Source organism: Rhizobium sp. FG96 (genome assembly GCF_057808655.1).
Window position 1 is genome coordinate 334,069 of the sequence record NZ_JBMDIL010000003.1, and the last position, 57,355, is coordinate 391,423.

Here is a 57,355-nt window from a genome sequence, read left to right on the forward strand (position 1 = left end):
GCCGAAATGGGTGTAGCGGATCTGGCCGTTGGCATCGATCAGATAGTGAGCTGGCCAGTAGTTGTTCTGGAAGGCGCGCCAGATCTTGTAGTCGTTGTCGATTGCGACGGGATACTTGATGCCGAAATCGCCAACCGCCTTGCGGACATTGTCGATGTTCTTCTCGAAGGCGAATTCAGGAGCGTGGACGCCGATGACGACGAGGCCCTTGTCTGCGTACTTTTCGGCCCAGGCGCGGACATAAGGCGTGGTGCGGATGCAGTTGATGCAGGAATAGGTCCAGAAATCCACGAGCACGACCTTGCCGCGAAGTGCTTCCTTAGTGAGCTGCCCGGAATTCAGCCACTGCACGGCGCCATCGAGCGATGGGGCAGGGCCTTCGACCGGCAGATCGCTCTTGAACGGCTGCCCGGTGTCGGCGACGGTATCGATCATCGCGCCGTTGCTGGCAACTTCGGGACCAGACTGCGGCTTGACGTGCAGACGGTCGAGGACGGCCTGCTCCAGAGTGGTGGTGCTGGCATAGGAGAAGCGCGACAGCAGGCTGGTATCGAGACCGAGCGCAATGACGGTGACACCGGCGAGAACGGCAGCACCCAGCGCCTGGCGGATCCGTTCGCTGACGCCGAGCGACCGCTTCATGGCAGCCAAGACACTGCCACCGACGAGAAGCGCTGTGGCGAGCGAGCTGGCCGCCCCGGCGGCATAGGCGAGCAACAGAAAGGTCGTCTGCAGATTGGCGCCCTGGAGGGCAGCACCCGTCAGCACCAGGCCGAGGATCGGCCCGGCGCAGGGCGCCCAGAGCAGGCCCGTCGCAACACCGAGAAGCAGCGAGCTTGCCGGAGAGGCGGTGGCGCCATTGCCCGAGGCATTGAGCAGCCTGCTGCCGAAATCGACGACGGGCTGGGTGATGCCGCCGGCAACGCGCGGCGAGAGCAGGCTGACGCCGAAGATGGCGAGCAGCAATAGAGCGGCAAGCCGTCCATATTCATTGGCGTTGATCGCCCAGCTGCCGCCGACGGCCGCCAGTGTAGCGACCAGCGCAAAAGTGCCGGCCATGCCTGCCAGCATCGGCAGCGTGCTTCTGAAGAAGGGCTGGCCCGCGCGGGCGAAGACGAAGGGCAGGATGGGGAGGATGCAGGGGCTGAGGATCGTCAGCGCGCCTCCGAGATAGGCAATGATGAGAAGCGTCATGGTCGGTTCCTTCCGCTTGGTTGCTCGTGGCCTTTGCCAGCGATGCCGCGAAACTGAAGGGGCGACGTATCCCGGATGTGTCTGATATCCGGCAGAAATGTACCGCAATGTAGCGGGCTGCAGCGAATTGTATCGGAATGTATCTGCAGGCCCCCACGCTACAAAGGCATGCACAAAACCGTGGTCCGCGACACATCGGGGATACATCCGGACTGTCTTTTGCTCATCATCACAGTTCAGGAAACGGAGAGAAAACAATGTCCGAGGAAATCAACCACCAGCGCCGCCGCTTCTTCGGTGTCGCCGCCATGACCGTCGCAGCCGTCGAGTTCGGTATCGGCAGTGTCGCAAGTGCTGCGCAGGCGGCAGCGCCGGCTTCGCCCGCCGTCAAGGCAAGCGGCAACGGCTTTTCAGCCTTGAAGCAGATCCGCGCCGGCGTGCTTGATATCGGCTATGCCGAGGAAGGTCCCGCTGACGGTCCGGCCGTCCTCCTGCTGCATGGTTGGCCCTATGACATCTACAGTTTCGCCGATGTGGCGCCCCGTCTTGCCGCCAAGGGCTACCGGGTGATCATCCCCTATCTGCGCGGCTACGGCACCACCCGTTTCGTTTCGGAAAAGACCAAGCGTAACGGCCAGCAGGCGGCACTCGCCGCCGACATGATCGCGCTGATGGATGCGCTTCATATCAAGAAGGCGATCGTCGGCGGCTATGATTGGGGCGGCCGCACCGTCAATATCATGGCGGCCCTCTGGCCGGAGCGCTGCAAGGCGATGGTCTCGGTCAGCGGCTATCTGATCGGCAGCCAGGAAGCCAACAAGAAGCCGCTTCCGCCGAAGGCCGAGCTTGCCTGGTGGTATCAGTTCTATTTCGCCACAGAGCGCGGCCGTCAGGGCTACGACGCCAACCGCCGCGAGTTCTCGAAGCTGATCTGGCATACCGCATCGCCGACCTGGAATTTCGACGACGAAACGTTCAACCGCTCGGCCGACGCTTTCGACAATCCCGATCATGTGGCGATCGTTATCCACAATTACCGCTGGCGCCTCGGGCTGGTAAAGGGCGAGGCAAAGTACGATGCCTATGAGGCCGTGCTCGCCAAGGGGCCGGTCATCTCGATCCCGACCATCACCATGGAAGGCGACGCCAACGGCGCGCCTCATCCGGAACCCTCGGCCTATGCCGCGAAGTTTTCGGGACGCTATGAGCACCGCACGATCTCCGGCGGTATCGGTCACAATCTGCCGCAGGAGGCACCGGAAGCCTTCGCGCAGGCGATCCTGGATGTTGATCGTTTCTAGATCGAATATAGGGTGTCACGAATCCCGCACCATCCTGCTGCCCGAGACGTCAGCCGGACGGTGCGGATTGCCCGCATTGGAGGTTGCCGAAAGCGCCATGGAGCATGTCGACCATATCCTGATCGTCGATGACGACAGGGAAATCCGCGAGCTCGTTTCGAGCTATCTGAAGAAGAATGGGCTGCGCGCCACCGCCGTTGCCGACGGGCGCCAGATGCGGAGCTTTCTCGAAGCTAATGCGGTCGATCTGATCATCCTCGATGTGATGATGCCGGGAGACGATGGTCTCGTACTGTGCCGCGAACTGCGCGCCGGCAAGCACAAGGCGACGCCGATCCTGATGCTGACGGCGCGCAGCGACGAGATGGACCGCATTCTCGGGCTCGAAATGGGCGCCGACGATTATCTGCCGAAGCCTTTCGCGGCGCGAGAACTGCTGGCGCGCATCAAGGCCGTTCTGCGCCGCACGCGCATGCTGCCGCCGAATTTCCAGGTGAGCGAGGCCGGCCAGATGCTGAGCTTCGGCGAGTGGCGTCTGGATACGGTCGCGCGCCATCTGCTGGACAAGGAGGGCACGACGATTGCGCTGAGCGGCGCCGAGTACCGGCTCCTGCGCGTTTTCATCGATCACCCGCAGCGGGTTCTCAATCGCGATCAGTTGCTGAACCTCACTCAGGGGCGCGATGCCGAGCTCTTCGACCGTTCGATCGACCTGCTCGTCAGCCGCCTGCGGCAGCGGCTCGGCGACGATGCGCGTGAGCCGATCTATATCAAGACCGTCCGCAGCGAGGGCTATGTCTTCTCCGTGCCGATCGAGATTTCGGAGTTGCGGCAATGAGCGCGGTGGCCCTTGCAACGTTCGGCCGCGTCTGGCCGAGTACGTTGCGCTCGCGTATTGCCATCATTCTGCTCCTCGGCCTCGCGATCGCCTATGGCCTGTCGTTCAGCGTGCTCTATGCCGAGCGCATGATGTCGGCAAAGGCGGTCATGCTCGGCACGCTGGAGAGTGACGTTGCTACATCGATCGCCGTGCTCGACCGGTTGCCGGCGGATCAGCGGGCGGATCTGACTGATCCCCTGAGCCGCGGCAATTACCGCTTCGTGCTCGGCCCGGGCCTGCCGGGTGTTCCCGATCATTCAACACGCGGCGGCGAGATTGCGGCGACCATCAGCGATGCGATCGGCCATCGCTTTCCGATCCGCATGGAAGCGATCCCCGGCGACGTCACGCGCCTGCAGGCGCATCTGACGCTGACCGACGGCACGCCGCTGACGATCGACATCACGCCGAGGGGCGTCATGCCGCTTGCCGGCTGGCTGCCTTATGTCTTCGGCGTGCAGATGCTGCTCATCGTTCTCCTGACCTGGCTTGCCGTTCGCCAGGCGACGCGGCCGCTCGCCGATCTGGCCGCCGCCGCCGATGCCCTTGATCCGAACAAGAAGGGCGAGGTGATGAGTGACAGCGGCCCCAGCGAGGTGGCGCATGCCGCACGCGCCTTCAACGCAATGCGAGACCGCATTGCCCACTATCTCGAAGAGCGAGTGCAGATCCTCGCAGCGATTTCGCATGATCTGCAAACGCCGATCACCCGCATGCGGCTGCGCGCCGACATGGCGGACGAATCTCCGGAGCGGACCAAGCTGCTGCACGATATCGGCGAGATCGAGCGGCTGGTTCAGGACGGGATCGCCTATGCCCGCAGTTCGCATGGAAATGGCGAGAAGTTCTCCCGCATAGACCTCGCGTCCTTCATCGAGAGCCTTTGCTATGACTATCAGGATACGGGAAAGCCCGTGTCTATCCTGGGGCTTGTCGGCGGCACCGCATCGACCAAGCCGCACTCGCTGCGCCGCATCCTGTCGAACTTCATCGACAATGCCCTGAAATTCGGCGGCGCGGCCGAGGTGAGCGTCGAGCGCAGAGAAGAGGGGGCGATCGCCATCACCGTCATGGACCGCGGCCCGGGCATTCCCGGCGATCAGATCGAGGCGGCCATGCAGCCCTTCTTCCGCCTGGAGCAATCGCGAAACCGCGAGACCGGTGGCTCCGGTCTCGGGCTTGCGATCGCGCAGCAGCTGACGGCGGCAATCGGCGGGACGATGCGCCTCTATAACCGCGACGGCGGTGGCCTCGCGGCCGAGCTGGTGATCCACTGAAAAGCGAGCCGCTTGTTGTAGCGGCTCGTATCACTTCTGGCGCCTGCTAAGCTTCGTTACAAATCCCGTACATCCGGGAAACATGCCGGATACGTCGCCGGGTCAAAACACTCCCCGTCAACTGAAGCCGCGTCGCGCGGCAGAAACCAAGGAGTGTTACATGACCACGATCGAAAAGGTTCTCTATACCGGCAAGACCCACACCACCGGTGGCCGCGAGGGCGCTGCCCAGAGCAGCGACCGCGCCTTGGATGTCAAGCTCTCGCCTCCTGGCAGCGGCCGTCCGGGCACCAATCCGGAGCAGCTCTTCGCCGCCGGCTGGTCGGCCTGCTTCATCGGCGCGATCGGCCTTGCCGCCGGCAAGCGTAAGATCCGTCTTCCGGCGGAGACTGCCGTCGACGCCGAAGTCGATCTCGGCCAGACCGACGGTGCCTATTTCCTGCAGGCCCGCCTGAATGTCAGTCTTCCCGGTATCGACGCCGAGCTGGCGCGCGAACTTGTCGAGGAAGCGCACCAGACCTGCCCCTATTCGAAGGCGACGCGCGGCAACATCAATGTCGAACTGAATATCGTCTGATCGCCAGTACGAACAAACGGGACGAGGCCTTTGCCTCGTCCCTGGAGCATCCCATGAAATTCATCATCATCGGCATCCTGACAGCCAATGTTCTCGCCGCATCCTGCATCTACGACGCGGCCTCCGACGAGCCTTCGCCGGTCGCGGGACTCGTCGCCGTCGCACAGACAATTGCGGCTCAGCCGGCGGGCAGCAGGTTCTTGAAATAGATCGACAGAAGCTGCGTCTGCGAGGAAATCCCGAGCTTGCGGTAGACGTTGCGGCGGTGGACCTTCACCGTGCCTGTCGAGATATTGAGCTTCAACCCGATCGACTCGGATGAATGGCCCTGCAGCACAAGATCGACGATCGCGGTTTCGCGGCTCGTCAGATTGAGGTCGCGCCACACGGTATCGGCCGGGGCAAGGTTCGGGTTGCCGCCGGTCTTGCGGTGTTTCTTTCCGCCGGCTGCAAGTTGCGCGTCGAAGCGCGGGGCGAGGCCCGCCCAGTAGTGCCGCACCATATTGGCGATCAGCGGTTCGGCTTTCTTCAGCATCGCGAAATCGGCCGGCGGAAAGGCGCCGGTCTTCTCGCGCCGCATCAGCGACAGGACGATGGTTATGTCCTTGTCGGCATTGATGAAAAAGCCGATCTCTTCGGCGAGCCCTGTCTGAACGTAATAGGTGCGGTAGTATTCGCTGGAAAAGAAGCGGTCCGGCGCCAGTTCGCGCATCCTGAGCACGCCTTCGCGCCGTTCCCGGGCCGTATGGTAGAAGGGGTCGAGCAGGTAGGGACCGGCCTGGTAGAGCGTGACGAAGACCACATGCTCTTCGGCATCGAAGGTGGAGTAGAGATCGATCGGCCGGTCCTTGCCACGATAGGCGAAGACCACGACGTAGTCGAAGCGCACCAGCGCCGCCATCATCTGCCGGAAGGTCTCGCCGAACTCGGCGTCACCCATGGCAGGCCGGCCGACCGTCGCGTTGAAGGCGCCGAACAAGGCTTCCAGATCGGTGCTCATGTGACGGTCTCCCTCTGCCGCCGGCGCGAAATTCTGCGCATCCCCATATACACCTTCCACGAAGCTTAATCCGCTTAAATACCTCTCTCGGGGTATATACCGCGCCGGAAGCTCAGGCTTACTCTTTCCTTAACGACGGTGGCAATAAGGCAGCAAAGACTGCCAATTCCAAACCAACCGCAGGGAACAGACGTGGCATCCGCTTCGACGAACGATATCGAATTCCGTTCGGTCACCAAGAACTATGGCGCCGTGACCGCCGTGACGGACATCAATCTCAATGTGCCCAAGGGTGCCTTCCTGGCGCTGCTTGGCCCTTCCGGCTGCGGCAAGACGACGTGCCTGCGCATGATCGGCGGCTTCGAGCAGCCGAGCGAGGGCACGGTGCTGATCGACGGGCGGGAGATGAACGGCGTCCCGGCCTACCGCCGCCCCGTGAATATGGTGTTCCAGCACTACGCGCTGTTTCCGCATTTCAATGTCGAGCAGAATGTTGCCTACGGGCTGAAGCAGATGCGCCCGAAGATCGAGGCGCGCGAGATAGACCGCCGGGTGGCCGAAGCGCTGGAAATGGTGCGTCTCGGCGGCTTTGCCAAGCGCCGCATCCATGAAATGTCGGGCGGCCAGCAGCAGCGCGTGGCGCTGGCGCGCGCCATCGTCAACCGCCCGTCCGTTCTGCTGCTCGACGAGCCGCTTGCCGCCCTCGACAAGAAGCTGCGCTCGGCGATGCAGATCGAGCTGCAGACGTTGCAGCGAGAGCTCGGCATCACCTTCGTGCTCGTCACCCACGATCAGGAAGAAGCGTTGTCGATGGCCGATATCGTCTGCGTCATGAGCGCCGGGCAAATCCGCCAGCTCGGCTCGCCGCAGGAAGTCTACGATCGCCCGGCCGATCTCTTCGTTGCCGATTTCGTCGGCAAGACCAACCGCATTGCCGCGACGATGGAGGCCGATGGCACGACGCTGCGGCTCGCCGACGGCTCGGCGATCGCATCCGGAAAGCAGCTTGCGCCGGGCCAGGCGATCGCCGCCCTTCGTCCCGAAGCGATCCGGCTGACGCGTGGGCAGGCTATTGGCGGCGCCGCATTCAAGGGCACGGTCACGCACCGGATCTTTCTGGGCTCGTCGGCGGAATATGCCGTCAGCGTTCCGGGCCTCGGCGATTTCCTGATCACCGCCGACCGCCGCAGCATGAACGAGAGCGATCTCGTGGAGCCGGGCGAGGAGGTATTCCTCGGCTTCGACCCATCCGCCATCCATGTCTTTCCAGCATCGAATGCATAAACCAAAACAAGGGAACAGCATCATGAGCAAGGATTATAAGGACAATCTCCCGATCTCCGCCGAAGGCTTCATGGACGAGTTCATGCGCCTCAAGCGTGGCTCCGTCAGCCGCCGTCATTTCCTCGGCATCACCGGCCTCGGTCTCGCGACCGCCGTCTTGTCGCGCTTCCCCGGCGCGCTTTCGACGCCCGCTTATGCCGCCGGCGAACTCGGTACGCAGATGTCGATCGCCACATGGCCGAACTACCACGATCCGGCAACCTTCGAGAACTTCAAGGCCGCCACCGGCGTTGCCGTCGAAGTCAACGTCTTCGGTTCCAATGAGGAAATGCTGGCGAAGCTGCAGGCGGGCGCCTCCGGCTGGTCGCTGTTTGTGCCGACCAACTACACGATCTCGACCCATCACAAGCTCGGCCTGATCGATGAGCTGGATCTTTCCAAGATCCCGAATTTCAGCCAGGCGACCGAAAGCCCGCGCTTCACCAAGGAAGGCCAGATCGACGGCAAGACCTATGCCGTGCCGAAAAACTGGGGCACGACGGGCTTCTCGGTCAACACCTCGAAGATCAAGACCAAGCTTTCGAGCTGGAAGGACTTCTTCGAGATCGCCCAGACCGAAGGCGACGGCCGCACGATGGTGCATGACTACCAGCTGACGACGATCGGCAGCGCGCTGGTTTCGCTCGGCTACGATTTCAATTCGATCAAGGCCGACGAGCTTGCCAAGGCAGAGGAGCTGCTGATCAAGGTGAAGCCGCATCTCTTCGCCATCAATTCCGACTACCAGCCGTCGATGCGCTCCACCGATGCGTGGCTGACCATGTGCTGGACCAATGACGGCGCGCAGCTGAACCGCGACATGCCGGAGCTCGCCTATGTGCTCGGCACCGATGGCGGCGAGATCTGGACCGACTATTACGCGATCCCCAAGGATGCGCCGAATAAGGCGGCCGGCTATGCGCTGCTCAACTACCTCATGGATCCGCAGAACGCCGTGAAGGAGCATATCGCCAACGGCGCGCCGACGACGGACAGCCGCGTCATCGCTCTGCTGCCGAAGGACATCACATCCAACAAGATCGTCTATCCGGACGATGCGGCCCTGACGCCGCTGGAGTTCGGCGCCGCCGTGACGCTCACCGATCCAGGTCGCGCCGAGCTGATGGCACGCTTCAAGTCGGCCTAATCTCCGTTGAGAGCTCCGGTCTCTTAGCGGGGACCGGAGCCCGACGCTGCGGAAACAGACGTATGCCCCTGACCCTTGCCACGAAACGGCGCCTTGTCACTGCTGCCCTTGTCGGGCCGGCCAGCATCTGGCTGTTCGTTTTCCTCGTCCTGCCCTTCATCGCCATCATCGTCTTCGCCTTCGGCGAGCGGGCGCCGGAGGGCGGGTATCAGGCGGCGTTCACCTTCGCGCAGTTCGCCAATCTCGGCTCGCGCTCTGCGGCATTCGTCAACACGCTGATCCTGGCGCCGATCGGCGCTGCCGCCTGCCTGCTGGTAGCCTATCCCGTCGCCTATTATCTTGCCGTCAAGGCAAGCCCGAAGCGGCGCCTGCTGCTGGTATCGCTGGTCGTCGTGCCGTTCTGGACAAGTCTTCTCGTTCGCACCTATGCATGGATGTATCTGCTCGGCGCCCGCGGCATTCCGCATCTCCTTGAATTCGTCGGCATCGAGAATGTCCGGCTGATCAACACGCCCGGCGCCGTGCTGCTCGGCATTGTCTACGGCTACCTGCCCCTGATGATCATGCCGATCTATGTTTCGCTCGAAAAGCTCGACCGGCGCCTGCTGGAGGCTTCTGCCGACCTCGGCGCTAAGCCCGTCTCGACCTTCTTCGGGATAACCTTGCCCCTGTCGCTACCCGGCGTGATGACCGGGGTGGCGCTGGTGACGATCCTGCTGCTTGGCGAATATCTGATCCCGCAGCTCCTCGGCGGCGGCAAGGTGTTCTTCATCGGCAATGCGCTCGTCGATCTCTTCCTGCAGTCGCGCAACTGGCCGTTCGGCTCGGCGATCGCGGTGACCCTGGTCGCCGTCGTCGTCGTCATTCTGCTGGTTGCGATGCGTATTGCCTGGCGTGTCGCCGGTACCCGTCAGGTGGATCTCGTCTGATGCGCGCGCTGGTCACCTTCGTCTATCTCTTCCTCTACACGCCGATCGCGCTCGTCGTGCTGTTCTCGTTCAACTCCGGCCGCAATGCCAGCGAGTTCGTCGGCTTTTCGACGGAGTGGTATGGGCGGGCGCTCTCCAATACCTTCCTGATGGAAGCGCTGCAGAACAGCCTGATTATCGCCTTCACCAGCGCCGGGCTCGCGGCGATCTTCGGAACCATGGCGGCGATCGGCATGGAGCGGCTGGGCACCCGGATGCGGGCCCTGTTCGATGGCCTGTTTGCCGCTGCTATCGTCGTACCCGGCGTCGTCATCGGCATCGCGACGCTGGTGGCCCTCGTCGAGGTCTTCGGTTTCGTCAATCCCGTCATCGCCGCGATCTGGCCTGGCGATCAGCCGCCGAAGCTGGCGCTCGGCTACGGCTCGATCATCGCCGCGCATGGCCTCTTCACGATGGCGCTGGTGACGATGATCGTCAAAGCCCGGATCGCCAGCCTTGGCCGGGATATCGTCGAGGCGTCGAGCGATCTTTATGCGACGCCGCTCACAACGTTCCGGCAAATCGTGCTGCCGCAGATCATGCCGTCGATCCTTGCCGGCTTCCTGCTCGCCTTCACCTTCTCCTTCGACGATTTCATCATCGCCTTCTTCGTCGCCGGATCGAACACGACGCTGCCGATCTACGTCTTCGCCTCGATCCGCCGCGGCGTCACGCCGGAGATCAATGCGATCGCGACGATGGTGCTGATCGCCTCGCTAATCCTCATCCTGATCGCGCGCTTCCTGATGCGCGAGAAGGCAACAACAAACTGACCGGGGAAATGCCATGATACTTAGGGATCGCGTTGCAATCGTCACCGGGGCAGGCTCCGGCATCGGCCGGGCAGGCGCGCTGATCATGGCGCGCGAGGGCGCCCATGTGATTGCCGCCGACATCGATTTCATGAATGCGGAGGAGACGGTCAGCCAGATAACCGAGGCGGGCGGCTGCGCCGAAAGCCTGGTGGTCGACGTGACGGACGACAAGGCGCTGGAAAGCGGCATTGCCGCCGTCGTGCTGCGTCACGGCCGCATCGACATCCTCCACAACCATGCCGGTGCCCAGGTGGCGGGCGATCTGGAACAGGTGACCATCGACGGGTTCGACAGGTCCTGGGGACTGAATGTGCGGGCGCATTTCATGGCTTCGCGGCTGGTGATGCCGATCATGAAGAAGGCCGGCAAGGGTGTCATTCTCAACACCTCTTCGTCGTCGGGCGTGCTCTACGACCGCGAGATGATCGCCTATACGACGACGAAACACGCCGTCATCGCCATGACCCGGCAGATGGCCGGCGACTACGCGAAATTTGGCATCCGCGTGAACGCGCTCTGCCCGGGCTGGGTGGATACGCCGTTCAACGAACCCTTCATCGCGCAGATGGGCGGGCGCGGCGCCATCGAGAGCTACATCGCTGACAAGGTGCCGCTCGGCCGCTGGGCCGATGTCTCGGAGATCGCCGAGCCGATCCTCTTCCTCGTCTCCGACCGGTCATCCTACATGACCGGCCAGATCCTCGTCGTCGATGGCGGCGAGACGGTGGTGTAGCGGGACGCTAGGCCCGCTCGGGGATCAGCGGCGGAACCTGGATGATTCCCGGCTTGTTCGAACCTGATTCGATGAGCTCGAAGACCTTGGTCAGCATACCCGGCACATCCTGGCGTACCATCTCGATGCCGTTGCCGAGCAGGGTGACGAAAGGATCCCAGTCGAAGCAGCCGAGGACCAGACTACGGTCGTCGAGATGGCCGGAGCGGCGGATCCAGCGGATGACGCCTTCAAGCGAGATGGTCGAGTTGACGAACATGCCGCGGGCCAGCGCATTGCCCTTCATGGCGAGATCATCCAACGCTTTCTCAGCTTTCTCAGGGGCATAGCCGCAGGCGAGGATGTGATCCTCCTCGACCGCGACGCCAAGATCGGCATGTGCCTGGCGGAAGCCGCGGATACGCTCGGCGGTATTGTGGTCGCTGCCGCGGCCGCCGATAAAGAGGAGCGGTTCCTTCTTCCCAAGCCGCTCCTCGCAATTCATCAGGATGCGGCGCGTCAGCTCGCGCGCGCCAGCGAAATTGTCGGAGATGACAGATGGAGCAAGGGCGCCCGGAAGGTCGAGATTGAGGCTGCGTACACCGGCGGCGGCGCACATTTCCGTGATTTTATCGGGGTCCGTCGCACCCGTCGCGATCAGGCATTCGACCTGATAGGAGAGCATGGTGCGCGCCGCCTCGATCTCCAGTTCGGGATCTCGCCGCGTGCAGGTGATGATCGGGAAAAGGCCGCGGGCGCGCGCCATGTCTTCGAACAGTTCGACGATCGAGCCGAAGTAGCGGTTATCATATTTCGGCACGAGCATGCCGATGATATGGGACTTTTCGCGCCTTAGAAGGCTTGCCTGCATGTTCAGCGCATAGCCCTGTTCCTCGGCGATTTTCATGATCTTTTCGGCAAGCTGCGTGCTGATCCGGCGCTTCTTCCAATTGCCATTGAGAACGGCGCTGACGGCGCTGGCGGAGGTGCCCGCGAGCTCCGCCAGATCGTAGATCGTCGTCCTCTTGGCCTGCTTTACGTGATTCAAAATTTGCTTCTCCATTTCGACGTAACTTGACACCAATCGAGAGAAGTGGCAATTCTTGCTTCATCGATTGAGCAAGCTTGCGCAATCGATGTTACAAGCTGGCCTCGTTGCCGGCGCAGGGAGGTATTTCTAAGAAGCTGCGGACTCCGAGTCCTTTCGCAGGGGTGTTTCGCTTTGCCTTTCGTGAGGCGGCGGGGACGGTGGCGAATGCGCGGTAACCGTGGCGACTGGCAGCAATGCCTGGGCCTGTTTTCGAACACACCAAGGAGGAGAAAATGAACTATCGCAATTTGCTTTTGGCCTCGGCGACCGTCGTCATGGGCTTTGTCGGTGCGGCTTCCGCACAGGAGGCGTCCACCGTTGCCTTCCTGATGCCCGACCAGGCATCGACGCGCTACGAGCAGCATGACTTCCCGGGCTTCAAGGCCGAGATGGAAAAGCTCTGCGCCAAGTGCACCGTCGTCTATCAGAATGCCAATGCCGATGCCTCGCTTCAGCAGCAGCAGTTCAATTCCGTGATCGCCCAGGGCGCCAAGGTCATCGTGCTTGACCCGGTCGATTCCGCTGCAGCTGCCGGTCTCGTCGAGATTGCCCAGTCGCAGGGCGTCAAGGTTATCGCCTATGACCGCCCGATCCCCGACAAGCCGGCCGACTTCTACGTTTCCTTCGATAACGAAGGTATCGGCTACGCGATCGCCAAGTCGCTGGTCGAGCACCTGAAGAAGGAAGGCGCTGCCGATGGCGCAGGCGTTCTGCAGATCAACGGCTCGCCGACCGATGCGGCTGCCGGCCTCATCCGCGACGGTATCCATCGCGGCCTGAAGGAATCCGCCTACAAGACACTCGCCGAATATGACACGCCGGAATGGGCGCCGCCGAAGGCTCAGGAATGGGCTGCCGGCCAGATCACCCGCTTCGGCGCCGATATCAAGGGAGTCGTGGCCGCCAATGACGGCACCGGCGGTGGCGCAATTGCCGCATTCAAGGCTGCTGGCGTCAAGCCGGTTCCGCCGATCACCGGCAATGACGCAACGATCGCTGCCCTGCAGCTGATCATTTCAGGCGATCAGTACAACACGATCTCGAAGCCTTCCGAAATCGTTGCGGCAGCGGCTGCCAAGGTGGCCGTGCAGATGCTGAAGGGTGAAACGCCGGAAGCCAAGACGACGCTCTACAAGACGCCGTCCGAGCTGTTCATTCCTGCCGTCGTGACGCAGGAGAACATCAAGGCTGAAATCTTCGACAAGAAGATCCAGACGGCTGATCAGATCTGCACCGGCGAATATGCCGACGGCTGCAAGAAGCTCGGCATCACCAACTAAATCTGCCTATAGTGTCCGGCCGCGATCGCCGCGGCCGGACGTTTCCCGGGCAAGAAGGGCTTCAGCCAATGGTTACCGTTAAGGGTATGCCGGAGAAGGGACAGACGATCCTCCGGCTCAGCAATGTTTCCAAGAATTTCGGCGCGGTTTCGGCGCTGACCGACATCGACCTCGAGGTCAAGGCAGGCGAGGTCGTGGCGCTGGTCGGCGACAACGGCGCCGGCAAGTCGACGCTCGTCAAGGTTCTCGCCGGTGTGCACCAGCCGTCGTCGGGCAGTATCGAATTCTGCGGCCAGAACGTCACGCTCGACAGTCCCGGCAAGGCGCTCGAACTCGGCATCGCCACGGTCTTCCAGGATCTGGCGCTCTGCGAAAATCTCGATGTCGTCGCCAATCTCTTCCTCGGCCACGAGTTGTCGCCCTGGAGCCTCGATGAGGTGGCGATGGAAGTACGCGCCTGGACGCTGCTTCGCGAACTCGCCGCCCGCATCCCCTCGGTACGTGAGCCGATCGCCTCGCTCTCCGGCGGCCAGCGCCAGACGGTGGCGATTGCCCGCTCGCTGCTGCTCGACCCGAAGATCATCATGCTCGACGAGCCGACCGCCGCACTCGGCGTGGCACAGACAGCTGAAGTGCTGAACCTGATCGAGCGGGTGCGCGAGCGCGGCCTCGGCGTCATCATCATCAGCCACAACATGGAGGACGTGCGCGCTGTCGCGGACCGCATCGTCGTTCTCCGCCTCGGCCGCAACAACGGCGTCTTCACGCCCGATGCGTCCAACCAGGAACTCGTCGCCTCCATCACCGGCGCGACGGAAAACTCCGTATCCCGGCGCCTCGAGCGCAAGAGCAGCACGGCCCAGGAAAACAGCGGGAGCCCGGCATGAGCCAGAAACCATCCACAACAGCACCGGCTGCCGCACTCGACCGGAGCGATGAGCGCGTCCGTCACGACGACAGCATCGGCGCCATGATCAAGGCCTTTTTCGATCGTGTCCGTTCGGGCGATCTCGGCATGCTGCCGGTCGTTGTCGGCCTGATCGTCATCTCGACGGTCTTCTCGATCCTCAACCCGGTCTTCCTCGCCCCGAACAATCTCGTCAACCTGCTGTTCGACTGCGCCACCGTCGGCGTCATCTCGCTCGGCATCGTCTGCGTGCTGATGCTCGGCGAAATCGACCTCTCGGTCGGGTCGATGAGCGGTCTTTCCTCGGCAATTCTCGGCGTCCTCTGGGTCAATACCGGCTGGCCGCTGCCGCTGGCGATCGCCGTCGCGATCGTTGCCGGTATCGTCGTCGGTTCGCTCTACGCCGTGCTCTATAACAGGCTGGGAATGCCGAGCTTCGTCGCGACGCTGGCCGGTCTGCTGGCACTGCTCGGTATGCAGCTTTATATCCTCGGCCCGACGGGCAGCATCAATCTGCCCTTCGCCTCGTCGCTCGTCCGCTTCGGCCAGATCCTCGTCATGCCGGCATGGCTTTCGCATTTGCTCGCGCTGCTGCCCGGTCTGATCTTGATCGTCAACGGCTTGCGCAAGCGCCAACAGCGCCAGTCCGTCAATCTTTCGCAGGCGCCGCTCGGCGCGCTGGTCGTCAAGGCGGTGGTCCTAACCGCAGCGCTGGAATTTGCCGCCTATTATCTCAATCTCGGCCGCGGCGTGCCGTGGATGTTCGGCCTGTTCGTCGCGATCGCCGTGATCCTCAACTATGCGCTGACGCGGACGCAATGGGGCCGCTCGATGTTTGCAGTCGGCGGCAATCGTGAAGCTGCGCGCCGCGCGGGTATCAACGTACGCCGGATCTATCTCAGCGCCTTCGTGCTCTGCTCGACGCTGGCGACGATCGGCGGTATCCTGTCTGCCTCGCGTCTTGCCTCGTCCAGCCAGCAAGCCGGCACCGGCGACGTGAACCTCAACGCCATCGCGGCGGCCGTCATCGGCGGCACCAGCCTCTTCGGCGGCCGCGGCAGCGCCTATTCCGCGCTGCTCGGTATCATCGTCATCCAGGCCATTTCCAACGGCCTGACGCTTCTCAATCTCAGCTCGTCGCTGCGCTACATGATCACCGGCGCCGTTCTTGCGATCGCCGTCATCGTCGACTCGCTTGCCCGCCGTTCCCGTGTCAGCCACGGCCGCGCCTGATCCGCATTTTATGAAGGAGTATTTGCCATGACTGGATTGATGAAGGGCAAGGTTGCCGCCATCACGGGTGCTGCATCGGGTATCGGGCTGGAATGCGCCCGCACCCTGCATGCAGAAGGTGCCACCGTCGTGCTCGTCGACCGCGCCAAGGACAAGCTCGAGGCGCTCTGCAAGGAGATCGGCGAGGGCGCTTTGCCGCTGGTCGTCGATCTGCTCGACGGCAAGCAGGTTTCCGGCATGCTGCCTCGCATCCTGGAGATTGCCGGACGGCTCGACATCTTCCACGCCAATGCCGGCGCCTATATCGGCGGACAGGTGGCAGAAGGCGACCCTGATGCCTGGGACCGGATGCTGAACCTCAACATCAACGCTGCCTTCCGTTCGGTTCATGCGGTCCTGCCGCACATGATCGAGCAGAAGTCGGGCGACATCCTGTTTACGAGCTCGATCGCCGGCATGGTGCCCGTCGTCTGGGAGCCGATCTATACGGCCTCGAAATTCGCGGTACAGGCCTTCGTCCACTCCACCCGCCGTCAGGTGGCGCCGCATGGCGTGCGCGTCGGCGCGGTTCTGCCGGGTCCGGTGGTGACGGCTCTGCTCGACGACTGGCCGAAGGCCAAGCTCGACGAGGCGCTTGCCAATGGCAGCCTGATGCAGCCGAAAGAAGTGGCCGACGCCGTTCTCTTCATGCTGTCGCGTCCGCGCAACGTGACGATCCGCGATCTGGTGATTTTGCCGAACAGCGTCGATCTCTGAACATCGCAAGGCCCGCTCAAGGGCCGCGATCGACCCTGTTCCGCCTGACCGAAACGAGAGACCATGAGCGACACATCTCACACGCCACAAGCGGGTGCCAAACACGTCATCGGCGTCGATGTCGGCACCGGCAGTGCCCGCGCCGGACTGTTCGACCTCACCGGCCGGATGCTGGCTTCCGCCAAGCGGGACATCACGCTGTTCCATGAGCCGGGCTCGATGGTCGAGCAGTCGAGCACGGAGATCTGGGCGGCGGTCTGTGCCTCCGTGCGCGAAGCCGTGTCGCTGGCCGCTGTCGATCCGGCTTCCGTCGTCGGTCTCGGCTTCGATGCCACTTGTTCGCTCGTCGTTCTAGGCGAGGGCGGGAAGCCGCTCGCCGTCGGGCCCTCCGAAAATCCTGATAGGGACATCATCGTCTGGATGGACCACCGCGCAGTTCCGCAGGCGGAGCGGATCAACGCACTCGGCCATGACGTGCTTCGCTATGTCGGTGGCAAGATCTCGCCTGAGATGGAGACGCCGAAGCTTCTTTGGCTGAAGGAAAACCGGCCGGAGACCTTCGATGCGGCCTGGCAGTTCTTCGACCTCGCTGACTTCCTGACATGGCGTGCGACTGGCGACCTGTCGCGCTCGACCTGCACCGTCACCTGCAAATGGACCTATCTGGCGCATGAGAAGCGCTGGGATGCTGGCTATTTCGAAGAGATCGGCCTCGGTGCTCTGGCTGACGAGAACTTCCTCCGCATCGGTCAGTCGATCGTCGAACCCGGTTCGCCGCTTGGTCATGGATTGACGGCCGCAGCGGCAGAAGAGCTTGGATTGCCTGCCGGCACGGCTGTTGCGGCAGGGCTAATCGACGCCCATGCCGGCGGCATCGGTACGGTCGGGATCGGCAGCGGCCCGCAGGCCAATCTCGCCTATGTCTTCGGCACCTCTTCCTGCACCATGACATCGACCTCGGAGCCGGCTTTCGTGCCAGGCGTTTGGGGACCGTATTATTCCGCCATGGTTCCGGGGCTCTGGCTCAACGAAGGCGGCCAGAGTGCTGCCGGTGCTGCGATCGACCAGCTTCTCTCCTTCCACCCGGCCGCAGGCGAAGCGAAGGAGCGGGCCAAGAGCGCCGGTGTGCCGCTCCCCGTCTTCCTGGCGGATCAGGCGGCGAGGAAGGTTTCTTCCGCATCGGACGCCGTAGCGCTCGCCAAGGGGCTCCACGTCGTCCCGGAATTCCTCGGCAACCGCGCGCCCTTCGCCGATCCGCATGCTCGGGCGGTCATCACCGGTCTCGGCATGGAACGGGATCTGGACAATCTCGTCTCGCTATACATCGCGGGCCTCTGCGGCATCGGCTATGGCCTCAGGCAGATTGTCGATACGCAGGCCGCCGCAGGCGTCAGCGTCGAAAATATCGTCATCAGCGGCGGAGCGGGCCAGCATGACTTCGTGCGCCAGCTGCTCGCCGATGCCAGCGGCAAGCCCGTCATCGCCACCAAGGCGGACGAACCGGTGCTGCTGGGCGCGGCGATCCTGGGTTCTGTCGCGGCCGGGCTGTTTAGCGATGTCCGCGAGGCAATGACCGGGCTGACGGCCGTCGATACGACGTTTGCCCCCGCCGGTGGCGCCCATGCCGCCACGCATACGGCTCGCTATGAAGGGTTCAAGACACTGCAGAGCGTCGCCAGCAAGCTTCGGCAGTATTGATGGCAAGTATTTCGCCGAATACTGCGAATAAAGGCATCCCTAAATTAGCGAATAAATAACGGAAGGAGCCGAAGATGCTCCGCGATCAGGTGGAGCATCTTGCGATGACGCGGCAGTTTGGCAGGCGATCGATGCTGACGGGGCTGGCGGCGGTAGCCGCAGCCGCTGCCTTTCCGCGTGCGGCAGCCACGGCATGGAGCCCTGCTATGTCCGGTTTGAACGCCCATCTCGCGCCGCAGGGCCGGTACTTCGGCACCGCAGTCAGGATAGACCAGCTGCGCGAGCGTTCGGCTTTACGCAACGCGGTGCTGCAGAATTGCGGCGCGGTGACGCCGGAGATCGATCTGAAATGGGCAGCACTCGAATGGAACCGGGGCGCCTATAATTTCCAACCGGTCGACGAGCTGATCGGCATGGCAAGCGAAAGCGGCATCGCGGTGCACGGCCACACGCTGCTCTGGGGCCAAAGCGTACCGCCCTGGGCGATGGAACATATGGCCGCCAATCCGGGCGACTGGTCCGTCATCTCGACTTACATGCAGGCAGTGCTCTCGCATTTCGGCGGCAGGATAGGCCGTTGGGATCTGCTGAACGAGGTCGTCGACACCGCCGAGAGCGACAATCTTCGCCGCAACATCTTCTACAAGACTTTCGGCCCTGACTATGTCGAGCGTGCGCTGACGGAGGCCCGGCAACATGCGCCGCAGGCCAAATTCCTGATCAACGAATACAGCCTCGAATATGACAACCCCGTCGATGCCGCGCGCCGCGTCGCCGTGCTGCGGCTCCTGGAGCGGTTGAAGCTGGCAGGGTTGCCTTTCGATGGCCTCGGCGTTCAGGCGCATCTCGATCTCACCAAGGGCAGGGTGAAGCGCAGCACGATCAAGCCGTTCCTGGAGGCGGCGGCCGATCTGGGGCTGGAGATCTTCGTGTCGGAGCTGGATATTCAGGAAGCCGATCTCAGCGTGCCCAAGGCGGTGCGTGACCGGAAGGTGTCGGACGAGGTTCGCCGCTATCTGGACATCGTGCTCGAAGTCCCCGCTGTCAAAGGCATCACCTCCTGGGGGCTGTCGGACGGTCTTTCCTGGCTCAATTCGGACGAATACAAGCGTCGTGACGTCAAGGGTGCCACGACATCGAGCAATCGCGGTCTGCCCTTCGACAACGACATGCGGCCAAAGGAGCTCTATTACGCGATGAACACCGCGTTTTCCGCGGCGCGCATCGGCTGAAAGGGGAGCCGGCGGACCGGCTCCCGCAGGCGTCAGACCATCAGCTTGCTGCTGCTGAGTTCGGCCATGCTGACCGCCGTCTTGTCTACCGGCTTCTTGGCTGTCTTGACCCATTCGATCAATTCGGCCATCCCCTCCTCGAAGTCGCGCTGCGGCGTTACACCGAAGACATCGCGAATCTTGCTAATGTCTGCGAAGCAGTGGCGGATGTCGCCGACGCGGTACTTCTGCAGGATATCGGGTGCGATATTCTTCTGCAGCAGGCGCGCGAGCGTCCGGGCAATGTCGTTGACGGTAATCGACTTGCCGCTGCCGACGTTAAAGACGTCCCAGACGCGCTTGTCGCTCTCAAGGCTGGTCGCGAAGGCATTGGCGACGTCCATGACGTGGACGAAGTCGCGCTTCTGCTCGCCGTCTTCAAAGACCAGCGGCGGCTGGTCGTTCAGCAGACGGGAGATGAAGATCGCGGCGACGCCGGTATAGGGATTGCTCAATGCCTGGCGAGAACCGTAGGCGTTGAACAGGCGGAGCGCCGAGGTCGGGATGTTCAGCGCACGGCCGACGGAGAGGAACATCTCCTCGTGGTCGCGCTTGTTGACGGCATAGATCGAGGCCGGCTGCAGCAGCTTCTTCTCGGTCGTCGGGATCGGGATGAGCCTGGCGCCATCGCCGGTGAAGAGCTCCCAGTTGCGGTCGGCAAGCTGTTCATGGCTGCGCAGTTCGGGTGCTGTGCTATCACCGCTTCCTTCGATCTCGTATTCCCCTTCGCCATAGATCGACATCGAGGAAGCGACGGCCATGCGCTTGATCGGATGGTTGCCGTCGGCGTCGAGCGGCATGCGCGACAGCACTTCCAGCATGACGGCCGCAGCCATGGTGTTGTTGCGCGTATATTCGACGATGTTGGTCATGCTCTGGCCGACGCCGACCGAGGCAGCCAGATGGGCAAGGTGCGTTATGCCTGTCAGGCTCGCCTCGAAGACGCCGTCATCGAGGATGTTGCCCTTGATGCGCTTGGCCCTTTTGTTGAGGTAGACAGGCCAGCCCTGCGCATCCTTCTCGGCATCGCCGTGGACCTGGTCCAGCAGGCAATCGAGAACGGTGACTTCGAAGCCGCGCTCGAGGAGATAATCGACAAGGTGCGATCCGATGAAGCCGGCGCCACCTGTTACCAGTACATGTCCTTTCGTCATTTTCCCTACTCCTTACATTGAGGTTGATTGCGGGTCATTCAGCCGCGATTTGCGTCATGATCAGGTCTTCGTTTGCATTGGTCTTGACCGTGCGCTCCCAGACGAGGCCCTGATCCTTGATGTACATGCGCAGCCCGATGTAGAGCGGGATGAGCCAGATCAGCCACCAGACCATCAGCGATACCGGATTGATGCGCACGAGGTACCAGACCCTCGTCCAGACGCTCTCGGCGACCAGTTTGCTGCGCGTCCAGACGCTGATGTAGAGACGCAACAGAAGCAGCGAGAACATGCTGAGATTGAGGATCGGGAAGATCGCGGCCGCGGCCGGCAGATTGCCCTGTCCGCTGAAATACTGCCACATCGCCCATATCCCGATCGGGATGCCGATCGTGTTGATCGACATCGACAGGCACGGCAGGAAATTGAGCCAGGCGCGGAACTTCTGCCAGCGGGTCATGCCCATCGACGTCAGCGGCGAGGTCAGGCTCTGGAAGAAGCCGCAGACCCAGCGCTTGCGCTGCGTAATGCCGTGCATCAGCGTCGAGGGCACTTCCTCGATCAACGGGTTTTCGATGACGCCGAGCTTGCGGCCGTTGGTCCAGAACCGCATGCCGACCTCGGGATCCTCGATGGTGATCCACGGGTGGAAGCCGCCGAGTTCGATCAGGTCCGAGGCGCGGAAGAACAGACCCTTGCCCAGCACCCAATAGGGCTGACGGCCATTGGCTGTCAGGTGCGGGTAGGTGAGCCCGTCCCAGGACATGTGATCGGCCGCATGCCAGGTCGCCGCCATGCTCTCGTTGAGATTGCCGGCGATGTTCTGTGCCTGCAGCACATCGTATTTCTTCATGCCAGCGGCACCGGCCAGGAAGTGATCGGCGGGCGGGCAGCTGTCGGCATCGATATAGTTGACCAGGAAGTCCTCGCGGCCCTCGAACTTCTTGGCGACGTTGTAGAAGGCATAGACCAGCTGGCGCGTCTTCTTCGGCGGCAGGTCGCGATTGTAGGCGCGGTGCCCCTCATGCCACCAATAGGCCTTCCGCGTGGAATCCCAGCCGTCCCAGACCGCCTGCCAGCTCGGATGCGTGGTCGGCGGCACCTCGACGATTTCGAGGAAGGAGAATTCCTGCTTGAGACGGCGGAGCGAAGCCACCGTCTCGTAGTCGTTCTCGTTGGGGATCGCCACGACCTTGTAGCGATGCTTCGGGTAGCGAAGCTGCGAGAGCGAGGTGAAGGTCGTGCGCATCGTTCCTTCCAGCTCGCGCAGAACCGGATAGAAGAGAACGATGAAGGGGCATTCCTCCTCAGTCACCGCATCGATATCTGCCTGCGTCACCATGTTCGTCGGCAGGCTGGCGAAGAAGAAGTTCAGCCCGAGGCTGAGGCTGTAGGCGATCTGCACCACGAAGAAGAGCGTGAGCAGGGCATACTGGCCGGTTATCGAGATCATATCCATCGTACGCTAAACCTTTGATTGGATATAAATATTACACTGCAGCAGGCTGTGGTGCCGGGCGCACCGAACCATTGGCCGCCGGATGCTCCCGCTCGACGCGGCCTGCATTCTTGGGCTTCAGGAGGCGCGGGGTGACCTGGATCGATGCGGTCTCGGTGCGGCGCGGCGAGCCGATCCGGTGAAGCTCGAAACCGGCAGCCTCGACCTTGCGGCTGTCGAGGATGTTGCGCAGGTCGACGATGACAGGATGACTGACCAGCGAGCCGAGGCGGGCAAAGTCGAGCCCCTGGAATTCCTTCCACTCGGTCGCGACGACGATGCCATCGGCGTCGGCGACGCAGTCATAGGCGTTCTCGGCATAATCGACATTCTGCAGATAGTGACGCGCCTGCTCCATGCCCTCCGGATCATAGGCGCGGACACGGGCACCCATCTTCTGCAGGGCGGCGATGATGTTGAGCGATGGCGCCTCGCGCATGTCGTCGGTATTGGCCTTGAAGGTCAGGCCAAGGATGGCGATCGTCTTGCCGCGTACCTGATTGCCGAGCGCCGTGATGACGCGCCGGCCGATGCCACGCTTTCTGGCATCGTTGGCGGCAATCGAGCTCTCGACGACGCGCAGGCTGACCGAATGGCTCTGCGCGGTTGCCAGCAATGCCAGCGAGTCCTTCGGGAAACAGGAGCCGCCATAGCCTGGACCCGGGTTCAGGAAGGCGCGGCCGATACGGGTGTCCTGGCCGATCCCGTTTGCGACTTCCGAGACATCGGCGGAGACCGCCTCGCAGAAATCGGCGATCTCGTTGATGAAGGAGATCTTGATGGCAAGGAAGGCGTTTGCCGCATACTTGATGACTTCAGCGGCATTGCGGCCGGTATAGAGGATCGGAACGCCCTGGGCGCGCAGCGGCTCGTAGAGCATCTTCATCTTCTCGGTCGCCCAGGGAACATCGCAGCCGACGACGACGCGATCCGGGCTCATGAAGTCATCGATGGCGCTGCCTTCCTTCAGGAATTCCGGATTGGAGACGGCGGCGAAGACGAGATCGGGCCGCGAGGTGCGGATGATCGCCTCGACGGCATCGCCGGTGCCGACTGGCACGGTCGACTTGGTGACGACGACGAGGCCGTCTTCGGCGCTGAGCGCGATTTCGGAGGCGACGGCATAGACGCTCGTCAGATCCGCTTCGCTGCCACCCTGGCGGGTCGGCGTGCCGACGGCGATGAAGGCGAAATCGGCGCCTTTGAGCGATGACTTGAGATCGGTCGAGAAGGTCAGCCTGCTCTCATCGATATTGGTCTTGATCAGCGCGTCGAGACCGGGCTCGAAGATCGGCACGCCGCCGGAGTTCAGGAGGTTGATCTTCTGCGCGTTGCTATCGACGCAGACGACGGAGTGACCGAGGGCGGAAAAGCACGCACCGGAAACCAGGCCCACATAGCCGGAGCCAACAATTACGACTTTCATGTTTCACCTATAATCTGATGGTTATTCAGCAGCGCTGATGACAGCGGGGGGCTGCCGTCTGAGTTCGCCGTCGAAATATTCGATGGTCTTGAGCAGCCCCTCGCGGAGGCTCACTTCAGGGCGCCAGCCGAGAAGCTCGCTCGCCTTGCTGATATCGGGCTTGCGGCGCTTCGGATCGTCGACCGGAAGCGGCAGGCGGACGATCGGCGAGCGGGAGCCGGTGATCTCGAGGACGAGATGTGCGAGTTCTTCCATCGTGAATTCGCCGGGATTGCCGATATTGACCGGGCTGTCGGCGACTTCGCTGCGCATCAGGAGATCGAAGCCGCGGATCAGGTCGTCGACATAGCAGAAGGAGCGCGTCTGGCTGCCGTCGCCATAGACGGTCAGCGGCTGGCCGAGCAGCGCCTGGATGACGAAGTTCGAGACGACGCGGCCATCGTCCGGCTGCATGCGCGGGCCGTAGGTGTTGAAGATGCGGACCATACGGACGATGACGCCGCGGGTCTTGCCGAAATCGGTAAACAGCGTCTCGGCAAAGCGCTTGCCCTCATCGTAGCAGGAGCGCGGGCCGACGGTGTTGACGTTGCCCCAGTAGTGTTCCGGCTGCGGGTGGATTTCGGGATCGCCGTAGATCTCCGAGGTGGAGGCGTGGAAGACGCGGGCGCCGTCGCGTTCGGCGCGGCGCAGCACGTTCCAGGCGCCCTTGCAGTTGATCATCGCCGTCGAAACCGGGTCGGCTTGGTAATGGACGGGCGAGGCCGGGCAGGCGAGATTGTAGATCTCGGCGAATTTCGGCAGCGTATCGGGCAGTTCGTCGGTGACGTCATGCTGCACGACGCTCAGGCGGTTGCTGAACTGGAGTCTGGAGAGATTGGACGCACGGCCGGTGTGAAAATTGTCGAGGCAATAAACGTGATTGCCACGGGAAACGAGCAGATCTGCAAGATGAGATCCGAGGAAACCGGCGCCGCCGGTTATCAGGATATTCGCGCCCTCAAGAGCGGGACGCAGCGACCCGGTCGCATGATTAAACTCTATCACCTTAGGACTCCATACAATAGCGCTCCGAAGAACAACGCTCTTCAGCAAGCAGTTGATAGAATGTCCTTGAGGCTTCCCCCTATTTCTTGTTGTTAACGGTCCATTAATATAGCTTTTCCGAAAATACAATTACATATGATAACCGGAAATTGCGATTTTAATCTTCTGAAGGCCTTGTTTCTGTGAAATGCAGAAGCCGATATCTGAGGAAATACAATGCCAGAGTTGTCGAGGCGGGGCTTCCTGAGGAATATTGCAACCGGAGCTATGGGCGCAATTGCAGCCGCTTCATCCTTAAAGCCAGCGTACTCATCCCAAAGGAGTAGGTCTATCCCTTTCGGGTCAGCCGCCCGTACCCAATTCATCGAAGCGGACGGGCGATACCGGGATTCTCTCCTGCAATATTGCAGCCGCCTGACGCCGGAGATCGAGTTCAAATGGGACCAGATCGAGCCGCGGCAAGGGCAATTCTCGTTCGAAGCAGCCGATACGGTAGCGAATTTCGCCAGAGATCACGGCAAGGAAATCTACGGCCACACGCTGCTCTGGCACCGCAGCATGCCGCCCTGGCTGCCGGATCATCTCCGCGAGACCCGCGACTGGAGTACCGTCACGGGTCATATCGGCCGGATGGTCGGCCGCTATGCGGGTGTCCGCTATTGGGACGTCGTCAACGAGCCGATCGATACGGGGTTCCGGGACGACGGCCTCAGGCCATCCGTCTTCCTGGACTGTTTTGGTGCCGATTACATCGCGATGGCACTTCAGGCGGCGCGGGCGGCATCACCGGGTGCTGAGTTGCTGATCAACGAGTATGGGCTCGAATATGATCTGACCGTGGAGCATGACCGGCGCTATCACTTCCTGCGGCTGCTCGAACGGCTGAAGAAGGGTGGCGTCCCGATCGGTGGCATCGGGCTGCAGGCCCATCTCGACCTGCGCAAGGGGCCGGTGTCGCAGGCTGCCATTTCGAGCTTCTTGAAGGAGATCCGTAATCTCGGTCTCTTCGTCTTCGTCACCGAGCTCGATGTCACCGAAGCCGACTATGTCATGTCAGCGGTCGAGCGCGATGCGAAAGTCGGGGCCGAGGTGGCGCGCTATCTCGATGTGGTCTGCGATTTCGAGGATCTGCGCGGCGTCGCCACCTGGGGGCTGACGGATCGCTATTCCTGGCTTGGGCTACCGCCCGAAGAGGTCGAGGCCTACAAGCAGCATGGCTACTGGCGCGACGGAACCTCGCCCGGCTTCAACCGTGGCCTGCCGCTCGATACCGACCTGCGGCCAAAACCGTTTCTCGATGCGCTGAAGGCGCACGGCGTAGGACAGTTCTGAACCATCTCAGCCGGCATTCTCCATCCTGCGGGCAGCGGCCGTCTCCAGAACCGCCTGTGTCACCTGCGCCGGTTGCGGCCGGCCGAAGGCGTATCCCTGCAGCGTATCGGCGCCAAGCCCGGCCAGCAGGCGGGCGTGATCCAGCGTCTCGACACCCTCGGCGACGACCTCGATCTCGAGCGTGCGGGCAATGTCGATCAGCGAGCCGATCAGCCGCCGCTGAGTCTCGCTCTTCAGGATCGGCAGCACGAGGTGGCGGTCGATCTTGACGCGATTGGGCCTGAGCTCGAGCAGGCCGAGCAGCGAGGCATGGCCGGAACCAAGATCGTCGATCTCGATATCGATGCCGAGCTGGCGGATGCGCTCGATATTGCGCTTCACCTGCTCGCTAAGCGTATCCAGGAAGATGGTCTCGATGAATTCGAAGCTGATTTGCCCGGGTGCAATACCGAGCGCGCTAACCTTGCCGGGCAGCGACGGATCGCCGAGCCGGGCGGCCGAGAGGTTGACGGACACCGTCGGAACCTTGATCCCCGCCATCGACCAGCGATTGATATCGAAGATCACGCGGCGGAAGACAGCGTCATCGACGGCGTCCATCAGGCCGTTAGCGGCAGCAAGCTCAAGGAAATCGCCCGGCATTCGCAAGCCCTTCGGGCTCTCCCAGCGGGCAAGTGCTTCGAGACCGCAGATCGCATAATCGCTGGCTCGGACCTTTACCTGATAAAAGGGCACGATCTCGCCGATGTGCAGGCCGCTGCGCAACTCCTGCAGCATCTGCTTTTCAGCGTTGCGCTTCTCGGCAAGTGCCGGCGTGAACAGCTGGTCGCGATTGCGGCCGTTCTTCTTCGCCTCGTAGAGCGCGATGTCGGAAGACGTCAGCAGCGCGGCAACATCGCTGCCGCTCGCATGGGCGTAGCCGATGGAACATTCGACGGTGAAAGGCTCGCCATCGATAAAGACCGGCTTGCGCAGGTCTTGCCGGATTCTCGCGACGATCTCGCGCATTCGATCCGGCTGAGGCGAAAGCGACAGAACCGCAAATTCGTCACCGCCAAGGCGCGCTGCAATCTCGCCACCGGCGATCCCCGAAGCAAGCACGGAACCGACATGCCGCAACACCGTATCGCCGCCGCCATGGCCGAAGCGGTCGTTGATCTCCTTGAACCGGTCGATATCGATATGACAGAGCGAGGCAACGGGTTCGGACGCTTGCAGCAGGCGCGCAAAGGCATCGTCGAAGGCGCGGCGGTTCAGCAGGCTTGTGAGAGAATCGTGATCGGCTGCATAGCGCGCTTCCGCCCGGCTCTGCTCGGCCGCCTCGCGCTGCTTGGCGAGCTGTTGGTTGCGCAATGCGTCTTCGGTCACATCCCATTCCGCGCCGATGAAGCAGGCCTCGCCCTGGCCGTCCACGAAGTACTGGGCGCGGGAGCGGATATGGCGGATCTCGCCATCCGGGCGGATGATGCGAAACTCCGAGGCATAATCGCTCTTGTTGGCAATGGCCGCCTTGAAGATCGTGCTGGCACCCGGACAGTCGTCGGGATGCACGCTTTCCAGCCAGATGACGTCGTGTTCGCCCTTGGCAACGCCGTAAATGCGCTGCAGCTGATCGTCCCACCGGGTCTGGTTCTTGGCGATATTGTGCTGCCAAATCCCGATGCCGGATGCCTCAAGCGCAATGCCGAGCTGCCTGACCAGGTCTTCAAGCTCGTTGTTCGTCCACGTTAATTTATTGCCCACTGACGCGTGCCCGCCCCTCTTTGGCGAGCATTATGCCGGGGACTCCTTAGTAAAGGCTGAAGCCTGCACTTGGGCGTTGCTTGGTGCGACGTTCTGACACTTGCCGCGCGAGCGCATTTCTACGGTCGATTGTATCGGATCGACTCGAATATTCAAAGAGTTGATCTTTGCCGCCGATACGCAGCGAAATCCCCATCACAAATCGTTTGAAACTTCGGCGCCGCTTTCTAGGTCCCTTGGGGTGAAGTTTCAAAAACCGTCAGCGCATAAGGAGAACGCTTATGCAATTCACCATCAATGGCAAGCCGATCGATGTCACCGCGGATATCCGCACGTCGGTGCTCGATCTCTTGCGAAACTATGCTGGCCTCATGGGTACCAAGAAGGGCTGCGACCAGGGGGCGTGCGGCGCCTGCACCGTGCTTGTCGACGGGGAGCGCATCAACTCCTGTCTGGCGCTCGCCGTCCAATATCAGGGGCGCAGCATCACTACGGTCGAGGGCCTGGCCAAAAATGGCGATCTTCACCCGCTGCAGAAGGCGTTCATCGAGCATGACGGCTTTCAATGCGGCTATTGCACGCCGGGACAGCTCTGTTCCGCCATCGGCATGGCCGCGGAAATCAGCCGCGGCGTGCCGAGCGCCGTAACCCGGGATCTGGCGGCGGATCAGGTGGACCTGACGGAAACTGAATTGCGCGAGCGCATGAGCGGCAATCTCTGTCGATGCGGAGCCTATAACGGCATCGTCGAAGCAATAGCCGAGACCTATTCCGGCCGGAGTGCCGCTGAGACGAAGGAGAGGGCACGCGCATGAACCTCTTCACCTATGAGAAGGCATCCACCCCATCCGCCGCGATCGAGCTCTCCGGAAAGAGCAGCGCCGCCAGATATCTCGGCGGCGGCACCAACCTCGTCGACCTGATGCGGGAGACAGTCGAATGTCCGGAGACACTGATCGATGTCACCGCACTCGCCGATGGCATCGACCAGGCTGGCGATGGCACGCTGATGATCGGCGGCGCGGTCAAGAACACGGCGCTTGCGGCCGATATGCGGGTGCGATCTGCCTATCCGGTGCTGTCGCGTGCGCTTCTCTCCGGCGCCAGCGCGCAGATCCGCAACATGGCGACCGTCGCCGGCAATATCCTCCAGAGGACGCGCTGCCGTTATTTCTACGACAACGCCTCTCACTGCAACAAACGCGAACCGGGTGCCGGTTGCGACGCGATCGGCGGCTTCAATCGCTATCATGCCGTTCTCGGGGCCTCCTCATCCTGCGTGGCGACACATCCCTCCGATATGTGCGCGGCGCTTGTGGCGCTCGATGCCGTGGTTCATGTCGAGGGTCCGTCGGGCCGGCGCGCGATCCCGCTTGCGGAACTTCACCGGCTACCCGGCGATCGTGCCGATCTCGAAACCGAATTGCGGCCCCGGGAGCTGATCACGGCAGTGGAAATCCCGCAGCTATCCTTCGGCCGGCGTTCGACCTATCGCAAGGTGCGCGATCGGGCGAGCTATGCCTTCGCGCTCGTCTCCGTGGCGGCCGCGCTCGACATCGATGATGCCGGTAATATCCGCGATGTCAGGCTGGCGCTTGGCGGCGTCGCGCCCAAGCCGTGGCGTGCTTCGAAAGCGGAGGCCGCGCTGAGAGGGCAACCGGCCACGGAACAGACCTTCCGGGCCGCGGCAGAGGCCGAGCTCTCATCCGCAAAGGCACTTCGCGACAACGGCTTCAAGATCGAGCTCGCCAAGCGAACGATCGTTGCCGTCCTCAACGAATTGAAGGGAGAGGGCGCATGAGCACCCAGCCGGAAACCACCACCGCAAAATCCGGCCGCTGGCAGCCGGCCGTGACATCGGATCCGATGTTGCGCCGGCATGGAGCGCTCGGGCGCCCGGTCTCGCGCATCGACGGGCCGCTGAAGGTTCAGGGCGGCGCCCGCTATGCGGCCGAATATCCCTATGACAACATCTGCTACGCGGCCTTGACTTTCAGCACGATTGCGCGCGGGCGAATTCTGTCGATCGAGACCGCGGCAGCCGAAAAGGCGCCTGGCGTCATTCTCGTCATGACCTATCACAACGCCCCACGGATGAAGGCGCCGTCGCTGATGATGTCGTCGCCGACGGCCGCAGGCGCCAGCGACCTGCCGGTGATGCAGAACGACGAGATACACTGGAACGGCCAGCCGGTGGCCTGTGTGCTTGCCGAAACGCAGGAGCAGGCGGATTACGCCGCGAGCCTGATCAAGACCGAATACGCGGCCTTGCCGGCTGTCACCTCGTTCGAGGAGGCGAAGAAGACACCGAGGCAGCTTGAAACACTGCTCGGCCAGCCGCCGATCCTGGAGATCGGTGACGCCGAAGCCGCTCTGAAACGTGCCGAAGTCAGCGTCGACCAGATCTACCGGACGCCCAGGCATAATCACAACGCCATCGAGCTGCATGCGGCGACCGTCGCCTGGGATGGCGATCACCTGCGAATGCACGATGCCAGCCAGCTTCTGGATCTGACTGCCGGGCAGCTCGCCGACATCTTCGGGATCGATCAGCAGAATGTGCACGTCACCTCGCCCTATGTTGGCGGCGGGTTTGGCGGGAAATGCCTGTGGGATCACCAGATCCTTGCCTGTGCGGCAGCGAAGCTCGCCGGGCGGCCGGTGCGCATCATGCTCTCCCGCGAAGGCGTCTTCCGTCTTGTCGGCGGGCGCACCGTTACCGAGCAGCGTGTCGCGCTCGGCGCCAAGGCAGATGGGACGCTCGACGCCCTGATCCACACCGGCATCGTCGCGATGACGCTGCACAATTCCTGTCCGGAGCAGTTCACCTTCCCGGCCCGTCACATGTATGCGGCCGGGGCCTTCCGGCTCGCGCAAGAAGTGGCCGACATGGATATGCTCGCCAACACCTTCATGCGCGCTCCCGGCGAATCCGTCGGCACCTTCGCGCTGGAATCGGCAATCGACGAGTTGGCGGAAAAGCTGAAGCTCGACCCGATCGAACTCCGCCGCCGCATCGAGCCAAAGAAGGACCCGACCAGCGGCAAGCCCTTTTCATCGCGCCGCCTCATTGAATGCTACGAGAAGGGTGCCGAGAAATTCGGCTGGAGCGCGCGCAGCATGGTGCCGCGCCAGAAGCGCGACGGCGAATGGCTGATCGGCATGGGATGCGCAACCGCGACCTATCCCTATCACCGCTTCCCCGGCGGCGCCGTGAGGATGCGGCTGACGGCCGAGGGCAAGGTGACGGTTTCCACTGCTGTCCACGATATGGGCATGGGCACGGCAACCGCCCAGGCCGAGCATATCGCGCTCCGCCTCGGCATCCCATTCGAGGACGTGACCTTCGACTATGGCGACACCACCCTGCCGCGCGGCGTGATCGCTGGCGGCTCGACGCAGACGGCGTCGATCGCGGGCGCGGTGATCGCGGCCACGGAAATCTTCGTCGACGAACTGCTGAAGCTCGCCGGAAACGACTCGCCGCTTGCCGGCCTTTCGCTTGCCGAGGTCGAGCCGAGAGACGGTGGTATCGGCCATCGCGACGAGAAAGGACGCTTCGAATCCTATCCGTCGATCCTGCGACGCGCGGGGAGGGACGAGCTTGTCGTTCAGGGTGAAGCACCGCCACCGGCGGAAATGGAGGCCTTCTCCATGCACTCCTACGGCGCGCAATTCTGCGAAGTCAGGGTCAGCGAAATCACCGGCGAAACCCGCATATCGCGCTTCCTGGGCTCCTTCGACGCCGGAGTGATCCTCAACGCCAAGACGGCGATCAGCCAGTTCAAGGGCGGGATCATCATGGGGATTGGACTGGCGCTGACCGAAGAGACCAATTTCGACGAGCGCTATGGCCGCGTCGTCAACGCGTCGCTCGCCGAATATCACGTGCCGGTTCAGATGGACGTCCCCGAAATCGACATCATCTACACGAACGAGCCCGACCCGCAGGCGCCGATGGGCGCCCGCGGCATCGGCGAAATCGGCATCACCGGCGTCGGCGCAGCCGTCGCAAATGCCGTCTACAACGCCATCGGAAAGCGCATCCGCGATCTGCCGATCACCCTGGACAAGCTGCTGTAGGCAGCTTGCTCAGGCTTTTTAAAGTATCTGACAGTTCCGCTGCGGCAGTTGCCGGGGAGGGGCGTGAGACGCTAATGATATCCGCATGTTGGATAATATCGATGAGCGTCTCGGCGCACGGGTGAGAATTGAGCGGGAACTGCGCGGCTGGTCGCTGACGGAGCTGGCGAAGCGGTCGAGCGTGTCGCGGGCGATGATCCATAAGGTCGAGCGGGGCGAGGCGAGCCCGACGGCGATGCTTCTGGCGCGGCTTGCGGGTGCGTTCGAGATGAGCATGTCGACGCTGATGGTGCGTGCCGAGATGCAGGAGGGAATGCTGCTGCGCAAGGGCGAGCAGCCCGTCTGGATCGATCCCGTGACCGGCTATGCGCGTCGCCATGTCTCGCCGCGGTCGGCGACCCCGATCGATGTCATCAATATCGATTTCCCGCCCGGCAAGGAATCGTCCTTCCCTGCAGCGTCCTATATCAATCGCAAGCACATCATCTGGGTGCTCGATGGCGAACTGGTCTTCCTCGAAGGCGAGGCGCGCCATGAGATGAAGGAAGGCGACTGCCTGGAGCTCGGGCCGCCCAACGACTGTACTTTCCGCAACGAGAGCGACCGGCCCTGCCGCTACGCGGTGATCGTGCTACGCGATTCCTGATCGAGCGGTCCTGATTTTCCAGGCTGCCTGAAGGCGGAGCATGTCTATCCGCAACTTTCTTGTGTGTTCCGTACTCTTATAGTGACGGCTCTGCGTCGCCAGGCGAAGCCTTTCTGCCCGCGTTCTGGCGTGCTTGTGCAGTGCTGCGGGCGTTCTGCGGCGTGATCACGCTTTTCAGAAAATTCCTTGACATAGATCAATCGCTCACCATAGTGACACATAAAGTCCAATATGGTGGACAGATAGAGCGAACATTTACGAGGGGGAGCCAATAAATGCCTCGCCAAATCCATCTCAACGCATTCGATATGTTTTGCCCGGGTCACATCCAGCAGGGGATGTGGACGCATCCGCGTGATCAGTCAGTGCGCGTCAATGATCTACAATATTGGACGGAATACGCCCGCAAGCTCGAGGCCGGCCTGTTCGACGGTATCTTCTTTGCCGATGTGGTCGGCGTCTACGACGTCTATGGCGGCAGCCCGGACGCGGCGGTGCGTGGCGGCGTGCAACTGCCGGCCAACGATCCGACCATCGTCATCCCGGCAATGGCCGCGGTCACCAAGAATCTCGGCTTCGGCGTCACCTGCAACCTGACCTATGAGCAGCCCTTCCTGTTTGCCCGGCGCATGTCGACGCTCGATCATCTGACCGGTGGGCGCATCGGCTGGAACATCGTCACCGGCTACCTCGACAGCGCGGCGCGCGCCATCGGCCTGCAGGGCCAGGTCGCCCATGACGACCGCTACGATCTCGCCGACGAATATATGTCGCTGGTCTACAAGCTGTGGGAAGGCTCCTGGGATGACGACGCCGTTGTCATGGATCGCGCCAACGCGGTCTTTGCCGATCCGAGCAAGGTGCGCGTCATCCATCACGAGGGGCCGCAATACAAGGTCGATGCGATGCATCTCTGCACGCCGTCGCCGCAGCGTACGCCGGTTCTCTATCAGGCAGGTTCTTCGCCACGCGGCCGCGAATTTGCCGCGACCCATGCGGAATGTGTCTTCGTCAACGGCCAGAAGAAGGAAGATGTCCGCGGCATCACCGACGACATCAAGGCGCGCGCCGTTGCAAAGGGCCGCTCGGCCGATGACGTTAAGCTGTTCCTCGGCGCCACGCTGGTGCTCGGCAAGACGACAGCCGAAGCGCAGGAGAAATTCGAGGAATACAAGCGCTATGTCAGCTCCGAAGCGGCACTGGTGCATGCCGCCGCCTCGCTCGGCATCGACTTCTCGAAATATGACATCGACGAGCCGATCGAGACCGGCAAGAGCCAGGCGATCACCTCGAATGTCGAGATCATGAACAAGGCTGCGGGTCCGAAATGGACGCGCCGCAAGCTCCTGGAGCAGATGGTGCTCGGCAGCCGCCAGGCGCCCTGGGTTGGCTCGGCTGAGGAAGTGGCGGACACCCTTATCGGCTGGAGCGAGGAAACCGGCGTGGCGGGCTTCAACCTGTCACGCACGGTCGCTCCCGAAAGCATCGACGATGTCGTCAACCTGCTGATCCCGGTGCTGCAGGAGAAGGGCGCCTACAAGACCAGCTATGCCGACGGCACCTATCGCGACAAGCTGTTTGGCCATGCGCGCCTGCCGTCGACGCATTCGGCCGCGCAATATCGCGGCGGCGCAGCCGCCCGCTAAGGCTTGCAGGGATCTGGAGGAGGATTGAACGTGGTCGACAAATCCGCGTATCGCGATGCTATGGCCGGCCTGGCGGCCGCCGTCAACATCATCACGTCGAATGGCGAAGCCGGTCTCGCGGGTTGCACGGTCTCGGCTGTCTGCTCGGTGACCGATGAGCCGCCGACGCTGCTCGTCTGCATCAACCGTTCGAGCGCCAATAACGAGATCATCCGCAAGAACGGCAATCTCTGCGTCAATGTGCTTTCGGCCGAACAGAAGACGGTCGCCATGCAGTTTGCGACCAAGGGCCTGTCGATCAATGAGCGGCTCGCCTGCGCCAGCTGGGGCACTCTCGAAACCGGCGCTCCGGCGTTGGACGGCGCGGTCTGTGCCATCGATTGCGAGGTCGATTCCGTCTCCGAAGTCGGCACGCACACCGTTTTCTACTGCCGCGTGAAGGCGGTCCGCAACCAGCTCGACCGTGACGGGCTGATCTATTTCGGCCGCGACTTCCACCGGGTCGGCAAGCCGGTCCCGGCTGCCGAGGCGAGGGCCTGATCCGATGAGCGGGCGAACGATACCCCCCGGCGCCAACCCGCTCGCCGCGCCAGGCACTGGCAAGGCTCTATCGCTGGCACTGATCCTCGCCGCGCAGGTGGCGGCGATGAGCGTCTGGTTCTCTTCGAGCGCGGCAATCGCCGGCATCAAGCAGCATTATACGATCGGCGCCTCGCAGGAGGCGCTGCTGACGACGGCGGTTCAGATCGGTTTTGTCGCCGGGACCATCGTCTCGGCCCTGCTGTCGCTCGCCGACCGTTTCGACCCAAGGCGGCTGTTTGCGCTCTGCGCGGCGATCGCCGCGGTTGCGACCGCCTGCCTGATATTGCTGCCGCCGACCGGTGGCGCGGTAATCCTGCTGCGCTTTCTGACCGGCGTCTGCATGGCGGGCGTTTATCCCGTCGGCATGCGGATGGCGGCGACCTGGGCCAATCGCGATCTCGGCCTGCTCATCGGCCTGCTGGTCGGGGCGCTGACACTGGGTTCGGCAAGCCCGCATCTGCTGGCTGCGACCGGCGATGTCGAGTGGCGGGCGATCTATGGTATTGCCTCGGCTTCCGCTCTGGCAGCGGCGGTGCTGATCGGCTTCGTCAAGCTCGGCCCGAACATCCGCCGCGCCAGCGCGGTCGACATGAGCAAGATCACTCAGAGCTGGCGCCGCACGTCGCTCAGGCGCGTCAATCTCGGCTATCTCGGCCACATGTGGGAGCTCTACGCCATGTGGGCATGGCTGCCGGTCTTCCTGCACCAGTCCTTCGCGGATCGCGGCATGGAAAATTCGGATGCGAAGGCGGCGTGGCTGACTTTCGCGGCCGTCGCGGTCGGCGCAGTCGGATCCTGGTTCGGCGGCATACTTGCGGATCGCCGGGGGCGTACCTTCGTGACGATCACGGCCATGGCCGCAAGCGGCACCTGCGCAGCGCTGATCGGCTGGCTCTATGCTGCGCCGCTCGCCGTGCTGATCCCGGTCGCGATCATCTGGGGCGTCACCGTGATCGCCGATTCTGCGCAGTTTTCGGCATCGATCGCCGAGCTTGCCGAGCCGAGTTCGGTCGGAACGCTGCTGACGGCGCAGACCTGCGCGGGATTTTTGCTGACCATGGCCAGCATTCATCTGGTGCCCGAAGTGCGGGATCTCTTCGGCTGGCCCGGAGCCTTCACCATACTGGCAATCGGCCCCTTCGCCGGCTGTATCGCGATGTCGCGATTGCGGCGGGATCCGGAGGCCAGGCTGCTCGCCGGCGGGCGGCGCTAGCGGCCAAACACGACATCACCGGAATTACCGAACCATCTCTCAGGAGGAGAGGGGTGCGGGAGCAATCCGCCGGAAGAGCGGGATAATCGACCAGTCGCTTCATAGAGGATGGAACATATGCGACCTATACATTTACTGAGTCTGATACCGATCTGCGGGGTTCTCGTTGCCCCGTTCTTTCTGAACCAGGTGAAGCCGTTCATTCTGGGCATGCCCTTCATGCTCGGATGGTATTCGCTGATGCTGGTGGCGACCTCGATCGTCATGGCCTGCATCTATTTCTCCGACAAGGCATCCGGCGCCCATGCCAGCGATGCAGCTGAAGGAGAGCGGAAGTGAACAGCGCCCTTTTCTTCATTTCCGGCATCCTCATCGTCGCCCTGGCGCTCGGCCTTCGTGCCCGCCGCGGCAAGGACATGAACCTCGAGCAGTGGACCGTTGGCGGCCGCGGCTTCGGCGCCATGATCATCTTCCTGCTGATGGCAGGCGAGATCTACACCACCTTCGTCTTCCTCGGCGGCAGCGGCTATGCCTATGGCAAGGGCGCACCGGCCTATTACATGCTGGGCTATGGCAGCCTGTGCTTCGTGCTTTCCTATTGGCTGCTGCCGCCGATCTGGCGCTATGCCAAGGAGCGCAAGCTCATCTCGCAGCCGGATTTCTTCGCGGCCAAGTATGAGAGCCGGTCCTTCGGCGTGCTCGTCGCCATCGTCGGCGTCGTGGCGCTGATCCCCTATCTCATCCTGCAGCTCAAGGGTCTCGGCATCATCATCAACGTCGCCTCCTATTCGGCGATCTCGTCGACCCAGGGCATCTGGATCGGCGCCGTCATCGTTGCCGCCTATGTCTTCGTCTCGGGCATCCATGGCTCGGCCTGGACCTCCGTCGTCAAGGATATCCTGGTGATGTCCGTCGCAGTGTTCCTCGGGCTCTACCTGCCATACCACTATTATGGCGGTATCGGCGCGATGTTCGAGGCGATCGATCAGGCAAAACCCGGCTTCCTGGCCCTGCCGGAAAGTGGCCAGAGCTCGACCTGGCTGGTCTCGACCGTGCTGCTTTCGACCCTTGGCTTCTACATGTGGCCGCATATGTTCACCGCCACCTTCGCTGCGAAGCGGGAAGATGCGCTGCGCAAGAACGCCTATGTCCTGCCGATCTACCAGCTGATGCTGCTGTTCATCTTCTTCGTCGGCTTTGCCACGGTTCTTCAGGTCCCCGGCCTGCAGGGCGGCGACATCGACCTGGCGCTGTTCAAGATCTCGCTGCAGACCTTCGACCCCTGGTTCGTCGGCGTCATCGGCGCGGCCGGTGTTCTGACAGCACTTGTGCCGGGTTCGATGATCCTGGTGACGGCAGCGACGCTGGTCGCCAACAACATCTATCGCCCGCTACGTCCGCAGGTCAGTGAAGCCCATGTCGGCTTCGTTGCCAAGCTGATGGCGCCCTGCGTCATGCTGGTTGCGGTCTATTTCACGCTTGGCGGTGGCGATACGATCGTCGCGCTGCTGCTGATGGCCTATGCCTTCGTCACGCAGCTCTTCCCGGTCCTGCTGGCGAGCCTGATGCGCAACAACCCGGTGACGCGCACGGCTGCCTTCGCCAGCGTCATCGTCGGTGAGGCGACCGTTGCCTGGGTCACGCTGACGAAGAGCACGGTTGCGGCGCTCTTCCCCTTCCTGCCGACGCCGCTGGCCGATCTCAATGTAGGCATCGTCGCGCTCGTCCTGAACGTCGTCACGCTCGTCGTCGTCACGCTCCTGACCCGCAATCTGCAAGGCAGCCAGACGCCGCGCGTCAAACAGGCCTGATCGAACGGCCGCGGGGTTTGCGCCCCGCGGTCATTTGCCTTTCCGGCGGCCATGCGCCGCCGTCTCTTTTCAATTCCATTTCCTGACGGTTTTGCCATGACGATTTCCTTCGATCCCGATCGCATCGAACTTCCCCTCGGCCACTGGATCGGTGACAGGCTTGTCTCTGGCGCACCGGAGATCGAACTGCTGCGCCCGTCCGACGCCGTCAGCTATGCGCGCTGTCCGGTCGCCAGTGCCGATATCGTCGATCAGGCCGTCTCGACGGCAAAGAGCGCACTGAGATCGAGCGGCTGGGCTACATGGCGTCCGCGCCTGCGCGCCGAGGCGCTGCATCGCTGGGCCGATCTGATTATCGCCGAGCGCGAAAAGCTCGGGCGGCTGGAATCCCTTTCCTCGGCGCGTCCAATCGCGCAGTCCGTATCGATCGATGTCGCGGTGACAGCCGAGCAGATCCGCTTCTTCGCCGAAATGGCCGACAAGGAGGGCGGAGACGTCGTGCCGACGGACGGCAACCATCTCGGCATGATCCTCAGCGAGCCCTATGGCGTGGTCGGCGCCATTACCCCGTGGAACGTGCCGCTCTCGATGGCCGGCTGGAAGATGGGACCGGCGCTCGCGGCAGGCAACGCAATCGTGCTGAAACCGTCCGAGTTGACGCCATTCTCGACACTCTATCTCGCGGAACTCGCCGTGCGCGCCGGTATCCCAGCCGGTATCGTCAATGTCGTGCTCGGGGACGGTCCGACGACCGGCGCCAGCATCGTCGCGCATCCCGATATCGCCAAGGTGAGCTTCACCGGATCGACCGTTGCGGGTGGCGCGATCATGAAGACGATCGCCTCGTCGCAGATCAAGCCGGTGACGCTGGAGCTTGGCGGCAAGAGCCCGCAAGTGATCTTCGCGTCGGCCGATCTCAAGAAAGCCGCCGGCTGCATCGCCCGCAGCATTCTCCTGAACGCCGGGCAGACCTGCGTCGCCGGTACGCGGGTGATCGCCGACCGGCGTATCGCGGAGCCACTGCTGGCAGCGCTCACGGAGGCGATGTCCACGCACCGCGCCGGGCCGACTTGGGACGCCGAAAGCGATTATTCGCCAGTCATTTCCGAACGCCAGCTGCAGCGCATCGAAACCATCGTCGATGCCTCGATTACAGGTGGCGCCGAATGCGTCATCGGTGGCAAGCGAATGGAACGGCAGGGTTATTTCTACGAGCCGACGATCCTTGCGAACCTCGCCGCGAATTCGCCGGCGCTCGCCGAGGAGATCTTCGGCCCGGTGCTGACGCTGCAGACTTTCGACGACGAAGAGGAAGCCTTCGTGCTCAGCGATCATCCCTCCTACGGCCTTGCCGCCGGTATCTACACGACGGACCTCTCGCAGGGGTTGAGGGCGGCGAAGCGGATCGAGGCGGGCACCATCTGGGTCAACCGCTACGGCCGCTCGCGCGACCACATCCTGCCGACCGGCGGCTACAAGAGCTCCGGCATCGGCAAGGATCTCGGCAAGGAGGCCTACAAGTCGAATCGCCGCCAGAAGAGCGTGCTGATCGAGCTTTAGGGGAGGGGCGAGGATGACGGCGGATGTGCAGGACATATTGGCCCGGCTGATCGGTTTTCCGTCGGTCGTCGGCACACCCAATGCGGCAATCGTTTCCTATGTCAGGGACTATCTTCAGTCCTTCGGTGCGAGCGTGCATATCCTTCCCGGCCCGGAAGGCGACCGGTCCAACTTGTTCGCCAGTTTCGGCCCTGTGGAGCGGCCGGGAGTGATCCTGTCGGGCCATACGGACGTCGTTCCGGCAGAAGGTCAGACATGGTCGTCCGATCCCTTCACGCTCCGCGCCGAGCAAAACCGTCTATACGGACGGGGAACGAGCGACATGAAGGGATTTCTCGCCGCGGCAATGTCGGTCGTGCCCGAAATCGCCGCCATGCGCCTCGACCGCCCGCTGCATTTCGCCTTCTCCTACGACGAGGAAGCGGGCTGCCGCGGGGTGCCGCATATGATCGCCGCGATACCGTCGCTCTGCGCCTTGCCGTCCGGCTGCATCGTCGGCGAACCGAGCGGTATGGCGCCGATCCTTTCACATAAGGGCAAGGCGGCGGCGCGCATCTCGATCAGGGGAACGGCAGGCCATTCCTCGCGCCCCGATCTCGGCCGTAATGCGATCCACGCGCTCGCCAGCGTGTTGTCGGAGGCCGTCCGGCAATCGGAGCGGCTGGAACAGGCCGAGCAGAACATGCTCTTCGCGCCGCCCTATTCGACACTTCAGGCTGGAATCGTCAGCGGCGGCGTGGCGCTGAATGTCATCCCGGAACATGCGCGGCTCGACATCGAGGTACGCGCCGTACCGAGCATCGAACCCTCCGCGCTTTTGCAGCCTGTGCTGGCCGCGGCAAGCGCGCTCCAGGCGAGGGGCTTCGAGGTGACGACGGAAACGATCTCCGATTATCCCGGCATGGCGCTCCCGGCCGGTAGCCCGCTCGCTGCGCTGGTCGGTGATGCCTCGGGCGTGGCAGCCGTCCCGGCGGTGAGCTACGGAACCGAGGCCGGCCTCTTCGAGCGCGCCGGCATTCCCGCAATCATCTGCGGCCCCGGCGACATCGCCCGCGCTCATAAGGCCGACGAATTCATTCTGATGTCGGAACTCGAAGACTGCCGCCGCATGCTTCTCAACGTCGCCGCCAGCCTGCAGGGCTGACCGCTTTTTCGCGCCACCATGCGGGCCGGCGCGCCATCCCCAATTCATGAACCAATTCTTTCGTCACCGCCCTTGACGGCGAAAGATTCTTACGGAATGCTAAGATGTCAGACCAATTTAAGGTCGGCTGCCTGATAAAGAAAAATGGGGAACCATGAAGGCAAATGTGGGCGACAGGCCGGTCATCCGGCCGCTTCCGGCGATCGATCGTGCGCGTCAGGTGACTGAGGCGCTGGCGCATTACGTCGAGGATGCGAAGCTGAAGGCGGGCGACCGGCTTCCGGCTGAGCGCGAGCTGATGTCCGCCCTTGCCGTCGGACGTTCCACCATCCGCGAAGCCATCCGCCACTTCCAGGCGCTCGGCGTCATCGAGACCCGGAAGGGCAGCGGAACCTATCTACTGAAACCGGTTTCGAAGGCGACCATTCACGTTCCACTCTCGTTCGAGGGCGCCAATCTGCGCGATGCATTGTTGCAGACGCTGGAAGTGCGCCGCGGCATCGAGTGCGAGGCGGCAATGGTCGCGGCGCGCAAGCGCACGGCTGAGGATGTCGTCAACATCGAGACCAAGCTGAACGAGATGGAGCGCGTCCATATCGCCAAGGGAACGTCAGGCCCCGAGGATCTCGCCTTCCACATGGCCGTCTATGACGCCACGCACAATCCGATGTTCGGCCAGCTTCTGGAACAGATGCGCGAGACCTTCGTGCGCTTCTGGTCGCATCCTTTCGACCGGCAGGACTTTGCCCGCCGCTCGTTTCCCTTTCACCGTACGCTTTTCAACGCGATCGCCGCTCAGGACCCCGAAGCGGCGCGCTGCGAAACATTGAAAATCCTCGACGTCGTCGAGGAAGACATCAAGGAAATGTCCAAATGACTGACGGCTCCGAACCGTTCGATTTCGCTTCGCTGATCACCGCTCATGACGACGGCAATTTCGCCGAGGCCGTGGTGCCGCCGATCTTCCAGACGTCGCTGTTCACCTTCTCCGGCTACGACGACATGATCGCCTCCTATCGCGGCGAAAAGGTGCGGCCGATCTATACGCGCGGCCTGAACCCGACGGTGCGCATGTTCGAGGAGATGCTGGCGAAGCTCGAAGGCGCGGAAGACGCGCTCGGTTTTGCAAGCGGCATGGCGGCGATCTCGTCCGCCGTCCTGAGCTTCGTCGAGCCGGGCGATCGCATCGTCGCCGTCAAGCATGTCTACCCCGATGCCTTCCGTCTGTTCGGCACCATCTTGAAGCGCATGAAGGTCGAGGTCACCTATGTCGATGGCCGCGATGAGGAAGAGGTCGCCAAGGCGCTTCCGGGCGCCAAGGTCTTCTACATGGAAAGCCCGACGAGCTGGGTCATGGAAGCCCACGATGTCGGCGCCCTTGCCGCCCTTGCGAAGAAGCACGGCGTCGTCACCATGATCGACAACAGCTGGGCAAGCCCGATCTTCCAGCGGCCGATCACGCTGGGCGTCGATATCGTCATCCATTCGGCCTCGAAATATCTCGGCGGCCATAGCGATGTCGTCGCCGGTATCGTCGCCGGTTCGAAGGAGATGATCGCCCGCATCAAGGCCGAGGCCTATCCCTATCTCGGCGGCAAGCTTTCGCCCTTCGATGCCTGGCTGTTGATCCGCGGCCTGCGCACCCTGCCGATCCGCATGAAGGCCCACCAGACGGCGGCGATGACGGTTGCCCAGCGCCTGCAGGCGCTCGATTGCGTCGAGCAGGTTTGCCATCCGGGCCTCGCTAACCGCCTGCCTTCGGGCCTCAACGGCACGTCGGGCCTCTTCTCCTTCATCTTCCGCGAAGGCGTGGACATCCGCACCTTCGCCGATCACCTCAAGCTCTTCAAACTGGGCGTGAGCTGGGGTGGACATGAAAGCCTGATCGTACCGGGCGAGGTCGTGCTTCAGCAGAAGGCACAGCCGAATTCCGCGCATGCCTTTGGCATTCATCCGCGGTCCGTACGCCTCCATGTCGGCCTCGAAGGAACCGAGGCCCTGTGGACGGATATCGAAGAGGCGATCGCCGCCGCTTCGTGACGACAATAGTGAGAGAAACACCTTCAACAAAAGGGGAACTGAGCATGAAAAGACTGATAACCGCTACGCTCTTCGCCACCATGATGGCAGGAACGGCCTTCGCCGACACGACGCTGAAACTCGTCGAAGTTATCACCAGCCCGGAGCGCACCGAGACGCTGAAGTCGATCGTCGGCAAGTTCGAAGCCGCCAACCCGGGCACCAAGGTCGAGATCATCTCGCTGCCCTGGAACGAAGCCTTCCAGAAGTTCGCAACCATGGTTTCGGCCGGCGATACGCCAGACGTCATGGAAATGCCGGACACCTGGCTGTCGCTCTACGGCAATAACGGCATGCTCGAAAGCCTTGAGCCCTATCTCGCCAAGTGGGAACACACCAAGGACCTGACGCCGCGCGCCCTCGAACTTGGCCGCGACGTCAAGAACACCGCCTATATGCTGCCCTACGGCTTCTATCTGCGCGCCATGTTCTACAACAAGAAGCTGCTCGCCGAAGCCGGCGTCAAGGAACCGCCGAAGACGATGGAGGAGTTCACCAAGGCTTCCGAAGCCGTCTCCAAGATCTCCGGCAAGTACGGCTACTGCATGCGCGGCGGCCCGGGCGGCCTGAACGGCTGGATGATCTTCGCCGCCTCGATGGCCGGCTCCAACAAGTATTTCAACGACGACGGCACCTCGACCATGAACAGCGAAGGCTGGGCCAAGGGTCTGGAATGGATGGTCGATCTCTACAAGAAGGGCTATGCGCCGAAGGATAGCGTCAACTGGGGCTTCAACGAAGTCGTGGCTGGCTTCTACTCCGGCACCTGCGCCTTCCTCGACCAGGATCCGGACGCGCTCATCGCCATTGCCGAGCGCATGAAGGCCGAAGACTTCGGCGTCATCCCGCTGCCGAAGGGCCCGGATGGCAAATCCTTCCCGACCATCGGCTATGCCGGCTGGTCGATGTTCACGACGAGCCAGAACAAGGATCTCTCCTGGAAGCTGATCGAAACCCTCGAAAGCCCGGATGGCAACATCGAGTGGAACAAGAAGATCGGCGCTCTGCCGGCCTATACGGCCGCCGAGAAGGATCCGTTCTACGCCGGTGACCAGTTCAAGGGCTGGTTCCAGGAACTGGCCGACAAGGACACCGTCCCGACCGTGATGCCGACCTACCTCGAAGAATTCGCCTTCTTCAAGGACTCGCTGGCGATCAAGACCTCGCAGCAGGCCCTACTCGGCGACATCTCGCCGAAGGACCTTGCCGACCAGTGGGCTGATTACCTGACCAAGGCTCAGCAGAAGCATCTGGCGAAGAAGTAATTAGACCGCAGGCCTTTGAGCGTGCGGCCCCCTCATCCGGCCCTTCGGGCCACCTTCTCCCCCAGTGGAGAAGGGACGGAGAGCTTGAGGCACATCCCTTCTCCCCAGCGGGGAGAAGGTGCCGGCAGGCGGATGAGGGGGCCCACCCACCCAAGGCCAACCGAAAATCTTACTTCTGTGTATAAAACGAAAGCCGACCACCGATGACTATGACCGCCGATACGCTCGATAGGCGCCGCGACCGCAGGCCGTGGCTGAAGCGTCTCGCCGATGCCTCGGAACCCTATCTTTATAGCGCCCCTTCGCTGATCCTCATCATCGGCGTGATGATGGTGCCGCTGGTGATCGGGATCTCCTATGCGTTCCGCGACATCCAGCTCCTCAATCCTTTCTCCGGCGGCTTCATCGGGCTCGAGCATTTCCGCGACCTTTCCAAGGACGCCGCCTTCTACGGCGCGCTCAAGAATACGCTGTGGTGGACCGGTGCTTCGGTCATCCTGCAGTTCGTCTTCGGCCTGATCCTCGCTTTGCTGCTCGACAAGCCGTTCTGGGGCAGGGGCATCGTCCAGGCGCTGGTCTTCCTGCCCTGGGCCGTTCCGTCCTTTCTCGCAGGTCTCAACTGGGCCTGGCTCTTCAATCCGGTTATCGGCCCGATCCCGCACTGGCTCTATGCGATGGGCCTGATGAGCGAGCCGGGCAATATTCTTTCGGACCCGCAATATGCGATGTGGGGACCGATCATTGCCAATGTCTGGTGGGGCATTCCGTTCTTCGCGATCACGCTGCTCGCAGCCCTGCAGGCGATCCCGCGCGATCTCTATGAGGCCGCCTCGATCGACGGCGCCGGCTGGTTCCAGCGCTTCGGCTCGATCACCCTGCCGTTCCTGGCGCCGACGATCGCCATCACTGTGCTGCTGCGCACCGTCTGGATTTCGAATTTCGCCGACCTGATCGTCGTCATGACCGGCGGCGGCCCGGCGGACCGCACGCAGATCGTCGCAAGCTACATCTTCACTCAGGCCTTCAAGCGGTTGGATTTCGGTTATGCCTCGGCGATCGCGCTCGTCCTGCTCGCGCTGCTGCTCGCCTATTCCATGCTGATCATCCTGCTGCGGCAGACCCTGCTGAACAAGGATTGAGACCATGAAGCGATCCGTCATCCCTACTATCGCGCATCGTCTGGCAATTCTTTGCTACATCCTGTTTGCGCTCTTCCCGCTCTTCTGGCTCCTGAAGGTTTCGGTGACGCCGAACGATCTTCTCTATTCCGAGGGCGTTCGCATGTGGCCGTCGCGCACGACCTGGGAGCACTATTCCTTCGTCCTGCAGCACAGCGCCTTTCCGACCTTCTTCAAGAACAGCCTGATTGTCTCGGCCTCTACCGCGATCACGGTAACGATCTGCGCTTCGCTCTCCGGCTATGCGCTCTCTCGCTTCAACTTCCGGGCAAAATACTGGATCGTGGCGCTGATGCTGCTAACCCAGATGTTCCCGCTCGTCATGCTGGTGGCGCCGATCTTCAAGATCCTGACGCCGCTGCATCTGACGAACAGCTTGACGGGTCTGGTGATCGTCTACACGGCTTTCAACGTTCCCTTCGCCACCTTCCTGATGCAGTCCTTCTTCGACGGCATTCCGAAGGATCTGGAGGAGGCGGCGATGATCGACGGCGCGACGCAGTTCACGGCGTTCCGGCAGATCATCCTGCCGCTGACGCTGCCCGGCATCGCGGCCACGCTCGGCTTCGTCTTCACCGCGGCATGGAGCGAGCTGCTCTTCGCGCTGATGCTGATCAACGGCAATGATGCGGCGACTTTCCCGGTCGGGCTTCTCACCTTCGTTTCGAAATTCTCCGTGGATTTCGGGCAGATGATGGCGGCGGGCGTCATGGCGCTCATTCCGGCCGGTCTCTTCTTCCTGCTCATCCAACGTTATCTTGTGCAGGGCCTGACGGCCGGCGCGGTCAAGGGTTAAACACATGGCATCGATCGATATCCAGAACGTCAAGAAGGCCTATGGCCATGTGCAGGTGCTGCACGATGTCGACCTCAAGATCGGCGACGGCGAATTCGTCGTCCTCGTCGGCCCGTCCGGCTGCGGCAAGTCCACGCTGCTGCGCATGATCGCCGGTCTCGAGGACATCTCCGGCGGCGAGATCCGCATCGGCGGCAATCGCGTCAACGATCTGCACCCGAAGGATCGCGACATCGCCATGGTGTTCCAGTCCTATGCGCTCTATCCGCATATGAATGTCGCGGGCAACATGAGCTACAGCCTGAAGCTCCGGAAGACGGCCAAGGAAAAGATCGCCAGCGCCGTCGGCTCCGCAGCCTCCAAGCTCGGCCTCGATCCGCTGCTGGAGCGCCGTCCGAAGGCTCTCTCTGGCGGCCAACGCCAGCGCGTCGCCATGGGCCGCGCCATCGTGCGCCAGCCGAAGGCCTTCCTGTTCGACGAACCGTTGTCGAACCTCGATGCGCGCCTGCGCGAACAGATGCGCGCCGAGATCAAGAAACTGCATGGCGACCTGAAGGCAACCTCGATCTACGTCACCCACGACCAGATCGAAGCCATGACGCTCGCCGACCGCATCGTCGCCATGCATGGCGGCGTCGTGCAGCAGGTCGGCAGCCCGCTGGAACTTTACGACCGCCCTGCAAACCTGTTCGTCGCCGGCTTCATCGGCTCTCCGGGCATGAACTTCCTCGACGCGACCTATGAGAATGGCGGCGTAAAGCTGAAGGACGGCACGATCGTCCCGCTTTCTGCACCGCTATCCGTTGCCAACGGCGCAAAGGTCACGCTCGGCATCCGCCCCGAGCATGTCGTCATGTCATCCGACGGCAACGGCATGAGCGCCGATGTCGAACTCATCGAACCAACCGGCTTCGGCATCATCCTGCACCTGTCGCTGCACGGCCTGCCGTTCAAGGTCTTCACGCTGAACCGCGAGGCGCTCTCGGCCGGACCGAAGGTCAACGTCACCTTCCCGGCACAGCACCTGCATGTCTTCGACGAAGCGGGCAACCGGGCCAGCTGACGTACGCAGTTGCAGCTTTGAAACGCATGTTGCACTCTCCGGTTTCAGCCGACCGGAGAGTGCAATGCTTTTGGCCCAGATATCCGACATCCACGCAAGCCCGCATTCAACGGGTCTCGACCGGCTTGGCGACGCTGTGGGGTGGATCCATGGCCTGCGCCCCGATCTCGTCGTCATAACCGGCGACCTCGTCGATGATGGATGGCGGGAAGGCTACCGGGCGGTGGGCGATATGCTGCGAGGCCTCGATTGCGCGGTCCATGTCCTACCCGGAAACAGTGATTGCCAGGAGATGATGTCTCGTGAATTGCCGGAGTTCTGTGCCGCGGGCCAGCCGATGCATTTCAGCTGTGCCCAGGCAGGCCTCACATTCCTCGGTCTCGATGTCACCGTACCCGGTGCCAGCCATGGAGACGCGGCTCCCCATCTTGCCTGGCTGCAAAACGCGCTAGCGGCCGCGAACGCACCTTCCATGATCTTCATGCATCAGCCGCCGGTCGAGACGGGTATCGCGCTGCTGGACGCGATGATGTGCAGAAAAGCGGATGCGCTTGCCGAGGTTTTGGGAGGTGCGAACAGCGCCGTGCTGGCAATATTATGCGGACACGTTCACCGCCCTGTTTCCGGCAGGCTAGGCACCACGCCAGTTCACATCTGCGGCTCGCTCTGCGAGCCCAATCCGCTTCTGCTTGAGGGCAGGCCAACGCCTGCGCTGACCGACGCTCCCTCCTTTGCGATCTGCGAGATCTATCGCGGGCATTTGCGCCACCACACGATCTCGCTCCGAGCGCGAAATTAGCTCCGCAGACCCGGCGCTTCCTGGCCGGTGCGCTCGACATACTCGGTATAGCCGCCGCCATACTGGTGGATGCCGTCAGGGGTCAGTTCCAGCACGCGGTTGGAGAGTGCTGCCAGGAAGTGGCGGTCGTGCGAGACGAAGAGCATGGTGCCTTCGTAATCGGCGAGCGCCTTGATCAGCATTTCCTTGGTGTCGAGGTCGAGGTGGTTGGTCGGTTCGTCGAGGACCAGCAGGTTCGGCGGGTCGAACAGCATCTTGGCCATGACCAGGCGGGCCTTTTCGCCGCCCGAGAGCACGCGGCACTTCTTCTCGACATCGTCACCCGAGAAGCCGAAGCAGCCTGCCAACGCGCGAAGCGGTGCCTGGCCGGCGAGCGGGAAGGAATCCTCCAGCCATTCGAGGACCGTGCGCTCGCCATCGAGCAGGTCCATGGCGTGCTGGGCGAAATAGCCCATCTTGACGCTGGCGCCGAGCGCGACGCTGCCCTGATCGGGGTCAGTCGAACCGGCAACGAGCTTCAGGAGCGTCGATTTGCCGGCGCCGTTGACGCCCATGATGCACCAGCGCTCCTTGCGGCGGACCATGAAGTCCAGGCCTTCATAGATACTGCGGCTGCCGTATTTCTTGTGAACGTTCTTGATGTTGATGACGTCTTCGCCCGAGCGCGGTGCGGGCAGGAATTCGAAGGCGACGGTCTGGCGGCGGCGCGGCGGCTCGACGCGTTCGATCTTGTCGAGCTTCTTGACGCGGCTCTGCACTTGCGCTGCGTGTGACGCGCGGGCCTTGAAGCGCTCGATGAACTTGATTTCCTTGGCGAGCATCGCCTGCTGGCGCTCGAACTGCGCCTGCTGCTGCTTCTCGTTCTGCGCCCGCTGGTTTTCGTAGAAGGCGTAGTCGCCCGAGTAGCTGTTGAGCGAACCGGCGTCGATTTCGATGATCTTGGTGACGATGCGGTTGAGGAATTCGCGGTCGTGCGAGGTCATCAGCAGCGCGCCGTCGAAATTCTTCAGGAAGTCTTCGAGCCAGATCAGGCTTTCGAGATCGAGATGGTTCGACGGTTCGTCGAGCAGCATCACGTCCGGGCGCATCAGCAGGATGCGGGCGAGCGCCACGCGCATTTTCCAGCCGCCGGACAACTTGCCGACATCGCCGTCCATCATTTCCTGGGTGAAGCTCAGACCGTCCAGCACTTCGCGGGCGCGGCCTTCCAGCGCGTAGCCGTCGAGCTCTTCGTAGCGGGCCTGCACTTCGCCGTAGCGCTCGATGATCGCGTCCATCTCGTCCATGCGGTCGGGGTCGGACATGGCGGCTTCGAGATCGCGCAGTTCGGCGGCGACTTCGCTGACGGGGCCGGCGCCTTCCATGACTTCGGCAACGGCGCTGCGGCCGGACATCTCGCCGACATCCTGGTTGAAATAGCCGACGGTCATGCCCTTCTCGACGGAGATCTGGCCTTCATCCGGCGTCTCGTCGCCGGTGATCATGCGGAACAGCGTCGTCTTGCCGGCGCCGTTCGGGCCGACGAGGCCGATCTTCTCGCCCTTGTTGAGCGCGGCGGATGCCTCGAGATAGAGAATGCGGTGGCTGTTCTGCTTGCTGATATTTTCGATGCGGATCATGGGAAAGCGGGTACCTGATAAGAAGCTGCGGCGCGCTTATCATGCGCCGCAGCATTTGTCGCGGTTTTCCTTCGTCAGGAGCCTTAGAAGACCTGGCGAAGGATGATGAAGAGCACGAAGGCGATGGCGATCGAGGCCGGCAGCGTCAGCACCCATGCCATCAGCATGTTGCGGACGGTCGACCATTGCAGGCCGGAACCGTTGGCCGCCATCGTCCCGGCAACGCCGGATGAGAGCACATGCGTCGTCGAGACCGGCAGGCCGAGATGGTCTGCCGCGCCGATCGTGACCATGGCGACGACTTCGGCGGCGGCGCCCTGGCCATAGGTCAAATGCGTCTTGCCGATCTTCTCGCCGACGGTGACGACGATGCGCTTCCAGCCGACCATGGTGCCGAGGCCGAGGGCGAGTGCGACGGCGACCTTGACCCAGAGCGGGATGAACTTCGTCGCGTTGTCGACGGCCTTGTGGTAGTTGGTGACAGCCTGCAGATCGGCGGCATCCATTGGCAGCAGCTTCTGCTTGTCGATCAGCTTCAGCGATTCACCGATGAGATAGATGTCGTTGCGAACGTTACCGACGATGTTGGTCGGAACGGCCTCGACCGTCGGGAAACCGGCGACTTCGGCGCTCGTCTGGTGGATATATTGCTGCAGGGCAGGCGTCGTCGCGTCCGTCCACGTCTTGGTCTTCACCGCATTGCTGACCTCGGCCTTGTAGTCGGTCACAGTCACGCCCGGCTTTACATATTTGCCGAGCGCGGTTTCGACCTGGGCCGAGGCCTGCTTGTAGGCTTCGAGGTAGTTGACATCGGGCGTCCGGTTCAGCGCGAAGGCCGTCGGCACGAGGCCGATCAGGATGAGCATGATCAGGCCCATGCCCTTCTGCCCGTCGTTGGAGCCATGGGCGAAGCTCACGCCCGTGCAGGTGAAGATCAGGATTGCCCGGATCCAGAGCGGCGGTGGCTGGTTGCCCTTCGGCTCCTCATAGAGCTCCTTCTTGCGCACAAGGAACTTCATGACGAGGAGAAGCACGGCCGAGAGAGCGAAGCCGATCAGCGGAGAAATCAGCAGCGACAGGCCGATATTGGTCGCCTGCGACCAGTCGACGCCGCTGGTCGCGCTTCCCGCCGGGGCGAGAAACTGGTTGGCGAGGCCGACGCCGATGATCGAGCCAACGAGCGTGTGCGAGCTGGAGGAGGGCAGGCCGAGATACCAGGTGCCGAGGTTCCAGAAGATCGCGGCGATCAACAGCGCAAAGACCATCGCAAGGCCCGATCCCGAGCCGACCTGCAGGATGAGCTCGACCGGCAGGAGTGCCAGAATCCCGAAGGCCACGGCGCCCGTCGATGTCAGCACGCCCAAGAAATTGAAGAAGCCGGACCAGATGACGGCGAGCTCGGCGGGCATCGAGCGCGTGTAGATAACGGTGGCGACGGCGTTAGCTGTATCATGGAAGCCGTTGACGAACTCGAAGCCGAGCGCAATTAGCAGCGCAAGGCCAAGCAGGATCCACGGAACCGCGGAGGCTTCGGTCAGATCGCGGCCGAGCGCATAGGCGACATATCCAAGGCCGCAGAGAAGAATGACGATAAAGACCGGCACGAACCACTTGCCTGCACTCGACGAATGCAGCGGGTGCTTACCGGACTCAGGCAACAGGTGATCGGGGGCAATATCAGCCATGTCCTTGTCCTTTCATGGAAAAGCAACCAAAACTACGTCCGCCCCGTGAACCTTGCGTGACAGAACTTTGCGGTATCTCCGGCGGCCTTCCTCGCGCGGCTCGCATTGTCACATTACTGTCGTCAAACCCTGTTGATGTGGCGCCGATCAGAGGGACAGGACCATGACTCAGGAAGAAATCGACCAGCTCCGCCGCATCAAGGATGAGATTGCAGACAGTTTCGACGAGGAACTGGAAATGCAGATGGAGGAGGACCGGCTCGACGAGCTGGTCGCCGAAAACATGCCTGGCGGCCTTGAGGATGTGCTCGACCGCAAGACCTATTTCCGCGAGCTCTTCCGTCTCCAGCACGAGCTGGTGAAGCTGCAGGACTGGGTGCAGCACAAGAAGCTGAAGGTCGTCGTGCTTTTCGAAGGCCGCGATTCAGCCGGCAAGGGCGGTGCCATCAAGCGTGTCACGCAGCGTCTGAACCCGCGCGTCTGCCGCGTCGTCGCACTTCCGGCGCCGACCGAGCGTGAGCGGAACCAGTGGTATTTCCAGCGCTATGTCCCGCATCTGCCGTCGGCAGGCGAAATGGCGCTCTTCGACCGCAGCTGGTACAACCGTGCCGGCGTCGAGCGTGTGATGGGTTTCTGCACCAAGGATGAACTCGACGAGTTCTTCCGTTCGGTTCCGGAATTCGAGCGCATGCTGGTGCGCTCCGGCATCATCCTCGTCAAATACTGGTTCTCGATCACCGACGAGGAGCAGGAGTTCCGCTTCCGCATGCGCATCCAGGATCCGCTGAAGCAGTGGAAGCTGTCGCCGATGGACCTCGAAAGCCGCGTGCATTGGGAAGAATACACCAAGGCCAAGGAAGAGATGCTGGAATATACCCACATCCCCGAGGCGCCGTGGTGGGTCGTTCAGGCCGTCGACAAGAAGCGCGCCCGCCTCAACATGATCAACCACCTCTTGAAGCAGATCCCCTATGAGGACGTGCCGAAGGATCACATCGTCCTGCCGCCGCGCGTACGTCACGACGATTACTCGCGCGTTCCGGTTCCGCCGGACATGTATGTTCCGGAAGTCTATTGAATGTGAGAGCGGGCGGTCTTGCCGCCCGCAGCCGTTGCGGATGCTCGCGACAAGCCCGAGCATGACGGCGTAGAGGGGTCAGTCCTTCCGGAACAGCTTCCAGCGCGTCGGCCGGAAAGCGATATGCTTGCTGTCGAGGACCTCGGTGTGCGAGGGCGGAACTTCCAGCTCGATATGCTGATGCGCGGTACCGATATCGATTTCGATATGCCGTGTTCCGGCAACGCGGCGGCTGGAGGCCAGCTTGCCGGGAATGCCGCCGCGATTTGCGTCCAGCAGTTCGATGTCGTGCGGGCGGAAGTAGAGCTGGGCCTCGCCATCAGGCTCCCCATCCGCCTTCAGGCCGAGCGTGCGGCCCTCGAACAGAATGTCGCCATTGGCGATCTTTACGTTCAGACAGTTGGACTGGCCGACGAAGCCGAAGACGAAGGGTGAGTTTGGCCGGTCGTAGACTTCATCCGGCGTGCCGACCTGCTCGATCGCACCCTGGCTCATGACGACGACGCGGTCGGCGAGTTCCATCGCCTCGTCCTGGTCGTGGGTGACGAAGACGGTCGTATGGCCGGTGCGGTCATGGATTTCGCGAAGCCATTTGCGCAGGTCCTTGCGAACCTGGGCGTCGAGCGCGCCGAAGGGCTCGTCGAGCAGCAGCACGTTCGGCTCGACCGCCATGGCGCGGGCGAGCGCTACGCGCTGGCGCTGGCCGCCGGATAGCTGCGCCGGATAACGCTTCTCAAGGCCGGAAAGCTGCACGAGGTCGAGCAGCTCGAGCGCCCGCTTGCGGATCTCGGCCTTCGGCGGACGGCGCGCGCCGCTGCGGACCTTGAGGCCGAAGGCGACATTGTCGAGCACCGTCATGTGGCGGAACAGCGCGTAATGCTGGAAGACGAAGCCGATATTGCGCTGCTGTACGGTCTTCTTCGAGGCATCTTCGTCGCCGAAGAACACCTTGCCGTCGGTCGGGCTTTCGAGGCCTGCGATCAGGCGAAGCAATGTCGTCTTGCCGGAACCGGAAGGGCCGAGCAGCGCGATCAGCTCGCCCGAGCGGATATCGAGCGAAACGTCGTGGAGCGCCGGAAACCGGTCGAATTCCTTGCGTATGTTTTGAACGCGAACTTCCATTCTCAATCCTTCAGTGCCGCCGGCTGGCGGCGATTTCCGCGCTGTATCGCATTTCGAGCAGCGTCTTCAAAACAAGGGTCACAAGGGCAAGCAGGGCAAGCAGGGTCGCGACGGCGAAAGCGCCGGTGAAATTATACTCGTTATAGAGGATTTCCACCTGCAGCGGCATGGTGTTGGTCTGGCCACGGATATGGCCGGAGACGACCGAGACGGCGCCGAATTCGCCCATGGCGCGCGCGTTGCAGAGCAGCACGCCGTAGAGCAGACCCCATTTGATGTTCGGCAGCGTGACATGCCAGAAGGTCTGCCAGCCGCTGGCGCCGAGCGACAGCGCCGCCTCTTCATCCGCTGTCCCCTGTTCCTGCATCAGCGGGATCAGCTCGCGGGCAACGAAGGGAAAGGTGACAAACATGGTGGCGAGCACCAGGCCCGGAACGGCGAAGAGGATCTTGATGCTGTGGGCATCGAGCCATTTGCCGAGATAAGTATTGGCGCCGAACAGCAGCACGAAGACCAGGCCCGAAATAACCGGCGAGACCGAGAAGGGCAGGTCGATCAGCGTCGTCAGGAACGCCTTGCCCTTGAACTCGAACTTGGCGATCGCCCAGGCGGCGGCGACGCCGAAGACGAGGTTCAGCGGCACGCTGATGCCGGCGACGATCAGCGTCAGCCGGATCGCCGAGAAGGTTTCCGTATCCTGCAGCGCCTCGAAAAAGGCGACGATGCCCTTGCGGAAGGCTTCGACGAAGACTGCCGCCAGCGGCAGGAAGACCATCAGCAGCAGGAAGAGCAGCGACAGGAAGACCAGGCTCCAGCGCGCCAACCGGCTTTCGGTGACAACGGAGCGGACTTTGGGAGCGGCGGTGGCCGTATCAAGCGCCATGTCCGTACCTCCGTCTGCGCCAGCTCTGGATCAGGTTGATGACGAGCAGCATGGTGAACGAGATGATGAGCATGACGGCGGCGATCGCCGTGGCGGCCGCGTAATTATACTCTTCGAGCTTGATGACGATCAGAAGCGGCGCGATCTCGGACTTGAACGGCAGGTTGCCGGCGATGAAGATGACCGAGCCGTATTCGCCGACGCCACGCGCAAAGGCGAGCGCAAAGCCCGTCAGCACCGCTGGCGCAAGGCCGGGCAGCAGGACGCGGGTGATCGTCTGGAAACGGTTGGCGCCGAGCGTCGCCGCGGCTTCCTCCACCTCCCTGTCGATCTCTTCCATGACCGGCTGGACTGTGCGCACCACGAAGGGCAGGCCGACGAAGATGAGGGCGACGACGATGCCGGCGGGGGTGAAGGCGATCTTGATGCCGAGCGGCGTCAGGAACTGGCCGATCCAGCCGTTCGGCGCGTAGAGCGTCGTCAGCGCGATACCGGCAACTGCCGTCGGCAGCGCGAAGGGAAGGTCGACCATGGCGTCGATGATGCGCTTGCCGGGAAAGCGGTAGCGCACCAGAACCCAGGCGAGGATGACGCCGAACACGGCATTGATACAGGCGGCGACAAAGGCGCCGCCGAAGCTGATGCGAAGCGCATTGACCGTACGCGGATCGAGCGCGATCGACAGGAATTTCTCCCAGCCGAGCTCGCTCGAGCGCCATGCAAGGCCCGATAGCGGGATAAGGATCAGAAGGGTGAGCCAGGTCAAGGTTAAGCCGAGCGCCATTCCGAAACCCGGAATGACACTCGGCCGCTTGAACCGCCACCGCGCGTGGCTATGTGCGTTCATGAACTCTATTATTGGGCCGGCTTGTAGATCTGGTCAAATACCCCGCCGTCGGCGAAGAACTTGGGCTGAGCTTCCTTCCAGCCGCCGAAGTCGTCAATGGTGGCGAGCTTCAGATTGGGGAAGCGGGCGATATCTGCCTTGTCGGCGGCTTCCGGCTTGATCGGACGGTAGTAGTGCTTGGCAGCAATTTTCTGGCCTTCGTCCGAATAGAGATAATTGAGGTAAGCCTCGGCAACCTTGCGGGTGCCCTTCTTGTCGACATTGCCGTCAACGATCGCGACCGGCGGATCGGCGCGGATGGAGAAGCTCGGGGTGACGATCTCGAACTGGTCGGGGCCGAGTTCCTCAAGCGAAAGATAGGCCTCGTTTTCCCATGCCAGCAGAACGTCGCCGAGACCGCGCTGGACGAAGGTGGTGGTAGCGCCGCGCGCACCGGTATCGAGAACCGGAACGTGCTGCAGAAGCTGGGTCACATATTCCTGCGCCTTGCCTTCATCGCCGCCATTTGCCTGCTTGGCCCATGCCCAGGCCGCCAGGAAGTTCCAGCGGGCGCCGCCCGAGGTCTTCGGGTTCGGGGTGATGACCTGGACGTCGTCCTTGACGAGATCGCCCCAGTCCTTGATGCCCTTCGGATTGCCCTTGCGCACAAGGAAGACGATCGTCGAGGTGTAAGGCGTCGAGTTGTTCGGGAACTTGGTCTTCCAGTCGGTCGGGATCTTGCCGGTCGCCTTGGCGATAGCGTCGATATCGCCTTCGAGAGCGAGCGTCACGACATCGGCTTCGAGACCGTCGATAACCGAGCGGGCCTGCGCGCCGGAGCCGCCGTGGGAGGCCTGGATGGTGACCGCTTCACCGGTATCCTTCTGCCACTTGGCAGCGAAGGCGGCGTTGAAATCCTTATACAATTCACGCGTCGGGTCGTAGGACACATTGAGAAGCTGCTGGTCGGCAAATGCCGGCGCAACGGCGCCGATTGCTAAGCTGCCGGCGAAGACCGCGGCGGCGAGAAGCCGTGTGATCCGAGTTGACTGCATGAAAACCTCCTTCGTTTCTGCGTAAACTCTATCAACTTGGTCGTATAATGAAACGAAAGTTCTTCCGTTTAAAGAGCTGCTTTCTGGAATGTCGTTTCATTTACATTCAGTTTCTGAAACGGACTTACCGGGCGCGACCTGTGGGGCGGCCATCCCTCTCGTGTGTGCTAATAATGGCACACGGTATGAGATAGGTGTTGGCCAACTGAAACAAATACGGTCATTCGCCCGATCGCTTCCTACATGAGGCCTTGCCGACTGCAACGGCGGCATTGCCCCACCCTGTCGAAGGGATCGATCGACATGCATATCAAGACCGTCCTGTTTGCCTCCGCCGCGGTGCTTGCTGCCGTTTCCGGCGCCCACGCTGCCGACGCCATCGTCGCCGCCGAACCCGAGCCAGTCGAATATGTCCGCGTCTGCGATGCCTATGGCAGCGGCTATTTCTATATTCCGGGCACTCAGACCTGCCTGGCGATTGGCGGTTACCTCCGCAGCGAAGTCCGCTTCGGCGATGCGGCCAACAATGACGAGGACTGGAGCTTCTTCAACCGCGCCCAGGTGACCTTCAGCTCGAAGAGCGATACGGAATTCGGCACGCTGACCGGCGTCATCACCTACCGCATCGAATATCAGGGCGGCGAAAACGATCCGACGCTCGACGAAGGCTACATGGAGCTCGCAGGTTTCCGCGTCGGCAAGCAATATAGCTGGTGGGACGACGATGCGACCGGCGAGACCGACATTCTCGCCAGCAACGAGACGACGATGAACTCGATCCGCTATCAATACGAAAGCGGTGACTTTGCTGCCGGCATCTCGCTCGACGAGGTCGGCACCAACTACATCCACTCGGAGCCCGGCGCGTTCGGCGGCAACGATCTCGGCATCGCCAGCCAGTTCTCCGGCAAGTTCGGCGCCGTGACCGGCTACCTGCTCGCAGGCTATGACACCGACGAGAACAACGTCGCGATCCGCGCCATTGTCTATGCCGATCTCGGCCCCGGCACGCTCGGCGTCTATGGCGTCTGGACGAGCGGCATCAACTATTACTACGAGGCATCCGAATGGACCGTCGGCGCCCAGTACGAATACAAGCTGACCGACAAATGGGCGGTGACGCCGGGCTGCCAGTATTTCGGCAACGTGATTGCCGATGCCGATGACGACGGCGTTGCCGATGGCGGCGGATACAGCAACCGCGATGCCTGGGCGGCCGGCGTGACCGTCGACTACAAGGTCGTCGAGGATCTGAAGGCCAAGCTCAGCCTGCAATATCGCGATGAAGACGACGGCGATGACGGCATCTTCGGCTTTATGCGTCTGCAGCGGGACTTCTAACTAGGGCCGCGAGTCCGCGATGAAATCGGAATAGAGCTCATCGGCGCTGCGCGCCTTGCGCATCGATTCCAGCACGCCAGGCGCTTGCAGGCGCCGGGCGATGGCGGCGAGCACATTGAGATACTCGCCGCGATTGTTTTCGCCGAAGAGCAGCATGAAAGCGATATCGGTCTTGATGTCGTCGATCGCCTCGAAATCGAGCGGCTGGGCGAAGCGGATGAGCAGTCCGCGCGGGCTCGTCATGCCGGGGATCGC

Annotated in this window: 52 protein-coding genes (2 of these 52 running past the window's edge); 37 read left to right on the forward strand and 15 right to left on the reverse strand. The window is 62.4% G+C overall.

All coding sequences use genetic code 11. The annotated features are described in order from the left end of the window. Positions 1 to 1,194: the 5' portion of a cytochrome c biogenesis protein DipZ gene (locus tag ACODR6_RS07825; protein WP_489022014.1), read on the reverse strand. 576 nt of this gene lie to the left of the window's left edge; only the first 1,194 of its 1,770 coding nucleotides appear in the window; the start codon lies at positions 1,192 to 1,194; its stop codon lies off the left edge, out of view. Positions 1,195 to 1,451: 257 nt separating this feature from the next. On the opposite strand from ACODR6_RS07825, the gene ACODR6_RS07830 reads away from it, so the two are divergent. From ACODR6_RS07830 to ACODR6_RS07850, 5 genes are all read left to right on the forward strand, one after another. Continuing rightward, positions 1,452 to 2,495, forward strand: coding sequence for an alpha/beta fold hydrolase (locus ACODR6_RS07830; protein WP_489022016.1), 1,044 nt, complete (start codon positions 1,452 to 1,454; stop codon positions 2,493 to 2,495). 97 nt (positions 2,496 to 2,592) lie between these two features. Next, a complete protein-coding gene (locus ACODR6_RS07835; protein ID WP_199628374.1) occupies positions 2,593 to 3,333 on the forward strand; it encodes a response regulator in 741 nt (246 codons plus the stop codon). Next, complete coding sequence (locus ACODR6_RS07840; protein WP_489022018.1) at positions 3,330 to 4,652, forward strand: sensor histidine kinase; 1,323 nt, start codon at positions 3,330 to 3,332, stop codon at positions 4,650 to 4,652. The genes ACODR6_RS07835 and ACODR6_RS07840 overlap by 4 nt, the downstream gene beginning before the upstream one ends. A 160-nt stretch (positions 4,653 to 4,812) precedes the next feature. After that, on the forward strand, positions 4,813 to 5,229 hold the full coding sequence (locus tag ACODR6_RS07845; protein ID WP_199628164.1) for an organic hydroperoxide resistance protein: 417 nt from the start codon (positions 4,813 to 4,815) through the stop codon (positions 5,227 to 5,229). 53 nt (positions 5,230 to 5,282) lie between these two features. Then, positions 5,283 to 5,438, forward strand: a complete 156-nt coding sequence (locus tag ACODR6_RS07850) for a hypothetical protein (RefSeq protein ID WP_489022020.1) — start codon at positions 5,283 to 5,285, stop codon at positions 5,436 to 5,438. On the opposite strand, the gene ACODR6_RS07855 is transcribed toward ACODR6_RS07850, so the two are convergent. After that, entirely contained in the window at positions 5,408 to 6,229 is an 822-nt protein-coding gene (locus tag ACODR6_RS07855) for a helix-turn-helix transcriptional regulator (RefSeq protein ID WP_489022022.1), read from the reverse strand. The two genes, ACODR6_RS07850 and ACODR6_RS07855, sit on opposite strands and share 31 nt — an antisense overlap. Before the next feature lie 192 nt (positions 6,230 to 6,421). On the opposite strand from ACODR6_RS07855, the gene ACODR6_RS07860 reads away from it, so the two are divergent. The 5 genes from ACODR6_RS07860 (at position 6,422) to ACODR6_RS07880 (ending at position 11,215) form a co-directional block, all read left to right on the forward strand. Then, a complete protein-coding gene (locus ACODR6_RS07860; protein ID WP_489022024.1) occupies positions 6,422 to 7,513 on the forward strand; it encodes an ABC transporter ATP-binding protein in 1,092 nt (363 codons plus the stop codon). 22 nt (positions 7,514 to 7,535) lie between these two features. After that, a complete protein-coding gene (locus tag ACODR6_RS07865) occupies positions 7,536 to 8,699 on the forward strand; it encodes a polyamine ABC transporter substrate-binding protein (RefSeq protein WP_489022026.1) in 1,164 nt (387 codons plus the stop codon). A 62-nt stretch (positions 8,700 to 8,761) separates the two neighbouring features. Continuing rightward, positions 8,762 to 9,628: an ABC transporter permease gene (locus ACODR6_RS07870; protein WP_112711054.1), complete on the forward strand. Its 867-nt coding sequence runs from the start codon at positions 8,762 to 8,764 to the stop codon at positions 9,626 to 9,628. Then, entirely contained in the window at positions 9,628 to 10,440 is an 813-nt protein-coding gene (locus ACODR6_RS07875) for an ABC transporter permease (RefSeq protein WP_489022029.1), read from the forward strand. The genes ACODR6_RS07870 and ACODR6_RS07875 overlap by 1 nt, the downstream gene beginning before the upstream one ends. Positions 10,441 to 10,453: 13 nt before the next feature. Next, positions 10,454 to 11,215 carry an SDR family NAD(P)-dependent oxidoreductase gene (locus ACODR6_RS07880; RefSeq protein ID WP_489022031.1) on the forward strand — a complete coding sequence of 254 codons (762 nt, stop codon included), beginning with the start codon at positions 10,454 to 10,456 and terminating at the stop codon, positions 11,213 to 11,215. 7 nt (positions 11,216 to 11,222) lie between these two features. On the opposite strand, the gene ACODR6_RS07885 is transcribed toward ACODR6_RS07880, so the two are convergent. Next, positions 11,223 to 12,242: a LacI family DNA-binding transcriptional regulator gene (locus ACODR6_RS07885; RefSeq protein WP_112711051.1), complete on the reverse strand. Its 1,020-nt coding sequence runs from the start codon at positions 12,240 to 12,242 to the stop codon at positions 11,223 to 11,225. 275 nt (positions 12,243 to 12,517) lie between these two features. On the opposite strand from ACODR6_RS07885, the gene ACODR6_RS07890 reads away from it, so the two are divergent. From ACODR6_RS07890 to ACODR6_RS07915, 6 genes are all read left to right on the forward strand, one after another. Beyond that, complete coding sequence (locus ACODR6_RS07890) at positions 12,518 to 13,564, forward strand: ABC transporter substrate-binding protein (protein WP_489022033.1); 1,047 nt, start codon at positions 12,518 to 12,520, stop codon at positions 13,562 to 13,564. Between the two features lie 68 nt (positions 13,565 to 13,632). Continuing rightward, positions 13,633 to 14,451, forward strand: a complete 819-nt coding sequence (locus tag ACODR6_RS07895) for an ATP-binding cassette domain-containing protein (RefSeq protein WP_449098142.1) — start codon at positions 13,633 to 13,635, stop codon at positions 14,449 to 14,451. Beyond that, positions 14,448 to 15,704 carry a sugar ABC transporter permease gene (locus ACODR6_RS07900; RefSeq protein WP_489022036.1) on the forward strand — a complete coding sequence of 419 codons (1,257 nt, stop codon included), beginning with the start codon at positions 14,448 to 14,450 and terminating at the stop codon, positions 15,702 to 15,704. Before ACODR6_RS07895 ends, ACODR6_RS07900 begins: the two co-directional genes overlap by 4 nt. Positions 15,705 to 15,731: 27 nt before the next feature. Then, complete coding sequence (locus ACODR6_RS07905) at positions 15,732 to 16,460, forward strand: SDR family oxidoreductase (RefSeq protein WP_199628156.1); 729 nt, start codon at positions 15,732 to 15,734, stop codon at positions 16,458 to 16,460. Between the two features lie 63 nt (positions 16,461 to 16,523). Beyond that, the gene (locus ACODR6_RS07910) at positions 16,524 to 18,158 is read left to right on the forward strand and encodes an FGGY-family carbohydrate kinase (RefSeq protein WP_489022038.1); all 1,635 of its coding nucleotides are present in this window, start codon (positions 16,524 to 16,526) and stop codon (positions 18,156 to 18,158) included. Positions 18,159 to 18,232: 74 nt separating this feature from the next. Further along, positions 18,233 to 19,390, forward strand: coding sequence for an endo-1,4-beta-xylanase (locus ACODR6_RS07915; protein ID WP_489022040.1), 1,158 nt, complete (start codon positions 18,233 to 18,235; stop codon positions 19,388 to 19,390). A gap of 32 nt (positions 19,391 to 19,422) precedes the next feature. On the opposite strand, the gene ACODR6_RS07920 is transcribed toward ACODR6_RS07915, so the two are convergent. The 4 genes from ACODR6_RS07920 to ACODR6_RS07935 are packed head-to-tail and all read right to left on the reverse strand — an operon-like array spanning position 19,423 to position 24,551. Beyond that, a complete protein-coding gene (locus ACODR6_RS07920; RefSeq protein WP_489022042.1) occupies positions 19,423 to 20,583 on the reverse strand; it encodes an NAD-dependent epimerase/dehydratase family protein in 1,161 nt (386 codons plus the stop codon). 34 nt (positions 20,584 to 20,617) lie between these two features. Continuing rightward, positions 20,618 to 22,042, reverse strand: a complete 1,425-nt coding sequence (locus ACODR6_RS07925; RefSeq protein WP_246777631.1) for a glycosyltransferase family 2 protein — start codon at positions 22,040 to 22,042, stop codon at positions 20,618 to 20,620. A 31-nt stretch (positions 22,043 to 22,073) separates the two neighbouring features. Continuing rightward, a complete protein-coding gene (locus ACODR6_RS07930) occupies positions 22,074 to 23,507 on the reverse strand; it encodes a UDP-glucose dehydrogenase family protein (protein ID WP_489022044.1) in 1,434 nt (477 codons plus the stop codon). 21 nt (positions 23,508 to 23,528) lie between these two features. Next, positions 23,529 to 24,551, reverse strand: coding sequence for a UDP-glucuronic acid decarboxylase family protein (locus ACODR6_RS07935; RefSeq protein WP_489022046.1), 1,023 nt, complete (start codon positions 24,549 to 24,551; stop codon positions 23,529 to 23,531). 216 nt (positions 24,552 to 24,767) lie between these two features. Here ACODR6_RS07935 and ACODR6_RS07940 point away from each other — a divergent pair, with 216 nt between their 5' ends. Further along, positions 24,768 to 25,883: an endo-1,4-beta-xylanase gene (locus ACODR6_RS07940; RefSeq protein ID WP_489022048.1), complete on the forward strand. Its 1,116-nt coding sequence runs from the start codon at positions 24,768 to 24,770 to the stop codon at positions 25,881 to 25,883. 6 nt (positions 25,884 to 25,889) lie between these two features. Here the strand turns inward: ACODR6_RS07940 and ACODR6_RS07945 are convergent, their stop codons facing one another. After that, positions 25,890 to 27,626 (reverse strand): bifunctional diguanylate cyclase/phosphodiesterase, encoded by a 1,737-nt coding sequence (locus tag ACODR6_RS07945; RefSeq protein ID WP_489022050.1) that lies wholly within the window; start codon positions 27,624 to 27,626, stop codon positions 25,890 to 25,892. Between the two features lie 281 nt (positions 27,627 to 27,907). On the opposite strand from ACODR6_RS07945, the gene ACODR6_RS07950 reads away from it, so the two are divergent. The 18 genes from ACODR6_RS07950 (at position 27,908) to ACODR6_RS08035 (ending at position 47,491) form a co-directional block, all read left to right on the forward strand. Continuing rightward, positions 27,908 to 28,441, forward strand: a complete 534-nt coding sequence (locus ACODR6_RS07950) for a 2Fe-2S iron-sulfur cluster-binding protein (RefSeq protein WP_489022052.1) — start codon at positions 27,908 to 27,910, stop codon at positions 28,439 to 28,441. Continuing rightward, the gene (locus ACODR6_RS07955) at positions 28,438 to 29,427 is read left to right on the forward strand and encodes an FAD binding domain-containing protein (protein WP_489022054.1); all 990 of its coding nucleotides are present in this window, start codon (positions 28,438 to 28,440) and stop codon (positions 29,425 to 29,427) included. The genes ACODR6_RS07950 and ACODR6_RS07955 overlap by 4 nt, the downstream gene beginning before the upstream one ends. After that, the gene (locus tag ACODR6_RS07960; protein ID WP_489022056.1) at positions 29,424 to 31,709 is read left to right on the forward strand and encodes a xanthine dehydrogenase family protein molybdopterin-binding subunit; all 2,286 of its coding nucleotides are present in this window, start codon (positions 29,424 to 29,426) and stop codon (positions 31,707 to 31,709) included. Before ACODR6_RS07955 ends, ACODR6_RS07960 begins: the two co-directional genes overlap by 4 nt. A gap of 85 nt (positions 31,710 to 31,794) precedes the next feature. Beyond that, a complete protein-coding gene (locus tag ACODR6_RS07965; protein WP_112711037.1) occupies positions 31,795 to 32,355 on the forward strand; it encodes a helix-turn-helix domain-containing protein in 561 nt (186 codons plus the stop codon). Positions 32,356 to 32,630: 275 nt separating this feature from the next. Further along, positions 32,631 to 34,001 carry an LLM class flavin-dependent oxidoreductase gene (locus tag ACODR6_RS07970; RefSeq protein ID WP_489022058.1) on the forward strand — a complete coding sequence of 457 codons (1,371 nt, stop codon included), beginning with the start codon at positions 32,631 to 32,633 and terminating at the stop codon, positions 33,999 to 34,001. Between the two features lie 30 nt (positions 34,002 to 34,031). After that, positions 34,032 to 34,541 (forward strand): flavin reductase, encoded by a 510-nt coding sequence (locus ACODR6_RS07975; RefSeq protein ID WP_489022060.1) that lies wholly within the window; start codon positions 34,032 to 34,034, stop codon positions 34,539 to 34,541. Positions 34,542 to 34,545: 4 nt separating this feature from the next. Continuing rightward, a complete protein-coding gene (locus tag ACODR6_RS07980) occupies positions 34,546 to 35,796 on the forward strand; it encodes an MFS transporter (protein WP_489022062.1) in 1,251 nt (416 codons plus the stop codon). A 117-nt stretch (positions 35,797 to 35,913) separates the two neighbouring features. After that, positions 35,914 to 36,135: a DUF3311 domain-containing protein gene (locus ACODR6_RS07985; RefSeq protein WP_112711316.1), complete on the forward strand. Its 222-nt coding sequence runs from the start codon at positions 35,914 to 35,916 to the stop codon at positions 36,133 to 36,135. Continuing rightward, entirely contained in the window at positions 36,132 to 37,607 is a 1,476-nt protein-coding gene (locus tag ACODR6_RS07990; RefSeq protein ID WP_489022065.1) for a sodium:solute symporter family protein, read from the forward strand. The genes ACODR6_RS07985 and ACODR6_RS07990 overlap by 4 nt, the downstream gene beginning before the upstream one ends. Positions 37,608 to 37,703: 96 nt before the next feature. After that, positions 37,704 to 39,167, forward strand: coding sequence for an aldehyde dehydrogenase family protein (locus ACODR6_RS07995; protein WP_489022067.1), 1,464 nt, complete (start codon positions 37,704 to 37,706; stop codon positions 39,165 to 39,167). Positions 39,168 to 39,180: 13 nt separating this feature from the next. Further along, positions 39,181 to 40,311, forward strand: a complete 1,131-nt coding sequence (gene argE / locus ACODR6_RS08000; RefSeq protein WP_489022069.1) for an acetylornithine deacetylase — start codon at positions 39,181 to 39,183, stop codon at positions 40,309 to 40,311. 154 nt (positions 40,312 to 40,465) lie between these two features. After that, positions 40,466 to 41,188 (forward strand): FadR/GntR family transcriptional regulator, encoded by a 723-nt coding sequence (locus tag ACODR6_RS08005; protein WP_199628131.1) that lies wholly within the window; start codon positions 40,466 to 40,468, stop codon positions 41,186 to 41,188. Beyond that, positions 41,185 to 42,351 (forward strand): PLP-dependent transferase, encoded by a 1,167-nt coding sequence (locus tag ACODR6_RS08010; RefSeq protein WP_489022072.1) that lies wholly within the window; start codon positions 41,185 to 41,187, stop codon positions 42,349 to 42,351. Before ACODR6_RS08005 ends, ACODR6_RS08010 begins: the two co-directional genes overlap by 4 nt. Positions 42,352 to 42,395: 44 nt before the next feature. Then, positions 42,396 to 43,655 (forward strand): ABC transporter substrate-binding protein, encoded by a 1,260-nt coding sequence (locus ACODR6_RS08015; protein WP_489022074.1) that lies wholly within the window; start codon positions 42,396 to 42,398, stop codon positions 43,653 to 43,655. A 203-nt stretch (positions 43,656 to 43,858) separates the two neighbouring features. Beyond that, positions 43,859 to 44,794, forward strand: coding sequence for a carbohydrate ABC transporter permease (locus tag ACODR6_RS08020; protein WP_130281315.1), 936 nt, complete (start codon positions 43,859 to 43,861; stop codon positions 44,792 to 44,794). A gap of 4 nt (positions 44,795 to 44,798) precedes the next feature. Further along, entirely contained in the window at positions 44,799 to 45,629 is an 831-nt protein-coding gene (locus ACODR6_RS08025) for a carbohydrate ABC transporter permease (protein WP_112711028.1), read from the forward strand. Between the two features lie 4 nt (positions 45,630 to 45,633). Then, positions 45,634 to 46,692, forward strand: a complete 1,059-nt coding sequence (locus ACODR6_RS08030) for an ABC transporter ATP-binding protein (protein WP_112711027.1) — start codon at positions 45,634 to 45,636, stop codon at positions 46,690 to 46,692. A 64-nt stretch (positions 46,693 to 46,756) separates the two neighbouring features. Further along, positions 46,757 to 47,491, forward strand: a complete 735-nt coding sequence (locus tag ACODR6_RS08035; RefSeq protein ID WP_489022231.1) for a metallophosphoesterase — start codon at positions 46,757 to 46,759, stop codon at positions 47,489 to 47,491. Here ACODR6_RS08035 and ACODR6_RS08040 read toward each other — a convergent pair. Further along, a complete protein-coding gene (locus ACODR6_RS08040; protein WP_112711314.1) occupies positions 47,488 to 49,110 on the reverse strand; it encodes an ABC-F family ATP-binding cassette domain-containing protein in 1,623 nt (540 codons plus the stop codon). The two genes, ACODR6_RS08035 and ACODR6_RS08040, sit on opposite strands and share 4 nt — an antisense overlap. Before the next feature lie 83 nt (positions 49,111 to 49,193). Beyond that, positions 49,194 to 50,795: an inorganic phosphate transporter gene (locus ACODR6_RS08045; protein ID WP_489022078.1), complete on the reverse strand. Its 1,602-nt coding sequence runs from the start codon at positions 50,793 to 50,795 to the stop codon at positions 49,194 to 49,196. A gap of 163 nt (positions 50,796 to 50,958) precedes the next feature. On the opposite strand from ACODR6_RS08045, the gene ppk2 reads away from it, so the two are divergent. Continuing rightward, positions 50,959 to 51,873, forward strand: coding sequence for a polyphosphate kinase 2 (gene ppk2, locus ACODR6_RS08050; protein WP_203430795.1), 915 nt, complete (start codon positions 50,959 to 50,961; stop codon positions 51,871 to 51,873). Between the two features lie 78 nt (positions 51,874 to 51,951). Here the strand turns inward: ppk2 and ACODR6_RS08055 are convergent, their stop codons facing one another. From ACODR6_RS08055 to ACODR6_RS08070, 4 genes are read right to left on the reverse strand one after another with little or no spacing between them, the layout of a single operon-like run. Further along, complete coding sequence (locus ACODR6_RS08055; protein ID WP_203430796.1) at positions 51,952 to 52,995, reverse strand: sulfate/molybdate ABC transporter ATP-binding protein; 1,044 nt, start codon at positions 52,993 to 52,995, stop codon at positions 51,952 to 51,954. 10 nt (positions 52,996 to 53,005) lie between these two features. Then, entirely contained in the window at positions 53,006 to 53,878 is an 873-nt protein-coding gene (gene cysW, locus ACODR6_RS08060) for a sulfate ABC transporter permease subunit CysW (RefSeq protein ID WP_489022081.1), read from the reverse strand. Beyond that, complete coding sequence (cysT, locus tag ACODR6_RS08065) at positions 53,868 to 54,725, reverse strand: sulfate ABC transporter permease subunit CysT (protein ID WP_130281306.1); 858 nt, start codon at positions 54,723 to 54,725, stop codon at positions 53,868 to 53,870. The genes cysW and cysT overlap by 11 nt, the downstream gene beginning before the upstream one ends. 8 nt (positions 54,726 to 54,733) lie before the next feature. Beyond that, positions 54,734 to 55,759 carry a sulfate ABC transporter substrate-binding protein gene (locus tag ACODR6_RS08070; RefSeq protein WP_489022083.1) on the reverse strand — a complete coding sequence of 342 codons (1,026 nt, stop codon included), beginning with the start codon at positions 55,757 to 55,759 and terminating at the stop codon, positions 54,734 to 54,736. A gap of 303 nt (positions 55,760 to 56,062) precedes the next feature. Between ACODR6_RS08070 and ACODR6_RS08075 the strand changes: the two genes are divergently transcribed. After that, entirely contained in the window at positions 56,063 to 57,100 is a 1,038-nt protein-coding gene (locus ACODR6_RS08075; protein ID WP_489022085.1) for a porin, read from the forward strand. On the opposite strand, the gene ACODR6_RS08080 is transcribed toward ACODR6_RS08075, so the two are convergent. After that, positions 57,101 to 57,355, reverse strand: partial view of a PTS sugar transporter subunit IIA gene (locus ACODR6_RS08080; RefSeq protein ID WP_489022087.1) — the 3' portion only. Its footprint extends 201 nt past the window's final position; 255 of the gene's 456 nt are visible here — the last part of the coding sequence; the start codon falls outside the window, past its right edge — the gene reads right to left on this strand; the stop codon is at positions 57,101 to 57,103.

Coding starts and splice junctions, on each gene's coding strand:
- ACODR6_RS07980 (WP_489022062.1), top strand. CDS start 34,546: ATGAGCGGGCGAACGATACCCCCCGGCGCCAACCCGCTCGCCGCGCCA.
- ACODR6_RS08025 (WP_112711028.1), top strand. CDS start 44,799: ATGAAGCGATCCGTCATCCCTACTATCGCGCATCGTCTGGCAATTCTT.
- ACODR6_RS07965 (WP_112711037.1), top strand. CDS start 31,795: ATGTTGGATAATATCGATGAGCGTCTCGGCGCACGGGTGAGAATTGAG.
- ACODR6_RS08020 (WP_130281315.1), top strand. CDS start 43,859: ATGACTATGACCGCCGATACGCTCGATAGGCGCCGCGACCGCAGGCCG.
- argE (WP_489022069.1), top strand. CDS start 39,181: ATGACGGCGGATGTGCAGGACATATTGGCCCGGCTGATCGGTTTTCCG.
- ACODR6_RS07995 (WP_489022067.1), top strand. CDS start 37,704: ATGACGATTTCCTTCGATCCCGATCGCATCGAACTTCCCCTCGGCCAC.
- ACODR6_RS07870 (WP_112711054.1), top strand. CDS start 8,762: ATGCCCCTGACCCTTGCCACGAAACGGCGCCTTGTCACTGCTGCCCTT.
- ACODR6_RS07865 (WP_489022026.1), top strand. CDS start 7,536: ATGAGCAAGGATTATAAGGACAATCTCCCGATCTCCGCCGAAGGCTTC.
- ACODR6_RS08015 (WP_489022074.1), top strand. CDS start 42,396: ATGAAAAGACTGATAACCGCTACGCTCTTCGCCACCATGATGGCAGGA.
- ACODR6_RS07890 (WP_489022033.1), top strand. CDS start 12,518: ATGAACTATCGCAATTTGCTTTTGGCCTCGGCGACCGTCGTCATGGGC.
- ACODR6_RS08005 (WP_199628131.1), top strand. CDS start 40,466: ATGAAGGCAAATGTGGGCGACAGGCCGGTCATCCGGCCGCTTCCGGCG.
- ACODR6_RS07845 (WP_199628164.1), top strand. CDS start 4,813: ATGACCACGATCGAAAAGGTTCTCTATACCGGCAAGACCCACACCACC.
- ACODR6_RS07895 (WP_449098142.1), top strand. CDS start 13,633: ATGGTTACCGTTAAGGGTATGCCGGAGAAGGGACAGACGATCCTCCGG.
- ACODR6_RS07925 (WP_246777631.1), bottom strand. CDS start 22,042: ATGGATATGATCTCGATAACCGGCCAGTATGCCCTGCTCACGCTCTTC.
- ACODR6_RS07950 (WP_489022052.1), top strand. CDS start 27,908: ATGCAATTCACCATCAATGGCAAGCCGATCGATGTCACCGCGGATATC.
- ACODR6_RS07930 (WP_489022044.1), bottom strand. CDS start 23,507: ATGAAAGTCGTAATTGTTGGCTCCGGCTATGTGGGCCTGGTTTCCGGT.
- ACODR6_RS07955 (WP_489022054.1), top strand. CDS start 28,438: ATGAACCTCTTCACCTATGAGAAGGCATCCACCCCATCCGCCGCGATC.
- ACODR6_RS07985 (WP_112711316.1), top strand. CDS start 35,914: ATGCGACCTATACATTTACTGAGTCTGATACCGATCTGCGGGGTTCTC.
- ACODR6_RS08030 (WP_112711027.1), top strand. CDS start 45,634: ATGGCATCGATCGATATCCAGAACGTCAAGAAGGCCTATGGCCATGTG.
- ACODR6_RS08075 (WP_489022085.1), top strand. CDS start 56,063: ATGCATATCAAGACCGTCCTGTTTGCCTCCGCCGCGGTGCTTGCTGCC.
- ACODR6_RS07970 (WP_489022058.1), top strand. CDS start 32,631: ATGCCTCGCCAAATCCATCTCAACGCATTCGATATGTTTTGCCCGGGT.
- ACODR6_RS07905 (WP_199628156.1), top strand. CDS start 15,732: ATGACTGGATTGATGAAGGGCAAGGTTGCCGCCATCACGGGTGCTGCA.
- ACODR6_RS08035 (WP_489022231.1), top strand. CDS start 46,757: ATGCTTTTGGCCCAGATATCCGACATCCACGCAAGCCCGCATTCAACG.
- ACODR6_RS07900 (WP_489022036.1), top strand. CDS start 14,448: ATGAGCCAGAAACCATCCACAACAGCACCGGCTGCCGCACTCGACCGG.
- ACODR6_RS08045 (WP_489022078.1), bottom strand. CDS start 50,795: ATGGCTGATATTGCCCCCGATCACCTGTTGCCTGAGTCCGGTAAGCAC.
- ACODR6_RS07875 (WP_489022029.1), top strand. CDS start 9,628: ATGCGCGCGCTGGTCACCTTCGTCTATCTCTTCCTCTACACGCCGATC.
- ACODR6_RS07830 (WP_489022016.1), top strand. CDS start 1,452: ATGTCCGAGGAAATCAACCACCAGCGCCGCCGCTTCTTCGGTGTCGCC.
- ACODR6_RS08055 (WP_203430796.1), bottom strand. CDS start 52,995: ATGGAAGTTCGCGTTCAAAACATACGCAAGGAATTCGACCGGTTTCCG.
- ACODR6_RS08040 (WP_112711314.1), bottom strand. CDS start 49,110: ATGATCCGCATCGAAAATATCAGCAAGCAGAACAGCCACCGCATTCTC.
- ACODR6_RS07855 (WP_489022022.1), bottom strand. CDS start 6,229: ATGAGCACCGATCTGGAAGCCTTGTTCGGCGCCTTCAACGCGACGGTC.
- ACODR6_RS07960 (WP_489022056.1), top strand. CDS start 29,424: ATGAGCACCCAGCCGGAAACCACCACCGCAAAATCCGGCCGCTGGCAG.
- ACODR6_RS07835 (WP_199628374.1), top strand. CDS start 2,593: ATGGAGCATGTCGACCATATCCTGATCGTCGATGACGACAGGGAAATC.
- ACODR6_RS08070 (WP_489022083.1), bottom strand. CDS start 55,759: ATGCAGTCAACTCGGATCACACGGCTTCTCGCCGCCGCGGTCTTCGCC.
- ACODR6_RS07920 (WP_489022042.1), bottom strand. CDS start 20,583: ATGACGAAAGGACATGTACTGGTAACAGGTGGCGCCGGCTTCATCGGA.
- ACODR6_RS08010 (WP_489022072.1), top strand. CDS start 41,185: ATGACTGACGGCTCCGAACCGTTCGATTTCGCTTCGCTGATCACCGCT.
- ppk2 (WP_203430795.1), top strand. CDS start 50,959: ATGACTCAGGAAGAAATCGACCAGCTCCGCCGCATCAAGGATGAGATT.
- ACODR6_RS07880 (WP_489022031.1), top strand. CDS start 10,454: ATGATACTTAGGGATCGCGTTGCAATCGTCACCGGGGCAGGCTCCGGC.
- ACODR6_RS07910 (WP_489022038.1), top strand. CDS start 16,524: ATGAGCGACACATCTCACACGCCACAAGCGGGTGCCAAACACGTCATC.
- ACODR6_RS07915 (WP_489022040.1), top strand. CDS start 18,233: ATGCTCCGCGATCAGGTGGAGCATCTTGCGATGACGCGGCAGTTTGGC.
- cysW (WP_489022081.1), bottom strand. CDS start 53,878: ATGGCGCTTGATACGGCCACCGCCGCTCCCAAAGTCCGCTCCGTTGTC.
- ACODR6_RS07840 (WP_489022018.1), top strand. CDS start 3,330: ATGAGCGCGGTGGCCCTTGCAACGTTCGGCCGCGTCTGGCCGAGTACG.
- ACODR6_RS07940 (WP_489022048.1), top strand. CDS start 24,768: ATGCCAGAGTTGTCGAGGCGGGGCTTCCTGAGGAATATTGCAACCGGA.
- cysT (WP_130281306.1), bottom strand. CDS start 54,725: ATGAACGCACATAGCCACGCGCGGTGGCGGTTCAAGCGGCCGAGTGTC.
- ACODR6_RS07850 (WP_489022020.1), top strand. CDS start 5,283: ATGAAATTCATCATCATCGGCATCCTGACAGCCAATGTTCTCGCCGCA.